Origin of the sequence: Micromonospora citrea, assembly GCF_900090315.1 — a bacterium.
Taxonomy (GTDB): Bacteria; Actinomycetota; Actinomycetes; order Mycobacteriales; family Micromonosporaceae; genus Micromonospora; species Micromonospora citrea.
Map to the genome: position 1 here is coordinate 112,991 of NZ_FMHZ01000002.1, position 56,868 is coordinate 169,858.

General features: G+C 73.9%; 53 protein-coding genes and 1 pseudogene (2 of these 54 only partly in view). 35 read left to right on the top strand and 19 right to left on the bottom strand.

All coding sequences use genetic code 11. The features are described 5' to 3' along the window. A protein-coding gene (locus tag GA0070606_RS00860; RefSeq protein ID WP_091094590.1) for a type 2 lanthipeptide synthetase LanM family protein crosses the window boundary here: on the top strand, positions 1-3,180 show its 3' portion. The gene continues 189 nt to the left of window position 1, outside the view; 3,180 of the gene's 3,369 nt are visible here — the last part of the coding sequence; its start codon lies off the left edge, out of view; the stop codon is at positions 3,178-3,180. A gap of 78 nt (positions 3,181-3,258) precedes the next feature. Here the strand turns inward: GA0070606_RS00860 and GA0070606_RS32305 are convergent, their stop codons facing one another. Next, positions 3,259-4,065 carry an AfsR/SARP family transcriptional regulator gene (locus GA0070606_RS32305; RefSeq protein ID WP_218105918.1) on the bottom strand — a complete coding sequence of 269 codons (807 nt, stop codon included), beginning with the start codon at positions 4,063-4,065 and terminating at the stop codon, positions 3,259-3,261. A gap of 322 nt (positions 4,066-4,387) precedes the next feature. Here GA0070606_RS32305 and GA0070606_RS32310 point away from each other — a divergent pair, with 322 nt between their 5' ends. The 9 genes from GA0070606_RS32310 (at position 4,388) to GA0070606_RS33050 (ending at position 13,359) form a co-directional block, all read left to right on the top strand. Then, entirely contained in the window at positions 4,388-5,353 is a 966-nt protein-coding gene (locus GA0070606_RS32310; protein WP_176737183.1) for an RICIN domain-containing protein, read from the top strand. Between the two features lie 231 nt (positions 5,354-5,584). Further along, positions 5,585-6,154 carry a sigma-70 family RNA polymerase sigma factor gene (locus tag GA0070606_RS00875; protein WP_091094593.1) on the top strand — a complete coding sequence of 190 codons (570 nt, stop codon included), beginning with the start codon at positions 5,585-5,587 and terminating at the stop codon, positions 6,152-6,154. 115 nt (positions 6,155-6,269) lie between these two features. Continuing rightward, complete coding sequence (locus GA0070606_RS00880) at positions 6,270-7,046, top strand: zf-HC2 domain-containing protein (RefSeq protein WP_091094594.1); 777 nt, start codon at positions 6,270-6,272, stop codon at positions 7,044-7,046. A gap of 95 nt (positions 7,047-7,141) precedes the next feature. Then, positions 7,142-7,747, top strand: a complete 606-nt coding sequence (locus tag GA0070606_RS00885) for a copper chaperone PCu(A)C (protein ID WP_091094595.1) — start codon at positions 7,142-7,144, stop codon at positions 7,745-7,747. Then, positions 7,744-8,973, top strand: a complete 1,230-nt coding sequence (locus GA0070606_RS00890) for a Dyp-type peroxidase (protein WP_091094596.1) — start codon at positions 7,744-7,746, stop codon at positions 8,971-8,973. Before GA0070606_RS00885 ends, GA0070606_RS00890 begins: the two co-directional genes overlap by 4 nt. A gap of 28 nt (positions 8,974-9,001) precedes the next feature. Beyond that, complete coding sequence (locus GA0070606_RS00895) at positions 9,002-9,673, top strand: copper resistance CopC family protein (RefSeq protein WP_091094597.1); 672 nt, start codon at positions 9,002-9,004, stop codon at positions 9,671-9,673. Positions 9,674-10,095: 422 nt separating this feature from the next. After that, a complete protein-coding gene (locus tag GA0070606_RS00900) occupies positions 10,096-12,075 on the top strand; it encodes a bifunctional copper resistance protein CopD/cytochrome c oxidase assembly protein (RefSeq protein WP_091094598.1) in 1,980 nt (659 codons plus the stop codon). 107 nt (positions 12,076-12,182) lie between these two features. Beyond that, positions 12,183-12,518 (top strand): YnfA family protein, encoded by a 336-nt coding sequence (locus GA0070606_RS00905; RefSeq protein ID WP_091107109.1) that lies wholly within the window; start codon positions 12,183-12,185, stop codon positions 12,516-12,518. Between the two features lie 178 nt (positions 12,519-12,696). Beyond that, a complete protein-coding gene (locus tag GA0070606_RS33050) occupies positions 12,697-13,359 on the top strand; it encodes a winged helix-turn-helix domain-containing protein (protein ID WP_091094599.1) in 663 nt (220 codons plus the stop codon). A gap of 97 nt (positions 13,360-13,456) precedes the next feature. On the opposite strand, the gene GA0070606_RS00915 is transcribed toward GA0070606_RS33050, so the two are convergent. Further along, positions 13,457-17,830: a S8 family serine peptidase gene (locus tag GA0070606_RS00915; RefSeq protein ID WP_245724515.1), complete on the bottom strand. Its 4,374-nt coding sequence runs from the start codon at positions 17,828-17,830 to the stop codon at positions 13,457-13,459. 395 nt (positions 17,831-18,225) lie between these two features. Between GA0070606_RS00915 and GA0070606_RS00920 the strand changes: the two genes are divergently transcribed. The 3 genes from GA0070606_RS00920 to GA0070606_RS00930 all read left to right on the top strand — a co-directional run bounded on the left by GA0070606_RS00920 (position 18,226) and on the right by GA0070606_RS00930 (position 19,665). Then, positions 18,226-18,693, top strand: coding sequence for a winged helix-turn-helix domain-containing protein (locus GA0070606_RS00920; protein ID WP_245724516.1), 468 nt, complete (start codon positions 18,226-18,228; stop codon positions 18,691-18,693). Positions 18,694-18,946: 253 nt separating this feature from the next. Continuing rightward, positions 18,947-19,261: an ArsR/SmtB family transcription factor gene (locus GA0070606_RS00925; RefSeq protein WP_091094602.1), complete on the top strand. Its 315-nt coding sequence runs from the start codon at positions 18,947-18,949 to the stop codon at positions 19,259-19,261. Then, the gene (locus GA0070606_RS00930) at positions 19,258-19,665 is read left to right on the top strand and encodes an SRPBCC family protein (protein ID WP_091094603.1); all 408 of its coding nucleotides are present in this window, start codon (positions 19,258-19,260) and stop codon (positions 19,663-19,665) included. Before GA0070606_RS00925 ends, GA0070606_RS00930 begins: the two co-directional genes overlap by 4 nt. Here GA0070606_RS00930 and GA0070606_RS00935 read toward each other — a convergent pair. From GA0070606_RS00935 to GA0070606_RS00950, 5 genes are all read right to left on the bottom strand, one after another. Continuing rightward, complete coding sequence (locus GA0070606_RS00935) at positions 19,662-20,591, bottom strand: diacylglycerol/lipid kinase family protein (RefSeq protein ID WP_091094604.1); 930 nt, start codon at positions 20,589-20,591, stop codon at positions 19,662-19,664. The two genes, GA0070606_RS00930 and GA0070606_RS00935, sit on opposite strands and share 4 nt — an antisense overlap. 58 nt (positions 20,592-20,649) lie before the next feature. Further along, positions 20,650-20,814 (bottom strand): hypothetical protein, encoded by a 165-nt coding sequence (locus GA0070606_RS32315; RefSeq protein WP_176737184.1) that lies wholly within the window; start codon positions 20,812-20,814, stop codon positions 20,650-20,652. 94 nt (positions 20,815-20,908) lie between these two features. After that, positions 20,909-21,115: a helix-turn-helix domain-containing protein gene (locus GA0070606_RS00940; protein WP_091094605.1), complete on the bottom strand. Its 207-nt coding sequence runs from the start codon at positions 21,113-21,115 to the stop codon at positions 20,909-20,911. Continuing rightward, entirely contained in the window at positions 21,115-21,573 is a 459-nt protein-coding gene (locus GA0070606_RS00945) for a DUF2975 domain-containing protein (RefSeq protein ID WP_245724517.1), read from the bottom strand. The genes GA0070606_RS00940 and GA0070606_RS00945 overlap by 1 nt, the downstream gene beginning before the upstream one ends. A gap of 76 nt (positions 21,574-21,649) precedes the next feature. After that, the gene (locus tag GA0070606_RS00950; RefSeq protein ID WP_091094607.1) at positions 21,650-22,414 is read right to left on the bottom strand and encodes a YqjF family protein; all 765 of its coding nucleotides are present in this window, start codon (positions 22,412-22,414) and stop codon (positions 21,650-21,652) included. 89 nt (positions 22,415-22,503) lie between these two features. Between GA0070606_RS00950 and GA0070606_RS00955 the strand changes: the two genes are divergently transcribed. After that, positions 22,504-22,845: an MmcQ/YjbR family DNA-binding protein gene (locus GA0070606_RS00955; RefSeq protein WP_091094608.1), complete on the top strand. Its 342-nt coding sequence runs from the start codon at positions 22,504-22,506 to the stop codon at positions 22,843-22,845. Positions 22,846-22,986: 141 nt separating this feature from the next. On the opposite strand, the gene rpsN is transcribed toward GA0070606_RS00955, so the two are convergent. From rpsN to rpmB, 3 genes are read right to left on the bottom strand one after another with little or no spacing between them, the layout of a single operon-like run. Next, on the bottom strand, positions 22,987-23,292 hold the full coding sequence (gene rpsN / locus GA0070606_RS00960) for a 30S ribosomal protein S14 (RefSeq protein WP_091094609.1): 306 nt from the start codon (positions 23,290-23,292) through the stop codon (positions 22,987-22,989). After that, on the bottom strand, positions 23,292-23,459 hold the full coding sequence (rpmG, locus tag GA0070606_RS00965; RefSeq protein WP_091094610.1) for a 50S ribosomal protein L33: 168 nt from the start codon (positions 23,457-23,459) through the stop codon (positions 23,292-23,294). The genes rpsN and rpmG overlap by 1 nt, the downstream gene beginning before the upstream one ends. Next, a complete protein-coding gene (gene rpmB, locus GA0070606_RS00970; RefSeq protein ID WP_091094611.1) occupies positions 23,459-23,695 on the bottom strand; it encodes a 50S ribosomal protein L28 in 237 nt (78 codons plus the stop codon). Before rpmB ends, rpmG begins: the two co-directional genes overlap by 1 nt. Positions 23,696-23,882: 187 nt before the next feature. Between rpmB and GA0070606_RS00975 the strand changes: the two genes are divergently transcribed. The 3 genes and pseudogenes from GA0070606_RS00975 (at position 23,883) to GA0070606_RS00985 (ending at position 26,292) form a co-directional block, all read left to right on the top strand. Next, positions 23,883-25,169 carry a CobW family GTP-binding protein gene (locus GA0070606_RS00975; protein ID WP_091094612.1) on the top strand — a complete coding sequence of 429 codons (1,287 nt, stop codon included), beginning with the start codon at positions 23,883-23,885 and terminating at the stop codon, positions 25,167-25,169. Beyond that, positions 25,166-25,324, top strand: a pseudogene (locus GA0070606_RS00980) (type B 50S ribosomal protein L31); the annotation flags it as partial. The gene GA0070606_RS00975 and the pseudogene GA0070606_RS00980, both read left to right, overlap by 4 nt. A gap of 68 nt (positions 25,325-25,392) precedes the next feature. Next, positions 25,393-26,292: a hypothetical protein gene (locus GA0070606_RS00985; RefSeq protein ID WP_091094613.1), complete on the top strand. Its 900-nt coding sequence runs from the start codon at positions 25,393-25,395 to the stop codon at positions 26,290-26,292. 6 nt (positions 26,293-26,298) lie between these two features. On the opposite strand, the gene GA0070606_RS00990 is transcribed toward GA0070606_RS00985, so the two are convergent. Beyond that, entirely contained in the window at positions 26,299-26,922 is a 624-nt protein-coding gene (locus GA0070606_RS00990) for an STAS domain-containing protein (protein WP_091094614.1), read from the bottom strand. Between the two features lie 353 nt (positions 26,923-27,275). On the opposite strand from GA0070606_RS00990, the gene bla reads away from it, so the two are divergent. The 3 genes from bla to GA0070606_RS01005 all read left to right on the top strand — a co-directional run bounded on the left by bla (position 27,276) and on the right by GA0070606_RS01005 (position 30,643). Continuing rightward, a complete protein-coding gene (gene bla / locus GA0070606_RS00995; RefSeq protein WP_091094615.1) occupies positions 27,276-28,226 on the top strand; it encodes a class A beta-lactamase in 951 nt (316 codons plus the stop codon). A 192-nt stretch (positions 28,227-28,418) separates the two neighbouring features. Further along, positions 28,419-29,018, top strand: coding sequence for a TetR/AcrR family transcriptional regulator (locus tag GA0070606_RS01000; RefSeq protein ID WP_091094616.1), 600 nt, complete (start codon positions 28,419-28,421; stop codon positions 29,016-29,018). Continuing rightward, the gene (locus GA0070606_RS01005; protein ID WP_091094617.1) at positions 29,015-30,643 is read left to right on the top strand and encodes an isovaleryl-CoA dehydrogenase; all 1,629 of its coding nucleotides are present in this window, start codon (positions 29,015-29,017) and stop codon (positions 30,641-30,643) included. Before GA0070606_RS01000 ends, GA0070606_RS01005 begins: the two co-directional genes overlap by 4 nt. On the opposite strand, the gene GA0070606_RS01010 is transcribed toward GA0070606_RS01005, so the two are convergent. Then, a complete protein-coding gene (locus GA0070606_RS01010; protein WP_091107111.1) occupies positions 30,612-31,196 on the bottom strand; it encodes a P-loop NTPase family protein in 585 nt (194 codons plus the stop codon). The genes GA0070606_RS01005 and GA0070606_RS01010 overlap by 32 nt on opposite strands. A 118-nt stretch (positions 31,197-31,314) precedes the next feature. Between GA0070606_RS01010 and GA0070606_RS01015 the strand changes: the two genes are divergently transcribed. The 5 genes from GA0070606_RS01015 (at position 31,315) to GA0070606_RS01035 (ending at position 36,938) form a co-directional block, all read left to right on the top strand. Continuing rightward, entirely contained in the window at positions 31,315-31,737 is a 423-nt protein-coding gene (locus GA0070606_RS01015; protein WP_091094618.1) for an acyl-CoA thioesterase, read from the top strand. Positions 31,738-31,846: 109 nt separating this feature from the next. After that, complete coding sequence (locus tag GA0070606_RS01020; RefSeq protein WP_091094619.1) at positions 31,847-33,100, top strand: MFS transporter; 1,254 nt, start codon at positions 31,847-31,849, stop codon at positions 33,098-33,100. 292 nt (positions 33,101-33,392) lie between these two features. Next, complete coding sequence (locus tag GA0070606_RS01025; protein ID WP_091094620.1) at positions 33,393-34,178, top strand: alpha/beta fold hydrolase; 786 nt, start codon at positions 33,393-33,395, stop codon at positions 34,176-34,178. After that, positions 34,175-35,494, top strand: coding sequence for a cytochrome P450 (locus GA0070606_RS01030; RefSeq protein ID WP_245724518.1), 1,320 nt, complete (start codon positions 34,175-34,177; stop codon positions 35,492-35,494). The genes GA0070606_RS01025 and GA0070606_RS01030 overlap by 4 nt, the downstream gene beginning before the upstream one ends. A gap of 76 nt (positions 35,495-35,570) precedes the next feature. After that, positions 35,571-36,938 (top strand): carbohydrate-binding protein, encoded by a 1,368-nt coding sequence (locus tag GA0070606_RS01035; protein WP_091094622.1) that lies wholly within the window; start codon positions 35,571-35,573, stop codon positions 36,936-36,938. A 110-nt stretch (positions 36,939-37,048) separates the two neighbouring features. Here GA0070606_RS01035 and GA0070606_RS01040 read toward each other — a convergent pair whose 3' ends face one another. Both GA0070606_RS01040 and GA0070606_RS01045 read right to left on the bottom strand, forming a co-directional pair. Further along, positions 37,049-38,089: an NHL repeat-containing protein gene (locus GA0070606_RS01040; RefSeq protein ID WP_245724519.1), complete on the bottom strand. Its 1,041-nt coding sequence runs from the start codon at positions 38,087-38,089 to the stop codon at positions 37,049-37,051. 345 nt (positions 38,090-38,434) lie between these two features. After that, positions 38,435-40,660: a DUF6461 domain-containing protein gene (locus GA0070606_RS01045; RefSeq protein WP_141721491.1), complete on the bottom strand. Its 2,226-nt coding sequence runs from the start codon at positions 40,658-40,660 to the stop codon at positions 38,435-38,437. Positions 40,661-40,859: 199 nt separating this feature from the next. On the opposite strand from GA0070606_RS01045, the gene GA0070606_RS01050 reads away from it, so the two are divergent. Beyond that, positions 40,860-42,551 (top strand): golvesin C-terminal-like domain-containing protein, encoded by a 1,692-nt coding sequence (locus GA0070606_RS01050; RefSeq protein ID WP_425413018.1) that lies wholly within the window; start codon positions 40,860-40,862, stop codon positions 42,549-42,551. Between the two features lie 217 nt (positions 42,552-42,768). Then, a complete protein-coding gene (locus GA0070606_RS01055; RefSeq protein WP_091094624.1) occupies positions 42,769-43,482 on the top strand; it encodes a hypothetical protein in 714 nt (237 codons plus the stop codon). 105 nt (positions 43,483-43,587) lie between these two features. On the opposite strand, the gene GA0070606_RS01060 is transcribed toward GA0070606_RS01055, so the two are convergent. Genes GA0070606_RS01060 through GA0070606_RS01070 form a run of 3 tightly spaced genes read right to left on the bottom strand, consistent with a single transcriptional unit; the run spans position 43,588 to position 46,776 of the window. Then, positions 43,588-45,327, bottom strand: a complete 1,740-nt coding sequence (locus GA0070606_RS01060) for a multicopper oxidase family protein (protein ID WP_091094625.1) — start codon at positions 45,325-45,327, stop codon at positions 43,588-43,590. After that, a complete protein-coding gene (locus tag GA0070606_RS01065) occupies positions 45,324-45,776 on the bottom strand; it encodes a DUF6220 domain-containing protein (RefSeq protein ID WP_091094626.1) in 453 nt (150 codons plus the stop codon). Before GA0070606_RS01065 ends, GA0070606_RS01060 begins: the two co-directional genes overlap by 4 nt. Beyond that, positions 45,769-46,776 carry a carboxymuconolactone decarboxylase family protein gene (locus tag GA0070606_RS01070; protein WP_091094627.1) on the bottom strand — a complete coding sequence of 336 codons (1,008 nt, stop codon included), beginning with the start codon at positions 46,774-46,776 and terminating at the stop codon, positions 45,769-45,771. Before GA0070606_RS01070 ends, GA0070606_RS01065 begins: the two co-directional genes overlap by 8 nt. Before the next feature lie 143 nt (positions 46,777-46,919). Between GA0070606_RS01070 and GA0070606_RS01075 the strand changes: the two genes are divergently transcribed. The 3 genes from GA0070606_RS01075 to GA0070606_RS01085 all read left to right on the top strand — a co-directional run bounded on the left by GA0070606_RS01075 (position 46,920) and on the right by GA0070606_RS01085 (position 49,586). Further along, on the top strand, positions 46,920-48,050 hold the full coding sequence (locus GA0070606_RS01075) for a sensor histidine kinase (protein WP_091094628.1): 1,131 nt from the start codon (positions 46,920-46,922) through the stop codon (positions 48,048-48,050). Positions 48,051-48,126: 76 nt separating this feature from the next. Then, the gene (locus tag GA0070606_RS01080; RefSeq protein ID WP_091094629.1) at positions 48,127-48,789 is read left to right on the top strand and encodes a response regulator; all 663 of its coding nucleotides are present in this window, start codon (positions 48,127-48,129) and stop codon (positions 48,787-48,789) included. Between the two features lie 86 nt (positions 48,790-48,875). Further along, a complete protein-coding gene (locus GA0070606_RS01085) occupies positions 48,876-49,586 on the top strand; it encodes a DNA alkylation repair protein (protein ID WP_091094630.1) in 711 nt (236 codons plus the stop codon). 12 nt (positions 49,587-49,598) lie between these two features. On the opposite strand, the gene GA0070606_RS01090 is transcribed toward GA0070606_RS01085, so the two are convergent. Both GA0070606_RS01090 and GA0070606_RS01095 read right to left on the bottom strand, forming a co-directional pair. After that, positions 49,599-51,404: a S9 family peptidase gene (locus GA0070606_RS01090; protein ID WP_091094631.1), complete on the bottom strand. Its 1,806-nt coding sequence runs from the start codon at positions 51,402-51,404 to the stop codon at positions 49,599-49,601. A 332-nt stretch (positions 51,405-51,736) separates the two neighbouring features. Next, on the bottom strand, positions 51,737-52,360 hold the full coding sequence (locus GA0070606_RS01095) for a DinB family protein (RefSeq protein ID WP_091094632.1): 624 nt from the start codon (positions 52,358-52,360) through the stop codon (positions 51,737-51,739). Between the two features lie 528 nt (positions 52,361-52,888). On the opposite strand from GA0070606_RS01095, the gene GA0070606_RS01105 reads away from it, so the two are divergent. From GA0070606_RS01105 to GA0070606_RS01125, 5 genes are all read left to right on the top strand, one after another. Continuing rightward, positions 52,889-53,356 (top strand): SRPBCC family protein, encoded by a 468-nt coding sequence (locus tag GA0070606_RS01105; RefSeq protein ID WP_091094633.1) that lies wholly within the window; start codon positions 52,889-52,891, stop codon positions 53,354-53,356. Positions 53,357-53,461: 105 nt separating this feature from the next. Then, the gene (locus tag GA0070606_RS01110; protein WP_091094634.1) at positions 53,462-53,833 is read left to right on the top strand and encodes an SCP2 sterol-binding domain-containing protein; all 372 of its coding nucleotides are present in this window, start codon (positions 53,462-53,464) and stop codon (positions 53,831-53,833) included. Further along, positions 53,830-55,923 (top strand): amylo-alpha-1,6-glucosidase, encoded by a 2,094-nt coding sequence (locus GA0070606_RS01115; protein ID WP_091094635.1) that lies wholly within the window; start codon positions 53,830-53,832, stop codon positions 55,921-55,923. Before GA0070606_RS01110 ends, GA0070606_RS01115 begins: the two co-directional genes overlap by 4 nt. A gap of 321 nt (positions 55,924-56,244) precedes the next feature. After that, entirely contained in the window at positions 56,245-56,775 is a 531-nt protein-coding gene (locus tag GA0070606_RS01120; RefSeq protein ID WP_091094636.1) for a hypothetical protein, read from the top strand. 57 nt (positions 56,776-56,832) lie between these two features. After that, on the top strand, positions 56,833-56,868 hold the 5' portion of the coding sequence (locus tag GA0070606_RS01125; protein ID WP_091094637.1) for a hypothetical protein. It continues 1,050 nt past the right edge of the window; the window shows 36 of its 1,086 coding nt (coding positions 1-36); it begins with the start codon at positions 56,833-56,835; its stop codon lies off the right edge, out of view.

A 56,868-nucleotide genomic window follows, 5' to 3' on the forward strand; every position in this document is an offset into this window, starting at 1 on the left:
CCCGAGGACGAGATCGTCAAGCTGCTGGCCGAGCCGGCCGAGTCGCTCGCCGCCAGGATCCCCGACCGGCCGGCCTGGCTGGACGTGATCGCCACCGCCTGGCGGCGGTTCGGGTCGGTGCGCCTCGACGACCTCGCCGGGGGCGGCCCGGCTACCGGTTGCGATCACGACGACCACGACCACCGGCACGACCAGTCCGGAAACGTGGTGTTCCTGAACCTGATCGCGCCGTTGCTGGCATGGGGCCGGGAGGAACTGGGCAACCGGGTGGCCCTGCTGGCGGCCCGGCACGGCCACGACGACCGTCTGCCCGCCGACCACACGCTGCTGCTACCCCCGCTCGACCGCCTCCTCCACATGATCATCTCCGTCATGATCCTGGAGGTGAACGTCGCACGGGTGGAGGGCCGGCTGCCCGGGGCGACGCCGGCCGAGCGGATGTCGTCGTTCATCGCGCAGATCCGTACGCCCCAGACGGCACTCGGGATCCTGGCCGAGTACCCGGTGCTCGCCCGGGAGCTGGTCACCTGCCTACGTACCACGGTCGACGTCCGGGCCCAGTTCGCCGAGCGTCTCCTCACCGACCTGCCCGAGCTGCGGCGCGCCTTCGGTGGGGCGTGGCACGGACTGGCCGATCTCGCCGAGGTCAGCTTCGGCGCCGGGGACACCCACCGCGGCGGGCAGACGGTCGCGATCCTCACCTTCACCGACGGCCGCAAACTGGTGTACAAGCCGCGCAGCCTCAGCGTCGAGGTCCACTTCAACCAGGTCCTCGACTGGCTCAACGCCAACGGCCTCCGTCACCCGCTCCGGCCGCTGCTCGTGGTGGACCGGGGCGGGTACGGCTGGGTGGAGCACGTCGCCGTCGCCTCGTGCGAGAACGAGGAGCAGGTGGACCGCTTCTTCTGGCGGCAGGGTGCCTACCTGGCGCTCTTCCACGCGCTCTGCGGCTCCGACATGCACCTGGAGAACGTCATCGCGGCCGGGGAGCACCCCGTCCCCGTCGACCTGGAGGCGATCTTCCAGGTCCTGCCCCGGGTCACCGGCAGCCAGACGGCGCCGCTCACCTTCGGCGAGGCGCCGCGCGTGGTGCGGGATTCGGTGCTCCGGGTCGGTCTGTTGCCCGAACGCATCATCACCGCCGACGACGAGGGCATCTACGACGCCGAGGTGAGCGGCCTCGCCGGCTCCGGCGGCCAACTCTCCCCCGCCCGCCTGCCCACCTTCGTCGCGGGCGGCACCGACGAGATGCGGGTCGTGCGGGACCGGCGGGAGATGCCGGAGACGCACAACCGCGTGCGGCTGGACGACCGGCCGGTGAACGCGCTGGCCCACACCGACACCCTCGCCGCCGGCTTCACCGACTGCTACCGCCTCATCGCGGCCCGCCGCGACGATCTGCTCGCCCCCGGCGGACCGATCGCCCGGTTCCGCCACGACGAGGTGCGGTTCATCCCCCGCCCCACCATGACGTACGGCAGGGTCCAGTCGGAGTCCTGGCACCCCGACCTGCTGCGGGACTCGCTGGACCGGGAGATCTTCCACGAGGTGCTCTCGACCGCGTTCGTCGACGTGCCGGACCGGGACGTGCTGTTCGGCAGCGAGTACCGGCAGCTGGCCGACCAGGACATCCCGTCCTTCCACACCACCCCGGGATCGACGGACCTCTACGACGGGCACGGCGTGGTGGCGCACGACTTCCTGGAGACGAGCGGGCTGGACGCCGTACGGACGCGGATCGGCGCCATGTCCGAGGACGACCTGCGGCGGCAGCTCTGGTGCATCCGCGCCTCCATGTCCGGCCTGACGGTGGGGACGCCCCGCGCCGGGAAGGTCGAGTCCCGGCCGCTCCCCGAGTCGCCGCTCGACACCGACCTGGCGGTCCGGGCCGGCCGGTCGATCGGCGACCTGCTGCTCGACGCCGCCCTGACCGCCGACGGCGAAGCGCCGTCGTGGCTCTCGGTGAACTTCATCGGCGACCGGTTCTGGAAGGTGGGCCACGCCGGCATCGACCTGTACAGCGGAATCGCCGGTGTGGCCCTGTTCCTCGGCCACCTCGGCGCGGCCACCGGCGACGCCCGGTTCCGCCGGCCCGCCGAACAGCTCGCCGACCAACTCGCCGGGGTGACCCGACAGCTCGCCGCCAGCGCGGACCGGGGCGCCGGGCTGCCGATCGGCGGGTTCAGCGAGCTGGGCGGCCTCGTCTACGTCCTGGGCCAGCTCGCCGAGGTGTTGCGGGCGCCCGCGCTCGTCGACGCGGCCCGGCAGGCCGCGACGCTTTGTCAGGAGCGGTTCGCCGAGGACAAGGTGCTGGACGTGATCAGCGGCACCGCCGGGGCAGCGCTCGCGATCCTCGCCCTGCACGACGCCCATCCCGACGAGCAGACCCTCGACGCCCTCAAGGCGGCCGGTAGGACGATCGCCGACCGCGCGGTCGACGTGCCCGGCGGGACGGGATGGCAGGTCGAGTACGAGAACGCCCCGGCGCTGCTCGGGTTCTCCCACGGCGCCAGCGGCATCGGGTACGCGCTGGCCCGGATCGCCCAGCTCACCGGCGACGACCAGCTCGCCGAGGTGTGCGGGCGGGCGTTGCGCTTCGAGCGGCACCACCTGTCGCCGGAACAGCGGAACTGGCCCGACCTGCGGGTGATCAGTGGCCCGGGCGCCTTCATGAACGCCTGGTGCCACGGCGCCGCCGGGATCGGCCTGGCACGCGCCGCGATGCTGCGGCTGCCCGTGCTCTCTCCCTGGCACGACCTGATCCGGGAGGACCTGCACATCGCGGCCGGCAAGGTCCGTGACGACCTGGTCGTCGACGGGCGGTACACGGGCATCGGCAACGACTCGATCTGCCACGGGGATCTCGGACTGGTCGAGACCCTGCTGGCGGCCAGCTCGGCACTCGACGAGCCGGACGACGCGGCCCTGGGTCTCCGGTGCGCGCGGGCGATCGCCGAGCAGGTCCTCGCCGGCACGCCCCGGGCCGGGGTCCCGGAGCAGGTCAGCACGCCCGGCCTGCTGATGGGGCTCGCCGGCATCGGCTACGGCCTGCTCCGCGTAGCGACGCCGCACCGGGTCGCGAACGTCCTGCTGCTGGACGCCCCGGGGCGCGGCGGCGATCCGGAGCGGCCGGCCGAGCGGGGGCGCGGCGCAGGGCGCCAGGAGGTAGTGGCCGCCTGAGCGCCGCGCCCCCGTCAGGCCGGGGGCGGTCCGGGTATCGAAGGGGGCACCCGGATCGCCCCGTCCTGACCTGCCGGTTCAGAACTCGGTGGGCACGGCGAGTGGGCGTAGCAACGACAGGTCCACGTCCTCCCCGAGCAGGATCGTCCGTTCCAGCCGCTGGATCTCGGCCCCGGGGTCGATGCCCAGCTCCTCCCTCAGCAGGCGGCGCAGGTACCGGGCAACGCTCAGGGCATCGGCCCGCCGGCCGGTCTCGTAGAGCGCGGTCATGAGCAGCTCCCGCAGCCGTTCCCGCAGCGGATGCGCGACGACCAGGGACTCCAGCTCCGGAATCAGGATGTCGTGCCGGCCGCAGGCCAGACCCGCGCGCAGCCACAACTCGGTCGCGGTGAGCCGTCGCTCGTGCATCCGGATCCGCTCGGCGACGATCGCGGGGGCGTTCCCGACGTCCGCCATGGCAGCCCCCCGCCACAACGCCATCGCCTGGCCGAGGCGCTCCATCGCCTCCGCCGGGGCCGCCGCCGCGAGCGCCCGTCGGCCCTCCGCGCAGAACCTGTCGAACTGGTCGGCGTCCAGTTCCCCCGGGGACACCCGCAACTCGTACCCGGCGGGCCGCGTCCGCAGGACTTCACCGGCGGGGTCGCCCAGGCTCCGGCGGAGTCGGTGGACGTACTGTTGTACGAGCTTGCGCTGGCTGCCCGGCGCCTCCTCCGGCCACAGCTGCCGCACCAACTCGTCGCAGGGCACGACGTGGTTCGACCGGACCAGCAGGACCGCGAGCAGCGTGCGCCACTTGCGCTGTCGAAAGTCCTGCCAGGTGCCGTCGGCCGACTTCGTTTGTACGGGACCGAGTATCCGGTATCGGATCGGTTCGGGCAGGGCCACGCTTCCGCCTCCCACATCCAGTGCGACGTCCGTCTCGTTCACCGGGTCACCGCTCCCGGTCCGGCCGGTACGGGCGCACGAGCGGCGCCCGTACCGGCCGGACCGGGAGCGGCCCGCCGGGTCCTCCGCCGCCGCGCGCTCCTGCCGCGACGGCGAGGTTTCTTCAGCCTCGGAGGGACCGGTGTGTCCGGCAAGGACAGTCGCCTGTCCCGGACACGGCGACGTGTCCGGGCTGGTCAGCGCGGTACCGCAGACCTGTCCGGACAACCCATCACCCGAACGCGGCCCCCACCGTTCGAGTCGAGGCGATAGCCTGTCGGCCATGTCGGCCGGAGCTGCGGGGGACGAACGACCGGATGAGGCTGCGACCGTCGCTGAGCTCGTCTCGCTCATGGCACGGCTCAAACAGCGGTCCGGATGCACGTATCGGCAGCTCGAACAACGGGCCATCGCGGGCGGCGAATCGCTGCCGCGCAGCACCATCGCCGACGTCCTGCGCCGTCCGGCGCTCCCGCGCGCCGAGGTCCTCGCCGCGTTCGTCCGCGCCTGCGGAGGCGACCAGGCGGAAGTGGACATCTGGCTGCGGGCACGGGACCGACTCGGTGCCGCGACCGAGCCCGCGGCACCGTCCCCGGACGCGCCTGATCCGGGTGACGCCCCACGCGTCCGGCGGAGGTGGCCACGGCTGCGCCCTGCCTTCGCCCTGCTGGCCGCCGCCGGCCTGGTGGTCCTGCTCGCGGTGTGGGCGGCGGACCAGCCTGACCGACCAGAACGTGAGCCGGATCCGGTCGTCTTCTCCGGCGGCCTGGATCTGCCGGCAGCGGGGGCGCAGGCGCAGATCCGTCCGGTCGGCTCGCCCACGTTGTGCCTCACCGAAGGGCAGGAGCACACCGGCCGGCACCAGAGCGCGGTCGCGACCTTGCAGCCTTGCGACAAACCCGACCTTCCCCGTATCCGCCTCGAACCCGTGCGCGACAACCTCGTCCACATCCAGTGGGATCATCCGCAGTTCGGCATCGGCTGCCTCACTGTCCTGAAGTCACCACCTGTCCAGGACATGCTCGAACCCTGGTCGGACTGCAGCGCCAGCAGGAAGGAACAACTGTTCGCCGCCGAGAAGGTCGACGCGCCGGTCCCGGGCGGTTACCGGTTGCGGCCGGCGGCCAGCGGGTTGTGCGTCGGCATCCGGGACGACGCCCAGACGACCATCGGCGCGGAGGCGATGCAGGAACCGTGCACCGGCGAGGCCGACCAGGAGTTCGTCATCGAGCTGACCCCGGGTTCCTGACCAGGGCGGGGCGTGGCACGTCCAGCGCATCTCGGCCCGTCTCCGACACGGTCCCGCCCCGCGCGGCCGTGGCACGCCGACAGGCCCTCGGCCGGACTGATCCGATCCGGTCTGACCACCTACCGTCGAGGCAGGTGCGTCGCCTCTCCCGCAGTACGGTACCGTCCGTTACTACTACGACTTGTCGTGGCCGCCGGGGGTGCCCTTTGGCGGGCTGACGGGAGGTGCCGGATGGCCGAGGACGACGCGGAGATCACCGCGTGGGCGCTCGCCGCCGGCCGTGGCGACCGCGACGCCGCCGCCCGCTTCGTCCGGGCGACGCAGCATCAGGTCCGCCGCTTCCTCGCCGCGCTGGTCTCCCCCGCCGAGGCGGACGACCTGGCGCAGGAGACGTTCCTTCGGGCCGTGCGCTCGGTGCGGTCGTTCGCCGGGCGGTCCTCGGGGCGGACGTGGCTGCTGGCGATCGCCCGCCGGGTCGCCGCCGACCACATCCGCGCCGCCACGTCGCGTCCGCGGACCGTGCCGCTGACCGACGGCCACGACGCCGCCGACGCCGCGCGCAGCGCCTTCGACCGGCAGGTGGTGCTGGAGCAGTTGGTCGCGGCGCTGCCGGCGGACCGGCGCGAGGCGTTCGTGGCCACCCAGGTCCTCGGCCTGTCCTACGCCGAGGCGGCCGAGGTGTGCGGCTGCCCCGTCGGCACCATCCGCTCCCGCGTGGCCCGTGCCCGCGAGGATCTCGTGGCCGCGGCGGACGGCCGACCCGGGTCGGCTCCGCGGCGCGGCGGCAGCGCGGCCGGCTGACGTCCTGCCACACCGGGGCGAGCGGCTGCGCGCGCCGCGCGTCCCGAAAGGGCCGCGACGAGGGCCGGCGGAAATCGCCGGGAACCGGCGGCGACGTCGGACCGACTACCCGTACATGGGGTGTGAGCAGTGGCGTGAGGTGCTGTCGGCGCAGCTCGACGGGGAGGAGTCTCCCGCCGAGCGGGTGGCGGCCGAGACGCACCTCGCCGGATGCGAGGGCTGCCGGACGTGGTGGGACCGGGCTACGGCGGTGACCCGGCGGGCCCGGCTGTCGGTGCTGGTCCCCGGCGACGACCTCACCGACGCCGTGCTCGACGCGTTGGCCGAGGCGCCTCCGCCCCGCCGTCGGGCACGCGCCGTGCTCGGCCTGCGGGGGCGGGCGGCGCTGAGCCTGCGGGCGGCGCTGGGGCTGATCGGCGCGCTGCAGCTCGTGCTCGGTCTGACGCAGATCGGGCGGGGCGTCGCCGGCCCGCACGTGCACCCGGGCGGCGACGCCCTGGCGGCGGGGCACCTGTGGCACGAGTCGGCCGCCTGGAACGTCGCCGTCGGCGCGGGTTTCCTGTTCGTCGCCGCCCGGCGCACCCCCCCGACCGGGCTGGTGCCGATGTTGAGCGCGTTCGTCGGCACGTTGGTGCTGCTGTCGGTCAACGACCTGGCCACCGGCCGGGTGGACACCACCCGCCTGGTCAGCCACGGCTTCCTGCTCGCGGGCTACGCGATCGTCGTCGCGCTGTCGCGTCCCGGGCTGCGCCCCGACGGCCCGGCACAGCGCGACCGCCCGGGCGAACCGCGCTGGCGCCTGCCGGCGGAGGAGCAGCCCGAGGGGCCGGGGCTGCGCGTCCTGCCGCCGTACCCCGGTTCCGCCCACGTGTCCGACCGCCGGGCCGCCTGATCATTTCCGGACAGGAATCGGCTGTCGGCGGGAACTTTCCCGGCCCGCCGACCGACCAACCGGACGTCGCGTCACCGATCGAAGGGACCTGCCCGATGCCCCGCACCTTGCCCGCCGGATCGCATCGGCGGACGGCCGCGCTCCTCGCCACCGCCGCCCTGCTGCTCGGCGCCGCCGGCTGCGGATCGTCGCAGGACCCACCGGCCGGTACGCCGGGCCCGGCGTCGTCGGTCTCGGCGGACGCCCCGGCGACGGGCGTGCTCGGCGTACGCGACGCGTGGGTCAAGGCCGCCGACAGGGGGATGACCGCGGCGTTCGGCGCCCTCGTCAACGACGGCGACGCCGACGTCACGGTCACCGGGGCGGCCACCGACGTCTCGCCCGTGGAGCTGCACGAGATGGCGGTGCGGGACGGCCAGCCGGTCATGCGGGCCAAACAGGGCGGCCTCGTGGTCCGGGCGAGGAGCACGTACGCGCTGGAGCCCGGCGGCGACCACCTGATGCTGATGGGCCTGACGCGACCGGTGCGCGCGGGTGACCAGGTGAGCGTCACGCTGACCTTCGCCGACGGGCGGACCCAGACGTTCACCGCGGTGGCCAAGCCGTTCACCGGCGCGCAGGAGAGCTACGCCCCCGGCCACGGCGCGCCCGCCCCGGGCACGAACGGCACGCCTGGGGCCACCGCGAGCCCGGCGTCATGACCGCGCCGCCCACCGCCGCCCGCCGCCCGGTGAGCCGGCGCGGCCTGCTCGCCGGCGGCGCCCTGGCCGCGGGCGGATCCCTGGCCGGTGCCACCGCCGTCACCGCCGCCCGTTCCGACGACCCGGGCGTACGCCCCGTCGCGCCGGTGGCCGGGATCGGCGGCGCGGTCGAGCCGTTCCACGGCCCCCGGCAGGCCGGTGTCGCCACCGAGCCGCAGGCGCACGCGTCGTTCGTGGCGTTCACGATGCGGGCCGGCACCGACCGGGCGGCGCTGGGCCGGATGCTGCGGCTGCTCAGCGACGACGCCGCCCGCCTCACCCAGGGCCGGCCCGCGTTGGCCGACACCGAACCGGAACTCGGGCTGCTGCCGGCCCGGTTGACCGTCACGTTCGGCTTCGGTCCCGGCCTCTACGCCGCCGCCGGCGTCGACGACCGGCGCCCGGCGTCGGTGGCTCCCCTGCCGGCGTTCCGCGTCGACCGGCTCCAGCCCCGCTGGTCGGGCGGCGACCTGCTGCTGCAGATCTGCGCCGACGACCCGGTCACCGTCGCCCACGCCCAGCGGGTCCTGGTCAAGGACAGCCGGCCGTTCGCCACGGTGCGGTGGGTGCAGCAGGGCTTCCGGCGTGGCGCCGGCGTCGAGCCCGGGCACACCCAGCGCAACCTCTTCGGCCAACTCGACGGCACCGCCAACCCGAGGCCGGGCGGGCCGCTGGAGACCGCCGTGTGGGTGCCCGACGGGCCGGCGTGGCTGCGCGACGGCACCACCCTGGTGCTCCGGCGCATCAGCATGAACCTGGAGAGCTGGGACCTGCTCGGCCACACCGACCGGGAACTCGCCGTCGGTCGCCGCCTCGACACGGGCGCCCCGCTGACCGGCGTCGCCGAGCACGACGAGCCCGACTTCGCCGCCACCGGCCCCGACGGGCTCGCCGCCATCCCGGACTTCTCCCACCTGACGCGCGCCCGCGTCGGCGAGGACCGGCTGAAGATCCTGCGCCGCCCCTACAACTACGACGGCGTACCCACCGCCGACGGCGCCGCCGACAGCGGGCTGATCTTCGCCTCCTACCAGGCCGACGTCGCCCGGCAGTTCCTGCCGATCCAGCGGCGCCTCGCCGAGCGGGACCTGCTCAACGAGTGGACCACGCCGATCGGCTCGGCCGTCTTCGCCATCCCGCCCGGCTGCCCCGACGGCGGCTGGATCGGCCAGCAACTGCTCGGCTGAGCGTCACCAACCAGGAGAGGCAACGACCATGCACACCCGGTTCCGCCGCCCGACCGCCGCGGGCCTCGTGGCCGCCGCGCTGGCCGCCGTCGCGCTGCTGCTCGTGCCGGCCGCGCCCGCCGCCGCGCACAACACGCTGCGTTCCGCCAGCCCCGCCGCGGAGTCCCGGCTGACGGCGGCGCCGACGCAGGTCACGCTCACGTTCATGCAGAGGCTCGACCCGGCCTTCACCACCATCGCGCTCACCGACGCCGCCCGGGAGCGAGTCCCCACCGGCGAGCCGGTCGTCACCGGCACGACGGGCACGGTGACGATCGACCGGCCGCTGGCCAACGGCGTCTACACCGTCGCCTACCGGGTCGTCTCCGCCGACGGCCATCCCGTGCAGGGCTCGTACCGGTTCACCGTCGCGGACCCCGCCGGGGACGCCGGCCCGGCCGTGGGCGCGCCGGGCAGCGCCCCGCCGTCGGTCGACCCGTCCCCCTCGTCGGCCGCTCCCGCCGCCGCGAGCGAGGACCGCGACGGCGGGCCGGGCGCCGCCGCGAGCGAGGACCGCGACGGCGGGCCGGGCGCCGCCGCGAGCGAGGACCGCGACGGCGGGCCGGGCGCCGCCGCGCTGGTGGCGGCCGCCGGGATCCTGGCCGTCGTCGGCGGCGGCGCGATCGCGATCCTGCTGCGTCGCCGCCGCACCGCCACCTGACCCCCGCGCCCGACGGATCTGGCGGAGCCGGCCACCGACCGGGAGACGCCCGCGGCGGCGCTGACCGCCGCGCTCGCCCGCGGTCGACCTCCCGCCCGCCGTCGCCCGATGCCCGCCCGGCCGCGCCGCCGAAGGCTCGACCGCCACCCGGCCGGGGCGCCGAGACCCCACCCGCCCCGGCGGACGCAGGGGCCGCCCGGTCACCGTGCGACCTGCCCGGCCACGCCCCGGCAGTGGCAGTCCGCTCGCCCCACGCCCAGCCACCTGATCGAGGAAACGACGTGCCAGACACCATCCCCCACCCGGCTCGCCCCGCCCGCGTCCCGGACACCAGTCCTGGGGCGACGGCGACCGGCGGCGCGGCACGGCCGGCCCCCGGCGCCAGGCCCGGGGCGAGAGGCCCGGCCGGTTGGCTCGTACCGGTGGCGGCCGTGGCGTCGGCGGTGGCCGTGCTCCTGCTCGGCCTGCGCGCCGGCGAGGCGCTCACCGTCGCCATCCCCGGCCTGCCGGACCCCGGGCCCGTCACGATGTGGGCGCTGCCCCTGGTGCGGCTGCTCGCCGACGGCCTGGCCACCCTGGCGGTCGGGATGGTGGTGACGGCGGCGTTCCTGCTGCCCGGCGACGGTCGCAGCGTGTCCCCGTACGGCTGGCTGCTGCTGCGCCGCGCGGGCGCGGTGGCCGGGGCCTGGGCGGCGACGGCGGCGGCGCTGATCGTGCTGACGGTCTCGGACCTGCTCGGCGTGCCCATGGACGAGTTGACCCCGGCGACCGTGGTCAGCTTCGCCTCTTCGATCTCCCAGGGGCAGGCCCTGCTGCTGCAGGCGGGGCTGGCCCTGACGGCGGGGGTGCTGGCCCGGGCCGGGGTGTCGCGGGGCCTCGCCGCCGCGGTGGCGCTGGTCGCGCTGGTGGCGCTGCTGCCGCCGGCGTTCACCGGGCACGCCGCCGGGGCGGGCAACCACCAGATCGCGGTGACCAGTCTCGCCCTGCACGTGGCGGCCGCCGCGCTGTGGGTCGGCGGGCTGGCGGCGCTGCTGATGGTGCGCCGCAGCCGGCAACTCGCCGACGCCGCCGGCCGGTACAGCCGTCTCGCCCTGGGCTGCTTCGTGGCCGTCGCGGTGAGCGGGGCGGCGAACGCCGCCGTGCGCCTCGGCGCCCCGGCGGAGCTGTGGCAGTCCCGCTACGGCTGGCTGGTCCTCGGCAAGCTCGGCGCACTGGTGGTCCTCGGCGCCCTCGGCGCGGTGCACCGGTCCCGGACGCTGCCAGCCCTGCGCGCGGGCCGGCGCGGCGCCTTCGGGCGGCTGGCCGCCGGCGAGCTGGTCGTCTTCGCCGCCACCGTCGCGCTGGCGGTGGCGTTGTCCCGCAGCCCCACCCCGACGGCGGAGGACCCCCTCGACGCCGACCCGATCACCGAGTTGCTCGGCTTCCCGATGCCCGCCGCGCCGACCCCCGGGCTGCTGGTGGGGCAGCCGCTGCCGGACATGTTCTTCCTGACCCTGACCGTCGCGGGCGTCGGCGGCTACCTGACCGGTGTGTGGCGGCTGCGCCGGGCGGGGCACCGCTGGCCGGCCGCCCGTACGGCCAGTTGGCTGACCGGCATGCTGCTGCTGGCCGCGATCACCAACCTGGGGGTGGCCCGCTACGCCTACGTGCTGTTCAGCGTCCACATGGTGCAGCACATGGTGCTGTCGATGCTGGTGCCGATCCTGCTCGTCGGCGGCGCCCCGGCCACCCTCGCCCTGCGGGCGCTGCGTCGGCCCACCGACCCGCAGGTGCGCGGCGCCCGGGAGTGGCTGCTGGTGGCGCTGCACAGCCGACCCGCGCGGGTGCTCACCCATCCCGTGGCCGCGCTGGGCATCTACGCGGGCAGCCTCTTCGGCCTGTACTTCAGCGACCTGCTGGGCACGCTGATGCGCTCCCACGTCGGTCACCTGGCCATGCTGACCCACTACGTGCTCGCCGGCTACCTGCTGTTCTGGGTGCTCATCGGGGTCGATCCGGGCCGGCGCAGGCTCGCTCCGCCGCTGCTGGTGCTGCTGCACCTGGCCTCGATGATGGCGCACGGCTTCTTCGGCCTCGTGCTGATGCAGACCACCACCCTCATCGCCCCGGACTGGTACGTCGCGGTCCACCCCGGCTGGGCGTCGTCGCTGCTCGACGACCAGCGGCTGGGCGCCGGCATCGCGTGGGCCTTCGGCGAGATACCCGCCGCCGTCGTCATGATCCTGCTGGTCCGGCAGTGGATCCGCGCCGACCAGCGGGAGCAGGGCCGCCTCGACCGGGCCGCCGACCGGGCCGAGGCCACCGGAGAGGAGGACGACCTCGCCCGGTACAACGCCTTCCTCGCCGCCGCCCGGCACGTCGGCCCGCGCGACGACGGCGCGGATTCCGGGCCGGCACGCTAGCCGGGGCCGCGGACGGGGATCGGGTCGCCCGGCAGGTGTCGGGCGGCGCCGTGGACGCCGGGAGGCGCCGGCCGCCGTCGGCCGGTCTCCCGCTACGGTCGGTGGGCATGACGGTCGTCCGCTCGGTCCTGCTGTTCCTGCTCGCCGCGCTCGCCGAGATCGGCGGCGCCTGGCTGGTGTGGCAGGGCTGGCGGGAGCACCGGGGGCTGTGGTGGGTGGCCGCCGGGGTCATCGCGCTCGGGTGTTACGGCTTCGTCGCCACCTTCCAGCCCGACCCGAACTTCGGCCGCCTCCTCGCCGCCTACGGCGGGGTCTTCGTCGCCGGTTCCCTGTTGTGGGGCGTGGTCGTCGACGGTTTCCGCCCCGACCGCTACGACGTCGTCGGTGCGGCCATCTGCCTGGTCGGGGTCGCGGTCATCATGTACGCCCCGCGCGCCGGCTGATCCCCGCGCGACCTGCGTCGGCCGCGGCGGGCTCCGCCCTGCCCGGCCATTCATGGATACCGAACTGTAACCGTCCTTCACCCGAGCGAGATGACACCCTACTAGAGTCACGGCGTCGATCGATCGTCATCGTGCGGTGACTGTCCCGGAACGGGCGGGGAGCCGGAAGGGGTGGGGCGTGAGGGGGATCCCGGCCGCGTCCTTGGTCATCGGAATCGCCTCCTCGCCGGCCGAACGCAGACAGCTCGCGCGGCTGCTCGGCGACAGCGAGGCTTTTCTGATCGTCTCCAGCGTCGAACAGGCGCGGGAGTTCCTCGACATGACCGACCGGACCCGCTCCCCCGCGCCGACGACACCGGCCGACCGGGCGGCGCCCGCCGGGGCCGTGGCCGCCGCGCCCGCCGGGGCCGTGGCCGCCGCGCCCGCCGGGGCCGTGAGCGTGGCACCCGCCGAGACCGTAGGCGTGGCACCCGCCGAAGCCCTCAGCGTGGCGCCCGCCGGGGCCGGGACCGCTGCGCCCGCCGGGGCCACGGCAGTCGCCGTCGCGCCGCCACCGCCCGACCTGACCGTCGATTCCGACCGTCGCGTGCTGCGGTGGCGGGACCGCGAGATCGCGCTGACCCGGCTGGAGCACGACCTCCTACTGTGCCTGGTCGGCGCGCCCGGGCAGGTGTGGACCTACGAGCGGCTGCACCTCGAGGTCTGGGGGAACGCCCACCTCGGTCGCGGTTCCGACATGCACTCGGTGGTCCGGCGGGTCCGGGGCAAGCTCGCCCGGCTGAACGCCTCGGCGACGATCCACGCCGTCCGGGGGGTCGGCTTCCGCCTCACCCCGGCCTGACCGCGCGTGGCGGGCTTCGCGGCGGGGTCGGTCCGGTCCGCGACACCGGTCCGGCCCGCCCGGTCGGTGACCAGGCGGGCCGGAGCGTCAGTCGGGGTCAGCAGCGGATGGGTGACAGCGCGAAGTCCTCCACCGTCGGGGTGGTGGTGTTGATCCTCGTCTGACGGGTCTGGGGCTTCCAGCCGTCCTTGGCGACGATCATCGTCATCGGGTTGTTCCGCCGGTCCATCCAGTAGGCGTACCTGCCCTCGGCGTCGGTGGCGAACGTCCACGACATCGCCCACGAGTCGACCTGGACGACCGCGCCGGGCAGCGGCGCGCCGGCGCCCTGGCAGCTCGTCCCCGTGACCGTGCCCATCAGCTTGCCCCACGTGCTCGGCGGCCGCACGTTCATCGTCACCGCCACCGGCGGCACCGTGTACGGCGTGTTCTCCTTGATCGCGACCGACCCCGAGTAGGTGCCCGGCTGGTCGACGTTCGCCGTCATCCCGACGGTGACGGTGACCTGCTCGCCCGGCGCCAGCGTGGCCGACGTCCTGTCGATCGTCATCCAGCTGACGTCGGCCGCTGCCTCGGCGCACTCCTCGAGCCCGGGCAGCGCCTCGCTGTCGGCCGTGGCCGTGAAGCTCCCGGACGAGCCGCCGACCTTGTAGAAGCCGCACGCCGCGCCACCGCGGTACCGCGCCGTGTTGGCGTTCGGCAGGTCGGACCAGGAGTCCGTGGCCGGGTCGTAGGCGAACCCGGCGTTGGTGATGGCCCCGCCCTGCGAGCCACCGACGACGAGCAGCTTGCCGCCCGCGACGGCGAACGAGCTGGCCCAGTTGTCGGTGGGCGCGTCGGCGACGGCGGTCCAGCTGTTGGCGCCGGGGTCGAACGCGTAGCTGGCCTTCTGCGCCGCGGAGCCGTCGTTGCCCCCGGTGCAGTAGACGACGCCGTCGATGCCGCCGCAGGACAGGAACGCCACCGCCTTCGGGTAGTCGGGCAGCGTCTCCCAGCTGTCGCTGCCCGGGTCGTACCGGACGACGTCGTTCGACATCGGGGTGCAGGACGAGGTGGTGCAGCCGCCGACGGCGTACAGCTTGCCGCCGGCCACCGCCTGGCCGGCGGCGGAGCGCGGCGCCGGGTTGTCGGCCTTCTCCGTCCAGGCGTTGGCCGCCGGGTCGTACGACCAGGTGGTGCCGTCGGGGCCGGCCGACGCCCAGCCGCCCGTCGCGATGATCCTGCCGTCGACGACGCCCACCGTCATGGCGGTACGCGCGCCGGGGAGGTCGGCGATGGGGGCCCAGGTCTGCGCGACCGGATCGTAGGCGTAGTTCTTCGCCGTGGACGCCGATCCGTTGCCGCCGGCGATCGAATACACCTTGCCGCCGAGGTTGACCACCCGGTTGTCCATCACGTTCGCCGGGTAGTCGACGATGTCGGTCCAGGGCTCGGCCTGCGGGCCGACCGCCGCCGACGACGCGGTCGTCGACTTGCCGGCCGCCGTGGCGGCGAACGACGTCGGGGTGGTGAGCCGCTGCTCCGGCGCGCCGGTGGATCCGAGCACCTCCTGCCTGCTCATCCTGGACCCGTCGGCGCGCAGGAGAGTGAACCCGCCGTCGCGCTCTCCGAACTCGACGGAGACCGGGGCCCCGCCGGTGTTGGTGACCGTGAACGCCTTGCTGACCTTGCCGGTGGGCATCTGGACCGTGCCGCTCACCTGCGCCGGCCTGATCGCCAGGCGACCGGCCGCCAGCTGGAAGTTCGTGGCGGTCGCCCAGTCGACCTGTACGTCGACCTGCTTGCGCTGGTCGACGTAGTTGGCCGCCCTGGCGGTGAACGGGTGCGTGCCCGTCAGCGAGGAGAACATCCAGTAGAAGCCGTCCGCCAGCCCGGGGTCGTCCGGGGTCGCCACGGTGGTGGCCTTCTCCGCCGGCCGGTCGCCGCTGGTGACGGTGGCGCCGTTGACGTAGCCGCCGGTGTTCTTGTCGCGGACGTGGCCGAGCACCAGGCCGCCGTTGGTGGGCTCGCAGACGACCTCGCTGCCGATCAGGACGTTGTCGACCTGCCACCACCACTCGTACGAGGCGTCGTAGTAGTGGAACCGGACCCGGGTCTGCGCCTGGCCGGCGGCCTGCGGGATCGGGATCTCGGTCACCCGCGGCCCGCGGACGTCGGCCGCCTGCCGGAGCACGTTCGTCCACGTGGCGCCGCCGTCGAGGCTGAGGTCGACGTCCGCGCGGTCGCTGCCCAGCCAGTTGTAGTCCTGGTTGAACCGGATCACCGGCGCCGCGACATCGGAAAGGTCGACGACCGGGCTGACCAGCGAGGTGTCCTGCCGCCCACCGGCGCCGTACTCGTCGCTGTCGATGATCGCGAACCTGCCGGCGCCGCCGGTGAGGTTGCCCCGGCCACCCTCGTCGGTGAACTTCCAGACCTGGCCGCTGCCCGCGTGGTCCGCCACGGACCAGCCGGCCGGCACGGTGGCGCCGTCGAAGGTCTCGAACTCGCCGTCCGAGCCGTAGGTGTAGCCGGGCGCCGTGGCGCAGGCGTTGGCCTGCACGGGTACGGCGACGTTGGCGGTGACGTTGGCGCCGCGGACCACGACCTCCTTGGTGACGGTCTGGTAGCCCGGGTACTGCGGCTCCACCTTCAGCTTGTAGGTGGCCGAGGCCGGAAGCGTGAGGCTGTAGCGGCCGTTGGCGGGCGTGGTGTGGTCGGACACGCCCGACGCGCCCTCGACGGTCACCTTGGCGTAGAGCGGCCAGCCGTGGCCCGAGCCGTCGGTCACCGATCCGCTCACGGTGACGCTGGGCACCGCCGTCAGCGCGACGTCGACCGTCGTGGTCGCGTCCTTGGCGACGGTCGCGGGGACCGTCCTGCCCTGGTAGCCGAAGGCCGTCACGGCGACCTGGTAGTCGCCCGCCGGGAGCAGGGACGAGTACGTGCCGTCGGCGGCGGTGGTCAGCTCGCGCTCCGCCACGCCGGTCAGGGTCACCGTGGCACCGGCGACCGGGGCGCCGCCGGCCGCGTCCGTCACCTTGCCGGCCAGGGTGCCGGTGTCGCCGATCGGAGCGGCGTCGAGCAGGGCGAGCGCGTCCAGCCGGCCCTCGCCGAAGACGTTGTTGTCGTCGGCGGTGCCGCCGCACTGGGCGTCGGCCTTGTCGACCGCGGAGTTGTCCAGCAGCGCGCGGGTCGCGTCGATGTCGCCGACCAGGGCGGGCGCCGCCGACCACAGCAGCGCGATCGCGCCCGCGAGGTGCGGGGCGGCCATCGAGGTGCCGTTGTAGCTGGCGTAGCCGCTGCCCGGAATGCTCGACCGGACGTTCACGCCGGGCGCCGCGATGTTCGGCTTGATCTCGCCGTTCTGGCCGGCGCCGCGGGACGAGAAGCTGGCGATGTTGTTGTTGACGTCGTACGCGCCGGCCGAGTAGTTGCTCACCAGGCTGCCCGGGGAGCCGCTGGTCTGGCACGCCGAGCCGCTGTTGCCGTTGGACCAGATCCCGAAGATGCCCGACGCGGCCCAGGCCAGGGTCACGTCCTCCATGAACGGGTCGTTGGACGGGCTCGTGGTTCCCCACGAGTTGTTGATGATGTTCGGCCGCTTGCTGGCGTCCGGGTTCTGGCCGGCGAGGTCCGTCGGCTCGAGCATCCACTGGCCGGAGGTGACCAGGGCGGCGTCGTTCGGGCAGCAGCCGTTCGCGGCGATCCACTTCACCTCGGGGGCGACGCCGATCTGGTTGGCGCCGGCCGAGCCGGCCATCGTGCCCATCGTGTGCGTGCCGTGTCCGTTGCTGTCGCAGGGCGCGGCGGCGCAGGTTCCGGCGGCGTTGAACCAGTTGTAGTTGTGGTCGAACGTGCCGTCGCCGTTGTTGCCGCGGTAGGAGCTCACCAGCGCCGGGTGGTCGAACTGGACGCCGGTGTCGATGTTCGCCACCGTGATGCCGGCGCCCTTGACGCCGTACTGGGACCAGACGTCGTCGGCGTTGATGTTGGCGATGCCCCATTCGAGGGCGTTCACCGTCTTCTCGTCGGTGCCCTTGGTGACCTCGGGGACGGCGTAGGCGACCGGGGCGTACAGGCCCTCGACCTCGGCATGGGCGGCGAAGCTCTGCGCCATCGCCAGCGATCCGCCGCTCACCTTGATCGCGTTGGTCGCCCAGAAGGTCTGGTACTTCGCGCCCGCGCCGTCGAGTTCGGCCCGGACCTTGGACTGGCTGTCGGCGGCGGTCTTCTTCAGCGCCGCGGCGACCGCGGCGCCACGCTGGTCCCAGTCCTTGATCGTGCTGGCCCGGCCCAGGTCCGCCCTGTCCTTGAAGCGGATCCAGAAGTCGCCCTCGGTCTTGCCCTGGAGTTGCCGGGTCAGTTCCGGCCGGATCTTGTCGGCCGGGGAGGTCGCTTGTGCCCCGGCCTGCGCGCCTGTGCCGGTCGCGGCCAGGCCTGTCGCGGCGAGGAGCATCGCCGCGCCGGCGCTGACCAGGGATCTGGCCATGCGCCTGGTGGGTAGACGTCTGAACATCGGTGGTGCCTCCTCCAGAACGACCCAGAGTGGAACGAGCCATGATGGAGGGTGCAGGGACTCACGTCCCGTGTGGATGCGCCGGAACGGACCCCTCTGTGCCCCCCAAGGCACCGCGCGGGTCACGCCGGCTGCCCGTCTGGACACTATGATCGACATGAAAGGACGATCAAGAACGCGACGTGAGCAATCTGTCGCTAATCGTCACCCCGGCCGCCGGGGAGTTTGCCGATTTCTGTCACGATCATGATGAAGCCGGGCAGAAATTGCCCAACGTTTTCGGGGTGGGTGCTGTGGGGGCACACGACGAAAGCACGCGGCGGGACGGGTCCGGCCCGACCGAGGATCCGTTTCCGCTGGTGATCGCGGTGACGCCATCGCCGGCCGAGCGGATCCGGCTCGCGGAGCGCCTCGACGGCGTCGCGCCGCTACTGCTGGTCTCGGACCTCGACGAGCTGCGCAGGCTGATCGCGGCCCCGCAGCGGCTCCCCCCGACGTCGTCCGCCCCGACGCCCGAGGCGACCGACGACACCCTGCTGATCGACTCGGCCCGGTCGACCGCCCGCAGCCGGGACCGCGAGGTCAACCTGACCCGACTCGAGCACGACCTGCTGGCCTGCCTGACCGCCGAGCCGATCCGGGTCTGGAGCTACGCCGAGCTGCACCGGTCGGTCTGGCGGGACGAGGGGCTGCGGCGCAGGTCCGACGTGCAGTCCCTGGTGAAGCGGCTGCGGCGCAAGCTCACCGAGCTCGGCACCGGCGTGACCATCGACGCGGTGCGGGGTGTCGGGTTCCGGCTGACCGATCATCGGCAGCCGAGGATCGGCGGCTCGTGAGGCTGCCCGACTTGGGCAGCACCTGGCGCCGCGCAGCACGCCGGGCCCAGCCCTCGCGAGCGCAGCACGCCGGAACACAGGCCCAGCCCTCGCCAGCGCAGCACGCCGGAACACAGGCCCAGCCCTGCGGCACGTCGGGGCCCAGGCCCTGCCCCGCCAGCACCCCGGGGCGCAGGTCCGCGCGCCGCCCGCACCAGCGTCAACGCGTCGGAAATCCTTGACATGTCGGCAACCTCCGACATATTTTCGGGTCGTGCCCGACGACGACGTGTTCCTCGCCCTGGCGAACCCGGTTCGCCGCAGGCTGCTTCAACTGCTCGCCGAGGGGCCTCGGACGGCCGGCGACCTCGCCGACCAGTTCGACCTGAGCCGGCCGGCCGTCGCCGAGCACCTGCAGGTGCTGCGGCGGGCGGCGCTGGTGCACGACGAGCCGAGGGGCCGGCAACGGCACTACCACCTGACCCCGGAGCCGCTCGCCCAGGTCGGCGACTGGCTGCACCCGTTCGAACGATTCTGGCGCGAGCGGCTGCGCTCGCTCGCCGACGCCGCCGAGGAGGAGGACCGGTGACAGCCACCGACACCATCACCGTCGACCAGTTCGTCGACGCCCCGCCGAGCAGGGTCTGGCGCACGCTGACCGACCCCGAACTGCACTCCCGCTGGTGGGTTCCCGGCGACATCGCCGCCACCGTCGGCCACCGCTTCCACCTCCAGATGCCCGGCTGGGGCGCGGTGCCCTGCGAGGTGCTCGAGGTGGTCCCCGAGCGGAAGCTCGTCTACACGTTCAACGAGACGTGGACGCTGACCTGGCGACTGGTCGCGGAAGGCCACGGCACCCGGCTGTTCTTCGAGCACAGCGGATTCGACTTCGGTCGGCGGTCCGAACGCGACGCCTTCGACCGGATGGGGCCGGGCTGGCGCGACAAGGTGCTGCCGCAACTCGCCCGGACCGCCGCCCGGACGGGCGACTAGCGGTCCGGGCTGTCGGCGGCGGCCATGACGCGCAGCGCGTTGGGGTCCAGGCCGATCCGGACCGGTGTCTCGCCGTACGGCTCCCCGTCGACCTCAACCGGCGCCGGCCGGTCGGTCTCCAGCCACAGCTCGCGTACGGCGAGGAACGGCTCGTCGCCGAGGGTGCGACGATGGCCGGTGGCCGCGTTGCGGGCCGTGTCGCGCAACAGCCCTCGGCGGGTGGGGCCACCCACCGGGTACGCCACCAGCAGCCGGTCGTCGGCGTTCGCGTCAGCGGTGATCACCCGCCCGGCGTGGAAGCCGCCGTTCGCGACGTACAGCTGATGGGTGACGAACTCGTGCTCACGCCCCTCTGCGCGCACCGCGGCGCGCAGCGGCCGGTGCCGGGCCAGCAGCGCCAGGGCGGTCGCGGGATACGCGAGCCGGCCGACCACCCGCTTGAGCCGGGGCGGCGTACTCAGCATCACGTCGGCGGAGAGGCCGACGCCGACGTGGTTGGTGAACCGCATGCTGCCGACGAGGCCGAGGTCGACGTCGATCACCTTGCCGTCGGTGAGGACGGCGACCGCCGCGTCCAGGTCGAGCGGGATCCCCACCGTGCGGGCGAAGTTGTTGGTGGTGCCCAGCGGCAGCAGGCCGAGCGCGATGTCGCGGTGGGCGAGCAGGCGCGCGGCGGTGCCGATCGTGCCGTCGCCGCCGGCGGCGACCAGGAGGTCCGGCCCGAGGTCGACGGCGGCGGCGAGCCGCTGCTCCAGCTCGACGGGGCGGTCGACCGGGCACGTGGCGAGCAGGGTGAACCCGGCCGCCACCAGCCGCGACCGGGTCTCCTCGTAGAGCTGGCGGCCCCGGCGGGAGTGGGCGTTGACGACGAGCGCGGCGCGACGCTCCCGCCGGATGGCCGCGCTCAGCTCCTGCTTCGTCCGCATGGGACCCGACCCTAGCGCCGCCAGGCCCTCGACCGCGCCCGGCCGGAGCGCGCCGGCGTCACCTGCCGCGGCGGACGATCCGCACGCCGAGCGCGATCGCGGCGACGACGAGCACGACGCCCAGGAGCTGCAGGCCCGGCGAGTCGTCGGCCTCCCCGTACACGACCCCGGCGACGCCGATCGCGACGGCGAGGACGGCGACGAGGGCGAGAACATACTTCATCGGGTCTCCTTCCACGGGTCGGCCTCGCCGCCGGCCGTGCCGGTGCGCGTGCCGACGGGGTCGACGTCCCCGGCGCGGGGAGCGTCGTGACGGGTCATTCCTCGACCCACTCGAGCAGGTCGCCGGGCTGGCAGTCGAGCACCCGGCACATGGCCTCCAGCGTGCTGAAACGCACCGCCTTGGCCCGACCGTTCTTCAGCACCGCCACGTTCGCCGGCGTGAGCCCGACCCGCTCGGCGAACTCACCGACGCTCATCTTGCGCTTGGCCAGCTCGACGTCGATCCGCACGACGATGGGCATCAGATCACCGCTTCCATGTCGGTGCGCAGCGTCGTGGCCTGCCGCAGCAGCGCGCGCATCACCACCATCAGCAGCCCCAGCGCAGCGACACCCACCAGCAGCAGGAACAGCAGGAGCGGCAGCCCGGGATCCGACGCCCTGAAGCCCACGAAGAGGAACACGCCCAGCAGCACCACCCAGGCGGCGACGATCGCCCACACGATCGCGTCCACCCAGCGCAGCGAGGCGTCGCTGAAGATGCGGTCGTCCTTGACCAGCGTGAGCAGCTTCCAGGTCGCCACGATGACCACCTGGACGCACAGCACCCAGAACACCGCCACCGCCGTCATCGGCCACCTCAGGTACGCCTGGTCCGGCGACTCCTCGGCCATGTGCGCGAACTGCCCGGGCAGCGAGAAGGTCTGCAGCATGACCAGGATCCCGAACAGCAGCACGAGGAAGACTCTGAGCGGCGCCACCGCTCGATGCTCAGCAAACATGCATCGACTATCACTCGCTACCTATCGAAAGTCAATAGGTTTGCCCTTACCCACCCTACCCGCTCGCGCGGGCCGCGGCCGACCAGACGTCGCTGCGGGCGGGTGGCCCGAACCGGACCGGCACGCCGGGGGAATACAGCACGCTGGCCGGCGGCCCGCTCGGCGCGGGCAGCCCGGCGGCCGCGACCAGCTCGTCGTCGAGACGCAGCAGCTCGGCGCGGTGCAGCGGCCAGCGGGGGTGCCAGTTCGGCAGGTGCAGCGTGCGACCGTACGCCCGGGTGTGCAGACCCCAGCGGGCGGTGACGAAGCGCTCCAGCGGGGTGGGGTCGGCGATCGGCCCGCCCACCCGGACCTCCATCCGGCTGGTCGCTCCGGCGGGGCCGGGCCAGCGACGCCGGCACCGGTAGGTGCGCCGGTCGCCGTCGCGCTCCAGCCGCATCGCCGACCAGATGTACGGCAGCCGCAGGGTCGCACGCGCGACCAGCACGGGAACCAGCCGGGACGCGTCGAGCGAGCGGAACACCACGGCCCGCCGCCCGGTCACGTCGACGGAGTAGAGCCGGACATTGGTCTCCCAGAAGGTGCCGAGATACGGCACGCCCGGGCCCCGGCCGAGGCCCAGCCCCACCATGCGAAAGCCGATCAGGCCGACGTAGGTCAGCCCGTCGAGGGTGTCCGGCCGGGTGCCGGCCGGCAGCAGCGGCGCGACGCGTTCCGGCGCGACCGCCCAGTGCAGGAAGGTGAGGTCCTCCCAGCGCTGCCGCAGGACGGTTCGCGGAAACGCCTGCTCGGGCGCGCAGTCCACCGGCTCGATGTGCACCCGCTCATCCTGCCCCACACCCGGACCGGCGGCCGGCCACGCCGGTCCGCGCCGGCGAACTGTCGGTGCCCGCCGCTACCGTCGCACCCGTGGTGACCGTCGACGACGTCCGCGCGCTGGCCCGGACGCTGCCCCGCAGCAGCGAGCACCTCGTCCGCGACCGGGTGAAGTTCCGGGTCGGCTCGATCGTCTACGTGGCGTTCTCCCGCGACGAGCAGACGATGGGCTTCGGCTACCCGAAGGAGCAGCGGGACGGCCTCGTCGCCGCCGAGCCGGACCTGTTCTTCCTGCCCGGCGCGGCCGACCTGCGGTTCAACTGGGTGTGCTGCCATCTCGCCCGCCTCGACCAGGACCAGATGACCGAGCTGGTGACGGAGGCCTGGCGGATGGTGGTGCCCAAGTTCCTCGCCCGGCAGCGGCTGGGCCACTGACGGTCCCGCGTCGTCGGCCGCCGCGCCGGCCCGCTCCCGGCCGCACGGGGGCGGCCCCGCCGGCCTGCCCCCGCACGTGGCCTTGTGCGCGGGTCCACGGCCGAGCCACCCCGACCAGGCGGGGCCCCTCGCCGGATCAGGTCATCGTGACGCCTTGCGCACCCCGGGCAGCTCGCCGCGCAGCGCCATCGCGCGAAACCGCATCCGGGACAGGCCGAAGCGGGCCAGCACGCCGCGCGGCCGGCCGTCGACGGCGTCCCGGCTGCGCAGCCGCACGCGACTGCCGTCCCGGGGCAGTCGGGCGAGTCGCCGGACGGCGTCGTCGCGCACGTCGGGAGGGGTGGCGGGATGGGCGACGACGCCCTTCAGCTCGGCGCGCCGAGCGGCGTGGCGGGCCACGAGTTCCTCGCGGCGCGCCTGCCGGTCGCCGAGGCACCGGCGCGCCATCAGCGCTCCTCGCGAAAGTCGACGTGCCGGCGCACCACCGGGTCGTACCTGCGCAGCACCAGCCGGTCCGGGTCGTTGCGGCGGTTCTTGCGGGTGACGTAGGCGTAGCCCGTGCCGGCGGTGCTGCGGAGCCTCACCACCGGGCGACTCCCGGTCCGCCGGGCCATCACAACTTCACCCCCCGGGCGCGCAGCCGGGCGACGACCTTCTCGATGCCGTCCCGGTCGACGGTCCGCAGCGCCCTGGCCGTGAGCGTCAGGCGCACCCACCGCCGCTCGGACGGCAGCCAGTAGCGATGGCTCTGCAGGTTCGGGTTCCACCGTCGGCGGGTGCGCCGGTGGGAGTGGGAGACGGCGTTGCCGAAGCTGGGGCTGGCACCGGTCACGTCACATCGTCTGGACACACGGACTCCTTCACACCACGGCCGTAGCCGTAACGAAAATGGTTTCCAGTTTCTATCGCATCCGGCCGGTCGCCCTCAAGGCGGGGCGCCGCGACGGGGGGCCGACGCCGAGCGGGGCGCCCCGCTCGCCCGCCACCGGCGGCTTGTCTATAGTGACAATCGTTTTCAACTAACGGAGAGGATCGCGATGCCGACGTCACCCCTCGCGCCGGCCGAGACCGGCGCCTCGGCGGCCGACACCCGCCCGTCCCTGACCGTCCTCAGCGGCTTCTGGCCGGCCGCGACGTACGCGGTCGCCCGGACCCTGCTCGCCGCGGACCCGAGCCTGCTGCTGATCCGCCACGACCTCGCCGACGTCCACCGGGGCAGCGTCCACCGGGTGGTACGTGACGGCGCGGGCATCCTGGAGGACGAACGCGTCGCCCTGGCACACGGCTGCGTCTCGTGCACGCTGCGGGAGGACGTGCTGCCCACCCTCGCCCGGCTCGCCCGTGCCCAGCCCGGCAGGGGCCTGCTGCTGATGCTGCCCGAGGTGGTGGAACCGGAGGCGGTGGCGGCCGCCTGCGCGCGGTGCCCCGTCGACGGGACACCGATCACCGAGCTGTTGCGGATCGACTCCTACACCACCGTCGTCGACATCGAGCACCTGCTCGACGGCCTGGCCAGCACCGACGACCTCAAGTCGCTCGGCATCCAGGCCGCCGACAACGACGACCGGGCGCTCGCCGACGTCGTCGTCCGCCAGATCGAGTACGCCGACACGCTCGTCCTGTGGGGAGAGTCCCGCGAGGGGGCGTACGACAGCGAACGTCTCGGGGTGCTGCTCGCCCGGATCGCGCCCTGGGCGGTCCAGGTCCGCGTCGACGGCGACGTCGTCGACGCCCGCGAGTTGACCCGTCGACTGCGGGACACCGGGCGGCACCGCCCGGAGACCCCCGCCGTGCTGGCCCGGGGCCTGGAGGGCCACGTCCTCGGCGTACACGAGCCGCAACCCGACTGCGGGGTGGTCTCCGTCCTGTTCCGCGCGCGCCGGCCGTTCCACCCCGACCGGCTGCACGACGTGCTCGAGGACGTCAACGCCGAGGTGCTGCGCTCGCGCGGCCACCTCTGGCTCGCCAGCCAGCCCGAGACCGTGATCGCCTGGGACTTCGCCGGCGGCGGTCTCAGCCTCGGGTCACTCGGGCAGTGGCTGGTGGCCGTTCCCGACGACCGCTGGGACGACGCCTCCACCCACCGGCAGCTCGCCGCCACCCTCGACTGGGACCCCTACTACGGCGACCGCCAGCAGCATCTGGTCTTCGTCGGTCTGGACCTCGATCCGGCGCGGCTGCGGCGCATGCTCGGCGCGTGCCTGCTCACCGACGCGGAACTCGCCGACGGCGAGGAGGTCTGGCGGACCTACCGGGACCCGTTCGCCGGCTGCTTCCCGCCGACCACCCCCGACACCCGGACCAAGGGAGACGCTCCCGCATGAGGCCCGGCATCCAGCCCGCCTACCGCCCCGTCGTCCACCGCGACCGCGCCGCCGGCTTCGCCCTCCTCACCCGCTCCACCGCCACCGGCAGCCAGAAGATCGAATGGTCCGACGGCGACACCTGTCCCGTCATCGACGTCCAGACCTCCTCCGCCGGCCCCGGACGGTCGGCCGCGCCTGCAACGCCATCGCCGCCACCGGATCGCTCGCCTAGGCTCGACCCGTGCGTCGGACGAACCTGTACACGGTCGAGGGCGGCCTCGGGCTGGACGTCACCGGTCGGCGCTCACCCGACCTGCGCCTCGAGGTCGCGTCCGGCCGACGCCTGCTGCTGCGTCAGCGGCACCGCCCGGTCCTGTTCGGCAGGGCGCACCCCGCGAACCACGGCATGCACGTGTACCGGACCGGGGACCACATCTCGCCGCTGCCTCCCCTGCGAGCCGACGACGCGCGGCGGACCGGTCCCTCCGGTGGTGCGTCGTGGCACGGCCGCTGGGCGCACCGGTTCGCGTCCTGGCTGTACGACGCCGGCACGGGGCCGCTGCACGACGGGCGGTGGGCCCTCGGTCCCCGCCGGCTGCCGCCGTACTGCCTGCGCGGCGACCTCGTCCGGGACCATCCGGCCGCCTACCTCGACTGGCTGGGCGCGGGCTGGAACGGCGTGCTGCCCCTGCGGCGGCTGCCCGACGTCGACACCGCCCGCGTGAAGGCGTACCGCAGGCAGGCCCGCGAGCGGGTGCTGCCGCCGATCCTGCTGTGGTCGGTGAGCGCGTTCGACGGCTACCTGCTGCTGGACGGCCACTGCCGTCTGGTCGCGGCCCTCGCCGAGGGAGTCGATCCGGCGGTCCTGGCGCTGTCCCTCCTGGCGGATCCCGAGGTCGTGGGCGACGACCAGGTTGCCGCCCACGTCGCGCTGACGGATCGGGTGACCGCGCAGGCCGCCCGGAGCGGCGCCGACCCGCTCCGGGCGGCGGAAGCGCTCGCCCGCCGGTTCGCCGAGGCGTGCGCCGCCCAGCCGGAGGAGGGCAGGACGCGGGCCTGGCCCGTCCGGGGTGGCGTGCCGGCGTGGGAGCGGCAGACCGCGCACGCGACCGGACAGTGGGCGGCGACCGTGCGAGCGTAGGCCGGGTCAGCGCGGCCGGGCGGCGACCGGATCTCCTGTGCGGACACGCGGCGGAGCGGGCCGTGCCGCGGTCAGCCGGGCGAGGGCGTCGTCGCGGCTGTCGAAGACGGGCAGGGCCGCGTCCAGGCGCATGGTGTGCAGCACCGTGCGGACGAATCCGGACGGCGCGGCCAGGCAGAGCGTGACGCCGCGGTCGCGGGCGTCGCGGTGGGCGCGCACGAGCACGCCCAGCCCGGTGGAGTCGATGACGTGCACGCGGCTGAGGTCGACCACCACGTGTCCGCCCATGTCGGCGGCGTGCCGCAGGGCGGCGCGGAGCGTGTCGCCACTGTCGAGATCGATGTCACCGGTGGCCGTGACGACGGTGGCGTCGCCGAGGTGGTCGATGCCGAGGATGCCGCCCGGGCCGTGGTCCCCGCACGGCGCGGGCCCGCCCCCGGAGGCCGGCAGCAGACTGCAGTGGGGACAGCGGTGCGGGCCGGCCGCGAACGGGGAGCCGCTCCAGCCGTGCTCCGCGACGAGGGCCCAGACGACGTCGACGTCGGTCAGGACGCCCGCGGCCGCGGTGACGATGTCGCCGCAGGTGTCGCAGATCAGTGTCATCCGGTGGTGGTCCGGGACGACGGTCATCGTGGTGTCCTTCCTGTCTGTTCCCGCGCGCTGACGTCGTGCCCGCTCGCTGTCCCTGCCCCGCGTCGCCGCGCCGGGCGTGGCGACGCGGCCGGCAGCCAAACGTGCCGGTCCGGGTTGGCGGCCACCGTGCGAACGTGTGTCAGTTGCGTGACAACCTGCCCCTGCCGGGATGAACGGGGTCGACGGCAGGGGCCCGGCAACCGCGGTGGGGTGACCGCGCGTGTAACCCACGACGGGATCTTGCGGAGCCGACCGGTCGACCGCCCGAACTCGTCGATCCTGCCCCTGCCGACTGCGGGACACCGCGCGGACCCACCCGGATCCCCGCGGCCCGCGAAACTGGAGGACCCATGATCCGTGACGCCTCGACGCCACCGGCCGTCAGCCGCCGCGCCCTGCTGGGGCTGGCGGCGGCACTGCCGCTGGCCGGATGCGCGAAGGACGGGACGCCCGCCGCCGCCCCCTCCCCGACCGTGTCGTCCGCCGCGTCCTCCTCCCCCACCACGACGCCGGACGGCCGCGATCCCCGCCTGACCGAACTGGAGCGGAAGTACGGCGCCCGCCTCGGGGTGTACGCCCTCGCCACCGGCACCGGCGCCACCGTCGCCCACCGGGCCGACGAGCGGTTCGCCTTCTGCTCCGCGTTCAAGGGGCTGGCGGCAGCGGCGGTGCTGCACCGCAACCCGCTGTCGCACCTGGACACGGTCGTCAGATACGCCGAGCGTGACCTGATGAAGAGTTCCGCCATCACCCGCAGGCACGTGGCCACGGGGATGACGGTCCGGCAGGTGTGCGACGCCGCGGTCCGCTTCAGCGACGGCACGGCCGGCAACCTCCTGCTCCGCGACCTGGGTGGTCCCGCCGAGCTCACGGCGTACGTCCGTGGCCTCGGCGACACCGTCACGCGGATGGACCGCTTCGAGCCGCACATCGTGACGGCCGTCCCCGGGGACCTGCGCGACACCACTTCTCCCCGAGCCATCGGCACCGACTACCAGAAGATCGTGCTGGGCGACGCCCTGCCGCCGGACAAGCGCGCCTTCCTGCGCGGCCTGCTGGAGCGCAACGCCACCGGGGCGGGCGCCCGGCGCATCCGGGCGGGCGTGCCGAAGGGCTGGACCGTGGCGGACAAGACCGGGACCGGCGACTACGGCACCGTCAACGACATCGCCGTCGTGTGGCCCCCGCAGGCCGCACCCCTCGTCGTCTCGATCATGTCCAGCAAGGCCGCCCGGGACGCCGAGTACGACCAGGAGCTCCTCGCCGAGGCGGCCGCCCACGTCGTGGCCACGCTCACCTGATCCGCGCCGGACCCACGGCGGCACGCCCCCGACGGTCCGACGCCACGGCAGTGCCCGCATGGCGGCGTCGGACCTCGGCGCACCCCCGCACCGCGGCGCGCCGGCGACGGACCGTCGGGGAGCCCGCCGTCCGTGGGCCGTGGAGGACCGCCGCCCTTGTGACCAAGGTTTGAATGGTGGTTCAATCCTTGCGTGGTCTACCGGAGCACCGAGCGGGTCAGGGCTCGGCTGAGCGCGTCGCGGGAGCGGATCATCGCCGCCGCGCTGGAGATCATGGCCGGGGCCGGGTACGCCGGCTGCTCCGTCGCCGCCGTGGCCGAGCGGGCCGGCGTGGCGACCGGCACCGTCTACCGGCACTTCCCCGCCAAGGCCGACCTGTTCGCCGAGGTGTTCCGCACCGCCTCCCAGCGCGAGGTGGACGCGGTGGCGCGTGCCGCCGCGCTGGAGAGGACCGCCGCCCGGCAGGTCTCCGCCGTCGTCGAGACGTTCTGCGGTCGCGCGCTGAAGTCGCCGCGGCTGGCGTACGCCCTGCTGGCCGAGCCGGTCGATCCCGCGGTCGACGCCGAGCGGCTGGTCTTCCGCCGCGCGTACGCCGAACTGATCGCCGGCCACGTCGCGGCGGGCGTGGCAAGCGGCGAGCTGCCCGCGCAGGACCCGGAGCTGACCGCAGCCGCGCTGGTCGGCGCCCTGGCCGAGGCGATGGTCGGCCCGCTGGCGGCCGGCGTCGCCGGCCCGGGCACCGTCCCCGGCCTGATCACCTTCAGCCACCGAGCGTTGGGAGTGTCGCCGTGACGACGCACGAGGTCTTCAACCAGGTCCCCCCGCTGGTCGGCCACGACACGGCCGACGACCCGGCGCTGCTGGACGGTCTCGCGCGGGAGGGCGCCGGCTGGGCCGTCGCCGAACTGCACGAGCTCGGCCGGATCGGCGGCGCCGAGCAGGCGGCCGAACAGGGGCGGCTGGCTAACGAGCACCCGCCCGTCCTGCGCACCCACGACCGCTACGGCCACCGCATCGACGAGGTGGAGTTCCATCCCGCGTGGCACGAGCTGATGCGCACCGCGGTCACGCACGGCCTGCACGCCGCCCCGTGGGCGGACGACCGGCCGGGCGCCCACGTGGCGCGGGCGGCCGGGTTCTACGTCTGGCGTCCCGACGCCGGGCACGGCTGCCCGATCTCGATGACGTACGCGGCGGTGCCCGCGCTGCGGCACGCCCCGGAGCTGGCCGCGCGGTACGAGCCGCTGCTCACCGCCCGCACGTACGACTTCGGGCTGCGCCCGCCGCTGGCGAAGCGGGGACTGCTGGCCGGCATGTCGATGACGGAGAAGCAGGGCGGCTCGGACGTACGCGCCAACGCCACCACCGCCCGCCCCGAGCCGGACGGCACCTACCGGCTCGTCGGGCACAAGTGGTTCACGTCGGCGCCGATGTGCGACCTCTTCCTCACCCTCGCCCAGGCGCCCGGCGGGCTCACCTGCTTCCTCGTACCCCGCGTCCTGCCGGACGGCACGCGCAACCCGATGCGGCTGATGCGCCTCAAGGACAAGCTCGGCAACCGGTCCAACGCCTCCGCCGAGGTCGAGTACGAACACGCCGTGGCCTGGCGCGTCGGGGACGAGGGCCGGGGCGTTCGCACCATCATCGACATGGTCAACCTGACCCGCCTCGACTGCGTCATCGGGGCGGCGGCCGGGATGCGCCAAGGCGTGCTCACCGCCGCCCACCACGCCACCCACCGGCGGGCCTTCGGCCGGTACCTGGTCGACCAGCCGCTGATGCGCAACGTGCTCGCCGACCTCGCCGTCGAGTCCGAGGCCGCCACCGTGCTCATGATGCGGCTCGCCGGAGCGACCGACCGGTCCGCGCGCGGCGACGCCGGCGAGACCGCCTTCAAACGGCTCGCCCTCGCCGTCGGCAAGTACTGGGTCTGCAAGCGTTGGCCGGCCCACGCCGCCGAGGCTCTCGAGTGCCTGGGCGGCAACGGCTACGTCGAGGAATCCGGGATGCCCCGACTGTTCCGCGAGTCGCCGCTGAACTCCATCTGGGAGGGCTCCGGCAACGTCGCCGCGCTGGACGTGCTGCGCGCCCTGGGCCGGGAACCGCAGGTCATGGAGGCGTTCCAGGCCGAGGTGGGCGCGGCCGCCGGCGCCGACGCGCGGCTCGACGCCGCGGTGCGGCAGGTGCGGGCCGAACTGTCCGACCACGACGACCTCGAACTGCGGGCCCGCCGCGTCGTGGAACGGCTCGCCCTGGTCCTCCAGGGGTCGCTGCTGGTGCGGCACGGCCATCCGGCCGTCGCCGACGCCTTCTGCGCCTCCCGGCTCGGCGGCGACCACGGCCAGGCGTACGGCACCCTGCCGGCCGGGGTGGACTTCGCCGCGATCATCTCCCGCGCCGTGCCGAAGGTGGCCTGAGGGCCTCCGGCGCCGGCGCGTCCGACCGGACGGGCACGCCCGCCAGCCAGCGGTCCAGGGCCGCCGGGGAGCGGAACAGCAGCACCGGCGGCCCGGTCGGGTCGGCCTGCCAGGCCCGCATCCGCCGCCGGGCCCGGCCGAACGCCGTGACGTGCCAGAGCAGGATCGAGTCGTGGGACAGCACGCTGCCCAGCGACTCCCGGTTGCCGTTGCAGATCTCCTCACCGGTCACCAGCCGACGGACGGTGCGGCGCAGCAGCCGCCAGAAGGAGAGCCAGCGCGGGTAGTCGAGGCCGACGACCAGGTCGGCGCGGGCGAGCACCACGTCGCGCCAGCCGTGGTACGCGCCGTCGAGGATCCAGCGGTCGCGCCGGCAGAGCGCCTCGATCCGGCTGCGCTGCCGCGCGACCGGCACCTCGACCCAGCCGGGCTCCCACAGCAGGTCGTCGACCGGGTACCACGGCAGCCCCAGGCGCTCGGACAGACGCGCCGCCAGGGTGGACTTGCCGGCCCCGTACACCGCGTAGACCAGGATGCGGGACGGGGCGCTCACCACCGCAGCGTACGCCGGTGGCGCCAGCGGGGCCCGTCGCGACGGTCCCGTCGACGGTGCCGCCCGCGCGAGGGGCGTCGCGCCCGTCGCTGTCGTACCCGTCCGTAGGCTCGGGTGCATGGCAGATCCGTTCCGGGTGCGCGTCGCCGTCCGCGGCTACGAACTCGACACCCAGGGCCACCTGAACCAGGCCGTCTACCTGCAGTACGGCGAGCACGCCCGGTGGGAGTGCCTGCGGGCGGCCGGCATCACGCAGGAGCGGCTCCTGGCCGCCGGGGTGGGGCCCGTCGCCCTGGAGGTGACCCTGCGATACCTCAGGGAGCTGCGCGGCGGCGACGAGGTGGACGTCTCCTGCGCGTTCCGCTGGGGCGAGGGCAAGACCTTCGAGATCGAGCAGGACTACGTCCGCGCGGACGGCGTCCGGGTCGCGACGCTGACCGGCGTGGGCGGCATGCTCGACCTGTCCGCCCGGCGGCTGGTGCCCGACCCCCGGGGGCGGTTCCGGCAGCTGGCGACCGATCCCGAGCCGATGAGCCTCTGAGCGGCGGCCCGACCGGCCCCGGCCCGGGGGCACACCGTGCCGGGCCAGGGACGGCCGGCACGGCACGCGTGCCGCTACCCTCGCCGGTGTGCGTGAACGCGGCGGGCCGGTGAGAGCTCCACTGTGGCGCGACCGCCACTTCGGCGCGTACTGGGCCGCGCAGTCGCTCTCCTCCGTCGGCGACTCGTTCGCCTACATCGCGGTGCCGCTGCTCGTGCTGCACGCGACCGGGTCGGTGGCCCAGATGGGCCTGCTCACGGCCGTGGCCGGCGCCGCGTCCGTCGGCGCGGGGATCTTCGGCGGCGTCCTGGTCGACCGGTACGACCGGCGGACCCTGATGATCACCGCCGACGTCGCCCGACTGGTGCTCTACGGCCTCATCCCCCTGGCCTGGCTCGCCGGCCCGCAGGTCTGGCTGCTCTTCGTCGTGCTGCCGATCTGCGAGGCGGTCGGCATGGTGTTCCAGGTCGCCGCGGTGACCGCGGTGCGCAACCTCGTCGACCGGGACCGGATCACCGAGGCCAACGGCCGCCTGCAGGCGACGTACGCCGCGGCGGCAGTGGCCGGGCCGCTGCTCGCCGGGATCGCCTCCGCCCGGTTCGGCCCCACGGTGGCCATCGCCGTCAACGCGGCCAGTTTCGCGCTGTCGGCCGCCGGCCTCTGGCTGGTCCGGCTCCGGCAGCCCGCCGAGGACGAACGGCCCGGCGGGGCGGGGCGGGAGAGCCGGCTGGCCGAGCTGCTGGCCGGCGCGCGGTTCCTCTGGCGTCAGCCCGTGCTCCGCGCGCTGACCGTGCTGCTGTCGATCTTCATCTTCCTGACGTACGGCCTCACCGATGTGCTCATCTACCACGTCAAGCACGATCTCGGCGGGTCCGACCGCACGATCGGCGCGGTGCTCGGCCTGGCGGCGGTGGGCACGATCGCCGGGGCGTTGCTGGTGGCGCCGTTGCGTCGCCGGCGCGGCTTCGGTGTCACCTGGATCGCCGCCGTCACGATGTCCGGCCTCGCCGTCGCCGGCATCGGTGTGGCCGGCACCGTGCCCGGCGTCACGGCGCTGACCGCCATGTACCTGTGCGGGGTCAGCGTCGCCGGGATCTGCTCCATGTCGTTGCGTCAGGAGATCACACCCGACCATCTGCTCGGGCGGGTCACGTCGGCCTTCTGGAGCACGCACTACTCCCTCGGGCCCGCCGGCGCCGCCGCGCTGACGTGGGCCGCCGGCCGGTACGGCGTCACCGCGGTCACCCTCGTCGCCGGTGCGGGCTGTCTGCTGGTCGCGGTCGGCGGGGCGTTCACGCCGATCCGGCGGGCCGGCTCGGAGCCGGTCGTCCACGAGCCGGAGCCCGAGCGGGCCACCACCTGAACCTCCGCCGCCCGACGAGCCCCGACACCGCAACCGCCGCGAACCGCCAACCGCCGCGAACCGCCAACCGCCGCGAACCGCCGGCACGGACGAAGGCCAGCACGGACGAAGGCCGGCACGGACGAAGGCCGGCACGGACGGTGGCTGCGCCGTGGGCCGTTCCGACGCGCGCCGCCGCTCTTCCATTCGGTCCGCGCGCCGACTACGGTCGCGGGCACACCACAGCGTTCACCCCGCCGGCTCCGGGACCGTCCACCGGAGGACCCGGCGCCGCACCGGAGGAGCCGCCGTCATGACGAACAACCACCCCGGCATCGACGACTCCGGCGCCGGCCCGGTCGTCGTCGGCCACGGGCCGCGCCGGGTGCTGGCCCTGCACGGCTGGTTCGGGTCGGCCCGGGGCTGGGGCTGGTTGCCGGATCTGATCGACACGGAGCGCTTCACCTGGGCGTTCCTGGACTGTCGCGGGTACGGCGCGCGGGCGGGGGTCGCGGGCGAGCACACCATCGCCGAGATCTCCGGCGACGCCCTGGACCTCGCCGACTCCCTCGGCTGGGACACCTTCTCGGTGGTCGGGCACTCGATGGGCGGCATCGCCGCGCAGCGGGTGCTCGCCGACGCGCCTGGCCGGGTGGAGCGACTCGTCGGCATCAGCCCCGTCCCGGCCGGCGGGGTGCCCTTCGACCTGCAGAGCTGGGCGCTGTTCGACGGCGCGGCCGACAACCCGGGCAACCGGCGCGCCATCATCGATCTCACCACCGGCAACCGGCTGTCCGGCGGCTGGCTGGACGAGATGGTGCGCTTCTCCCTCGACAACTGCACCCGGGAGGCGTTCGGCGCCTATCTCACCGCCTGGGCGCGTACCGACCTCACCGACGACGTGAAGGGCAACCCGGTGCCGGCGCTGGCCGTCGTCGGCGAGCACGACCCGGCCCTGGGTGCCGACACGATGCGCGAGACCTGGCTGCGCCACTACCCGAACGCCCGGCTCGAGGTCCTCGCCAACGCGGGTCACTACGCGATGTACGAGACGCCGGTGCGACTGGCCACGGTGCTGGAGGAGTTCCTCGGGCAGTGAGTGTGGATCCCGGGCCCCTCGTCGATCCCCGCACCTTCGTCGACGGCGTCCCGTACGACCTGCTCGCGGCGCTGCGGGCGGCCGGCCCGGTGGTGTGGGTCGAGGAGCCGCCGCTGCTCGGGCTGCCCGGCGGGCCGGGGTTCTGGCTGGTGCTCCGGCACGCCGACGTGACGGAGATGCTCCGGCAGCCGAGGCTCTTCTCGTCCTGGCTCGGCGCCACCCAGATCCGCGACCCGGCGACCCCCGGGGACCTGGACTACGCGCGCCGGATGATGCTCAACATGGACCCGCCGGAGCACGGCCGGCTACGCCGACCGGTCGCCCGCTCGTTCACCCCGCGCGCGGTCGCCGCGCTGGAGGCGTCGATCCGCGCGAACGCGACGGCGCTCGTCGAGCGCGCGCTCGGCGACGCCGACGAGGGCACCTGCGACTTCGCCCGCGATCTCGCCGCCGACCTGCCGCTGCTCACCCTCGCGGACGTGCTCGGGGTGCCGGAGCCCGACCGCTGGCTGCTGTATGACTGGTCGAACCGGGTGATCGGCTTCCAGGATCCGGACCACGCGGTGTCGGCGGCGTTCGACGCGCGGGCCGGCACCGACGCGGCCCGCGAGGCGCTGCGGCACCGGCCCGCGCCCGACGCCGACGGCCGGATGCCGGATCCGCGCACCCGGGCCGGGATGGCCGACCTGTACGCGTACGCCCACCTGCTGGCCGGGTCGAAGCGGCGATGCCCGGGGCAGGACGTGATGTCCGTCCTGCTGGCGCAGCACGGGGACGACCGGCTCTCGGTGGAAGAGTTCGAGAACATGTTCTGGTTGTTCGCCGTGGCCGGCAACGAGACGATCCGCAACGGGCTGCCCGGCGCGATGATCGCTCTGCTGGAGCATCCGGCGCAGATGGCACGGCTGCGGCGGGAGCCGGCCCTGTTCGACACCGCCGTCGACGAGCTGCTGCGCTGGTGGACGCCGGTGATGGTGTTCCGGCGCACCGCCACCGCGGACACCACGATCGGCGGCGTGCCGGTGCGGGCCGGGGACAAGGTGGTGGTCTCGTTCGCGTCGGCCAACCGCGACGAGCGCGTCTTCGCCGACCCCGACCGGCTCGACCTGACCCGCCGTCCGAACCCGCACCTCGTCTTCGGGCACGGGCCGCACTTCTGCCTCGGCGCGCACCTGGCGCGGTTCCAGCTGCGCGCGCTGTTCGAGGCGCTGCTCGCGCGCACCGCCGACATCGCCTACGCCGGTCCTCCCGGGTACCTGCGATCGAACTTCCAGCGGGGCGTGAAGCACCTGCCGATCCGCTGGCGGCGCCGGTGACCGGCCTCGTCCCGGGCAGTTATTTTTAACAAGGTTTACTGATAACCTCCCGTCCACATCGACGAGGAGGAATGCCATGCGACTTCGACGGACGATGCCCGCCCTGCTGGCCGGCGTCACGCTGGTGGCCGCCGCCGCCGTACTGCCGACTGTGGACGGCGTCGCGGCGACTGCGAGCGGCCCGAACAGCACGCTGGCCGCCTGCACGGCACCGGCCTGGGCCGAGGGCACCACCTATCCCGCCGGCAGCCGGGTCAGCTACGCCGGCCGGTCGTACCAGGCGCTGGTGACACACACCCCGCCGCCCGGCGCCGGCTGGAACCCGGCCGCCACGCCCTCGCTCTGGACCGACCTGGGCGCGTGCGACGGCACGCCCTCGCCCACCCCCACCGGCACCGCGTCCCCCTCCCCCACTCCCACGCCGACCGGCACCTCCTCTCCCAGCCCGACGCCCACGCCCACCGGCACGTCCACTCCGCCCGGTCCGGAGACGTGCGCCGGCAAGCCGAAGCCCGGCGGCAAGGTGCTCCAGGGCTACTGGGAGAACTGGGACGGCGCGGCCAACGGGGTCCATCCGCCGCTGGGCTGGATCCCGATCACCGACCCGCGCATCACCGCCCACGGCTACAACGTGGTCAACGCGGCGTTCCCGGTGATCCGCGCCGACGGCACCGTGCTGTGGGAGGACGGCATGGACAGCACGGTCCGGGTGCCGACCCCGGCCGAGATGTGTCGTGCCAAGGCGGCCGGGCTGACCATCCTGATGTCGATCGGCGGTGCCGCCGCCGGGATCGACCTGAGCTCGGCCGCGGTCGCCGACCGGTTCGTCGCGACCGTCGTACCGATCCTGAAGCGGTACAACTTCGACGGCATCGACATCGACATCGAGACCGGGCTCACCGGCAGCGGGAACATCTCCCAACTCTCCCCGTCGCAGGCGAACCTGATCCGCATCATCGACGGGGTGCTCGCACAGATGCCCCCGACGTTCGGCCTCACGATGGCGCCGGAGACCGCGTACGTCACCGGCGGCAGCGTCACCTACGGCTCGATCTGGGGCGCGTACCTGCCGATCATCAAGCGGTACGCCGACAACGGCCGGCTCTGGTGGCTGAACATGCAGTACTACAACGGCAGCATGTACGGCTGCTCCGGCGACTCCTACCCGGCCGGCACGGTGCAGGGCTTCACCGCGCAGACCGACTGCCTCGACGCCGGACTGGTCGTGCAGGGCACCACCATCCGCGTCCCGTACGACAAGCAGGTCCCCGGCCTGCCGGCGCAGCCCGGCGCCGGAAGCGGCCACATGGCACCCGCCACGGTGGCCCAGGCGTGGCAGAACTACGGCGGCCGCCTCAAGGGCCTGATGACCTGGTCGATCAACTGGGACGGTTCGAAGGGCTGGACCTTCGGCGACAACGTCAGGGGCCTCCAGGGCCGCTGAGGCGTCCGGGCGGATGCCGGGCCCTCCGCCCGGCAACCGTCGGCACGAGCACGAGCACGACGGTCAGCGCCGCCTCGCCCGTCGCGACCGCGCCAGCACGACCACGACCGTCAGCGCCGCCTCGCCCGTCGCGATCGCGCCAGCACGAGCACGGCCACGACGACCAACCCCAGCCCGAGTCCACCGGCGGCCACGACGGACGCGACGGCCACGCCGCCCGGGCTGCCGGCCCGGTCGCCGGCCGCGCGGGCGGTCGGCTCGGGCGTGGCCCGCGGCGTGGCGGGCGTGGCGCCCGCGGTGAGGGGGTAACGGAGGAGGCGAGGCCACGTGCCCGCCGGCTGGTCGGCGGTCTCGGACAGGGTGAGCAGGGACCGCCCGTCGGCGCTGAAGGTGATCGACTCGCCCTGCGGCTCGTCGGGCAGCGGGGTGACCCGCGGGGTCCCGCCGGTCAACGCGCCGATCAGGTCACCGTCGGCGACGTCGAACTCGAACGCGTCGGCGTAGGTGCGCAACACCACCCGGCGGCCGTCGGGCGCGGTGGCGGCGCCGGTGACCGCCGTGCGGCCGAGCGCCGAGAAGGGGTTGCTCGTCGTGGAGGCCGGCAGCCGGACCTGCCCCACCTTCGCCAGCGGCGTCGTCGCGCCCGGCCGCAGGTCGGCGCTCGGGGCGTACAGGACGGCCGAGTACTTGGTCACGATCACCGGCCGGTTGTCGGCGGTCACGAGCAGCGCCTCGGAGTCGTGCGGACCGTCCGGGTACGCCATGCGGTACAGCACCGGCCGGTCGGTGCCCGGCGCCAGCTTCCACACCGCGACCGTCTGCCGCGAACGGTCGTTGTCGCCGGTGTCCGCCACCCAGACCGTGCCGTCCGCGCCGACCGCGAGGTCCTCGGTGTCCCGGGGCCGCGACGGATAGGAGACCGTACGCACGACGGCGCACCTCGGATCCAGGAAGAAGATCCGGCGGCGCGCCTCGTCGTCCGCGCCGTCGTTGACGACGACGTATCCGTCGTCGGTGGCGGCCATTCCGGAGATCTCGGTCAGCCGGCTGTCGCGCACCTCGCACACCGGCGTGGCCGGTGCGGGGCCGGGTGACGGGTTCGCCGCCGCCCCGCCCGGCGGAGCCAGGACGGCGAGGGCCGCCGCCGTCACCGCCGCCCGCGCTCCGCGTGTGATTCCCTCGCTTCGTCGCATCGCCAGCAATCCTGCCACTGCCGGTCCGCCCGCCGGCGCAACCGGAGGCCGACCCGGGCTCCGCCGGGACGCGCCGGGCCTGCGCTCGCGGGCTTCACCCGGGTGGCCCGGCGTCTCCGCCAGGCTGCCGCGGGTGCGCCTCCGCCCGGCAGCGAATCCTCGGTCCCGCCGAGGCCGACGACCGCTGAGGTGTCGACGAACGTCCACCGAGGCCGCTGGACGTCGCGGTCTGTCGCCCGAGGGTCCCGCTGCCGGCGGCCACGGAGACGGCGAGGATGACCGCGCTCCCGCCGGCGGGGACAGTCACCGGGCGGCGGGTCCGACGATCCGGGCCCGGGCGTCGGCGAGCAGGTTCGCCGCGTGCGGGCCGGCGGCGTAACGGGCCGCGTCGACGCTGTCCGTGACCGCGGCGACCGGGTCGGGATTGGTCGCGCGGTGCAGGGCGAGCCACACCCACCGGTGTTCGCCGCCGTCGAGCTGGGAACGGCGGGCGCGCAGGTGCGCCGGCCCGGTCAGGGCCCGGGCGGCGATGCTGGCGACGACGTCCGGGTCGTCGCCGACCCCCGCGTGGCGGGCCGCCTCCTCCGCCACCCACCAGGCCAGGTCCCGGAGTTCCGGTTCGGACAGTTCGGCCAGCCGCTCCGCCTCGGGCAGCCCGGCCGGCGCTTCGACGGCGGGGCCGAGCGAGCCGACGAGCCTCCTGCCGGGCAGCGGCCGGCGGGGATACAGCGGGGGCAGGTCCGGCACGATCCGGAAGCCGATGTCGGCGGCGTCAATCCGGGCCAGGTCCTCGGCGGTGACGCCGTGGCCGGTGAATCGCCGCACCGCGACCAGGCCCTGCTGCGGCTTGCCGCGTCGGTGGTCGGCGAAGTCGAGGTCGGCGAGCGCCGGGGCGACCGGTGGTGGCGCGTCGAGGTCGCCGAACGGTTCCACCGACAGCAGCACCTCGCCATGCTCGGCGAACGACAGCCGGGTCACCGCGTTGACGTTCCAGAACATGCTGGCGGCGCGCCCGCCGACGGACGCGCGGGTCAGCACGGGCGCGGTCGAGCCCTGCCAGCCGTTGTACTCAACGGCGAGCACGGCGTCACCGAGGTCCAGCACCGCCACCCACGGATCGATCGACTGCCGCCTCATCATGTCGTCGCCGATGGCCCGCAGCGACTCCGGTCGTCCCGGGTCCGCGCCGAAGGCGCGCAGCACGTCCGCGACGCTCGTCCCGGTCGCCACGGTGACCGTCGCGGCCTCGCCGAGGCTGCTGCGGCGCACCCACCGGTAGGCGGTCTCGGGCCGTTCGGGCCGCACCGGTTCGGGCTCGCCGCGCAGCCGGTGGCCCAGCCGGTCCGTCCGGGCGTGGACGATCTCGGGCGCGGCGGGCGCCTGCCACACCACCAGCTCGTAGTGCTCGGTGTCGCCCTCGTCGGTGTCGTCCCGGCCGCGGGCGTGCACCCGCAGCCGGTAGTCACCCGGCCAGGGTGGGGTGATGTGGCGCAGGTGCGCGTCGCTCGCGTCGGGGCCGAGCACCGAGGCGCCACCGACGGCCGCCCGCCAGCTGACCTCGACGATCTCCTCCCAGCCGGTCGCGACGTCCGGCGGTGGCCCGTCAAGGATGCTCACACTGATCCGGACGTGCCCGGTCTCGACGCCGGCGCGGATCACCGCGCCGCCGGGGACGACGACGACCAGCCCGTTGCCGCCGAAGTCGACCTGCGGGACGTCGGAGCCCTCCAGCAGCGCGAACCGGTGCCCCGACACCGGCGCCGACCCGCTGGACCGGAGGGGAAGCAGGTATTCCGCCCTAACCTGGTCGAGCAGCGCGGCGGCGTAGCCGGCGGGCATCGGGGCCTCGCGCAGCAACAGGACCGCGGTGCCGATCGCGACGCCGAGCACGGCCGGTGGTTCCATGGCCCAGCTCCGCACCCCCACCCCGCGCAGGACGACGGCGGCCGTGGCCACGGACAGGGCGAGCTGGGCCGCGCCGTGCGCCGCCGCGACACCCCGCTCGTCGGTGACGTCCGGCCCCACCGTCAGCAGGCCACCCACTCGCGGGTGGGTGGCCAGCCGGCGGGCCAGCGCGGCGACGAGCGGCACCGCACCGGGCCGGACCTGCTCCAGCACGGCCACCCCGGTGACCGCCTCGCTCTGCCCGCTCATGGTCGCGACGCCGAACTTGCCGGTCAACGGCTCGTCCAGCAGACCGGCGAGCTCCGGGACGGTCCCCAGGCCCAGCTCCGCCACGGTCAGTTCCAGCGCGCCGAGCAGGCGTTCGGTCAGCAGGGGCGGCAGCGAGCCGAGCGCGTCGCGTACCGACGGGTCGCCCGGTCGCGCCGCGCCGCCGGAGCGGAACCTCGCCACCGCCGGACGCTGGCCGGCGAACGCGGGGATCGGCAGCGCGTCGCTGTCGGCGACGGCCCGCAGCCGGCCGAGCTCGGCCGCCGGTCCCGGCGGGATGCGGGTGAGGACGAGCGGCAGCGCGGCCGCGACCGGCCCCGCCAACTCCGCCAGCACCGCATCAGGGATCTCGACCACAGCACCTCCGTCGTCCGCCCGTACGGGACAGCCGAATCCAACCATGTACGTACGACGCGGCCCGCGACCCGGGCCAGGCGATGAGCACCGCGCCGGACGAATCGGATCGACAGATGTCTCTAGCGCGATCGACACCCGCATGGTAGGAATCTGCCAAATCTGTTAACCGGTACGAAATTTTTCCACAGAGAGGGACCCGATGACGACAAGACGGATCATGGCCACCCTCGTGGCCGCCGCCGTCGGCCTGGCCGTGGCGGCACCACCGGCCGGCGCGGCCCCCACGCAGGAACGGACCGTCACCTACCACGGCTACCGCCTGGCCGTCCCCGCCGACTGGCAGGTCGTCGACCTGGCGACCGACCCGCACGCCTGCGTCCGCTTCGACCGGCCCGCCGTCTACCTCGGCCGTCCGGGGGACGAACCCTGGTGCCCCTCCGGGCTCGTCGGCCGGACGGCGGGACTGATCGTCGAGCCGATCGACTCCGCGACCGCCGGGCGGATCACGGCCGACACGGCGGTCACGGTGAGCGGGCGGGCGACCGCCGGCGGCGCGGTCTCCCGCGACGGGACGATCCAGGTCGCGGTACGCGACGCGGGCGTGCTGGTCACCGCCCTGCACACCCCCGAGACCGAGCCGGCGGTCCGCCGCGTCCTTGCCTCCGCCCGCCTCGCCCCCGGCGCCACGCCGGTGTCGCCGGACGACGTGCGCACCGACGCGGCGTCCGCCACGGTGACGCCGACGGCGGCGGCCGCCCCGCAGCCCGGCACCTACACCGGCAAGGGCTTCGACACGTGCACCGCCCCGTCGCAGTCGACGATGGACGCCTGGCGCAACAGCTCGCCGTACCGCGCGATCGGCATCTACATCAGCGGCTCGAGCCGGTCCTGCACGCAGGCCAACCTGACCGCGAGCTGGGTGACCAACCAGACCGGCAAGGGCTGGCACCTCATCCCCATCGAGCTGGACCGCCAGGCGCCGTGCGGCACCCGTACGCCGAAGATGTCGTACGACCCCGCCACGGCCCGGTCCGAGGGAGCGGCCCGGGCCAACAGCGCGGTGAGCGCGGCCCGGGCGCTGGGCATCCCCGGCGGAAGCGTGATCTACAACGACATCGAGCACTACCCGTCGACCGAGTCGTGCAAGGCCGCCGTGCTGTCGTACCTCTCCGGCTGGACCCAGCAGCTCCACGCGCTCGGCTACCTCTCGGGGATGTACTCCAGCGGCTCCTCCGGGGTCCGGGACCTGTGCGGCGCCTACAACGACAGCCGGTACACCCGCGTCGACCACCTCTTCTTCGCCTGGTGGAACGGCGTGGCGGACACCGACGCCGGCGACTACTGCGCGGACGCCCACTACGCCGACCGGCAACGCATCCACCAGTACACGGGCGACAGCTACGAGACCTGGGGCGGCGTGCGCATCTACATCGACCGCGACTACCTGGACGTGTCGGCCGGCAGCACGCCGCCGCCGGACGGGTTCACCACCACCGTCGACAACACCACCGCGGGTCGGTTCACGGCGAGCGCGAACTGGGGCACGTCGGCCTACTCGGCACAGCGGTACGGCGCCGACTACCGGTTCGCCACCCCGACCCCCGCCAGCGACACCGCCTGGTACCGGGCGGACGTGCCGGAGACCGGCTCCTACGAGGTCTCGGTCTGGTACCCGGCCGACCCCGGCTACAACGACTCGACCCCGTACATCGTGACGACGACGGCCGGCAACCAGACGGTGCGGGTGAACCAGCGCGTCAACGGCGGCCGATGGGTGTCGCTCGGGGTGTTCACCCTGGGCGCGGGCGACGGCAACAAGGTGGGCGTCAGCCGGTGGACCAGCGGCACCGGCTACGTCGTCGCCGACGCGGTCCGCATCACCCGCGTCTGACCCGGCCCCGCCGCCCGACCGGACGCCGACGGGCGGGCACGGCGCCTTCTCGGCGGTGACGTCACCGCAGGGCCGTCTCCGCCGAGAAGGCGCGTCGGGTCGGCATCGGTCGAGGCACGGCTGCCGTGGCGATCGACCGGCCACCCCGTCCGGATGGCAGAGGTGTGACGCACTAGCATTGCCGCGGTCCGGGACGGCTCTGCTGAAACGAGGCGAAATGCGTTGGCTCCGGCAGTTACTCGGCGGCGGGCGGGTCCAGCTCGACACGGGACGGCAGGAGACACTGCTGCGGGACGTCCGGCTCCGGTACGGCGCCCGCGCGCAGATCCGGTTCGCCGAGCAGGTCGACGCGGTCACCGCGCTGCTGGACAGCGACGACGGCCTGGTGGTGGCCGCCCGGATCGTCAGCCAGGTCGCCGACGAGGCCCACGCCGACCTGCAGGTCCAGGCCCAGGACATACACCGACGGACGGGCCGGCGGCTCCTGGTGCACCGGCGGAACTACCGGCCGCTGTGGATGGAGGCCGGCCAGGCCCTGCGGTGGCCGCTGTTCACGCTGCCGTGCGGCTTCCACCCGTACGCCCAGGTCGCCGCCGCCGCCACGGTGATCGGCGGCCGGGCGTCCCGGCTGGACCGGGTGACCGACCCGAACCCGCTCGTGACCCGCGTGTTCGAGGTGCTCGACCTCACCGTGGCGGGTTGGGAGTACGGCCGGGTGCGGATCGACACCGACGCCGCAGCCCTGGTGGACCGACTGATCTCGGGCGCCGGGCAGGTCCTCGCGGCCATGGACGATCCGCCCCGGCTGCCGCCTCCGGTTCGGGAGCTGATGCGTCGCAACAACACCATGGACGTGCACGACCCGGCCGGCGGCCGGGCGGTGGGCGCGATCAACGTGGGCGCGACGCTGCGCGAGCGTCTGCTGGTCTGAGCGGGCCGCAACCGCCAGGCTCGACGAGCGGTCCGGCCGCGCCGCTCGGGGCCGACACGTGGCGGTGGCGCGACGCCGGGCATCGGCGCCGCGCCGCCCGTCCGGTCACGAGTACATCAGGTGCAGCGTCATCCCGGCGTCGGCGTGCGCCAGGTTGTGGCAGTGGTTGGCCCACATTCCGGGGTTGTCGGCCAGAAACGCCACCTTCCAGACCTCGCCGGGGCGCACGTCGAAGGAGTCCAGCCACAGGGGGCTCCCGGTCGCCGGTCTGCCGTCGCGGGTCAGCACCAGGACGTGGTGCCCGTGCAGGTGCCACGGGTGCACGACCGGGGACCGGTTCACGATGGTGAACTTGACGACGTCGCCGAGGCGCACGACCTGGGACGGGATGTCGGGGTCGGCCGCGCCGTTGACGGTGTGGGCGTACCGCGGGAGCAGCCCGCGCAGGTCGAGACCGCGATCGAGGACGAGGGTGAACTTCCGGTCGTAGCGGGCCCACGGGGCCGTCGCGGCGGCGCCGTAGCCGAGCGGGTCCAGCACCGGCCACGCGCCGGTCGCCGCCGACACCGGTCCGGTCGAGTGGACCTGGCGTCCGTCGACGAACAGCGCCACCGGCGTGGCGGGCGCGGTGAACACCAGGTCGTAGCGTCCTCCGGCCGGGATCATCACCGCGGTGTCCACCAGTGGCGTCGGGCCCCGCAGGTCGTATCCGTCGATCGCGGCGACCCGGAACGGGGTCCCCGCCAGGGCGTACCGGTGGGTCGTGCTGTCGGTGTTGATCAACCGCAGCCGCACCGGCGTCCCCGCCCCGACCGGCTCCGTTCTCGGCGCGGGCAGCGGCAGGCCGGACAGGGTGTGCACCGCCACGGTGACGTCGACGCCCGTCGCCGGCGCCGGACGCACCACCAGGACGCCGTAGAGCCCTTTGCGCACACCGATGTCGGACACCGCGTGCGTGTGGTACCAGTACGTCCCGACCTGGTCGGCGCGGAACCGGTAGACGAACTCCTGCCCGGGCAGCACCGCGTCCTGCGTCACGCCGGGCACCCCGTCCTGGCTGTTCGGCACGTCGTACCCGTGCCAGTGCAGCGTGACCCCCCGCGCGATGTCCCGGTTGCGCAGCGTCACCTCCAACACGTCGCCGACGGTGGCGGTCAGCTCCGGCCCGGGGACCTGCCCGTTGAACGCCCACGCTCCCACGTCCCGGCCGCCCACGCTCACCGTGGCGGTCCCGGCCGTCAGGGTGAACCGCCTGGTCGGTTCCCCGGCGGGCTGCGCGTCCTGATACTGGTGATCATGGGGTACGGCCGGAGCGGGGGCCGGAGCGACGGCCAGCCCGGTCCCGGTCACCAGCGCCCCGACCGCCACCGCGACGGCCGCCCGGGACACCGTCGGCGACGGGCGCGCGCCGAGGAGGCGCCAGGTGACCGCGGTCGCCGCGACGACCCCGGCGACCGCCAGCAGCCCGGCTCCCGCCGACGCCGGATAGCCGTGCAGGACCGTCACGAGCAGGCCGCCGCCGGTGGCGTACCCGGCGAAGAGAAGCGGGACCGCGACGGAGCGGATGTCGCCCCGGGCCCGCAGCAGCCGCGGCCCGGCGACGACCACCGCCGCGAGGGACAGTGGGGCGGCGATGAGGATCTTCTCCGCCGCGAACCACCAGCCGGCGCGGGCGAGCGCGGTGATCGTGATCGCCCGGGCGAGCGTGGCGAGCAGCGCGAGGGCGGCCAGTCCCAGTGCGAGCGGCCGGCGTCGGGCGGCCGACGCGGCGCCGCCGCCCAGCCACCCGGCGGTCGCGAGGACCGCGATCACCAGGTCGGCCGCGAGCAGCGAGCCGGTGGTCATGCCGGCTCCCCTGCCCGGACGGCCACCGGGGTGGTGTCGGCCGGCGCCGGGTCGGCCAGCCTTCGCGCTGCCTGGTGGACGCTGACGACGACGTGCACCGCGATGATGCCGTTGAGGGCGTGCAGCCCGGCGATGGTCAGGCCGAACGGGGTGCTGGCGCCCGCGACGTCGGTGGCCCCGTTCGCGAGACCGGCGATGAGCGCCTGGAGGACGACGAGGCCGAGCGGCAGGACCGCGAGTCCGACGACCCGGCCCGGCGCCTTCGCCAGCGCGGCGGAGAGGATGGTGAGCAGGGTGAGCACGGGGATGACGGCCATCCCGGTGACGCTGTGCAGCGCGTACGCGCCGTCGCCGCCGGGTTTCGTGAACGCGCCTACGGCGGCGAAGACGAACTGCAGGGCGAACGCGGCGAGCGTCACGGCGCTGACGACGACGAAGAGCCTACGCATCGGTGACCTCCTGGTGGTGAGCCGGGGACAGGGCCTCGGCGACGTGGTCGGTGGCGGCGACGGCGCCGAACGCGACCAGCCGCACGAGGTCGGCGTCGTCCGGATGGGACATCCGCCAGAGGGCGACGTCGCCCGGGCTGATCGCGCTGGGCGCGAACGCCGCCAGCAGGGCGATCCGGGTGCCGACACGGTCCGCGCCGGGCACGTCCCGGACCAGGTCGACGGCCCAGTCCGCGGGCCTGGCCGGGTGCCGCCCGTCCTCCCACCGCACGGTCGCCCTGACGGTCTGGCGGGCCACGTCGCCGAGGAGGTCTCCGCCCCGCGTGGCGGCGTCCCTCAGCGACGCGTACGCGACGCCGACGGGGCTGGCCCCCGCCCAGGCCGGCGGTGCCGTCGCACCGGCGTCGAGCAGCGACAGGCTGCTGCCGGGCTCCTTCGGCTCCCGCGCCGCCCTGGCGTAGAGCCGGCCCCCGACCGAGCGCACCAGCGGGGCGCGTTGCAGGCCGCCGGGCAGCAGATCGGGTTCGAGCAGCGCCGAGACGATCCGGTTGATGAACTGGAAGGCGAGCAGGGTACCGGTGATCTCGGGGCGGTACGTGCTGGTCCAGCCGGCGGCCCGGGGGCTCCGGCTGGCCTCGGCCCAGGCCACCAGCTCCACCTGCCTCGGCCCCGGTGGCGTCCCGCCCCGGGCCATCACCTCGGCCAACTCGGGCTCGCCGAGGGCGTGCAGCAGCAGGACGTGGGCGTCGACGCAGAACCGGCAGCGGTTGGCGCGGGACACCGCCGCGGCGACGAGCTCGCGGTCGACCCGGGACGCGTCCCCGGCGAGCAGGGCCTCGCGCATCAGCGCCCACGTCGCGGCCTGCACCTCCGGCACGACCGCGAGCGCCTGGAAGGTGGGCACCGGCCCGAGAAAGTCGTCCCGCAGCTGCCGGTAGACCTCGGCGGTGCGACCGGTCGCGGCCCTGACGGCCACGGGAGTGAAGAAGCGGTATGTCATGGGTTCGATGCTTGTCGCGGCGGGCCGGGAAGACGTCGTGCCACCGCAGACACTTGCCCGCCCGCCGATACCGCGTCCGCGGTACGCCTCGTCTACCGCGGTGGGGGGATGCTCCGCGACGTCGGCCGCCCTACAGTTCGATCATGCGCCGCGATCTGCCGTACGTCCTCAGCGGTCTCGCCCTCGGCGGGCTCCTGCTCGGCAACGCCGCGCTCGCGCCGGACGCCGCGCCGGTGCGGGCGACGGACGTCGTCCTGTTTCTGGTCATGGCGGCGGCCCTGGCGGCGTGCCGGCGCCACCCGGTGGTGGCGTTGGGCGTGGCGACCGCCGCCATGCTGGCCCTCCACGTCCGGGTGCACGCCGGGGTGTCCGCCGCGTTCCCCGTCCTCGGCACGGTCTACCTGGCCGCCTGGCGTGGGCACCGGGCCGCCGCCGCTCTCGCCAGCGTCGTCTTCCTCGGCGGCTTCCTGGCCCGTGACGTCTCGGTGGCGCCGGCCGACCGACCGACCCAGCAGATCGCCGAGCGGACCGCGCTGCTGCTGGGCTGGTTCTTCGCGGCCAACGTCGCCGGGCTCGTCGCGCGGCAACGCCGGGCATACCTCGAACAGGTCGAGCAGCGGGCGCTCGAGGCCGAACGCACCCGCGAGGAGATGGCGTTGCGCCGCGCCGGGGAGGAGCGCCTGCGCATCGCCCGGGACCTGCACGACTCACTGACCCACAGCATCTCCGTCATCAAGGTGCAGGCCGGGATCGCCGTGCACCTGGCCCGCAAGCACAACGAGGAGCCGTCGGCGGCGCTGCTGGCGATCCAGGAGGCCAGTGCCGCCGCGATGCGGGAGCTTCGGGCGACGCTGGACGTCCTGCGCGCACCCGACGACGTGGACCGCGTCGGACTGGCCCGGGTGGACGAGCTGGCCGAGCGGACCCGGGCGGCCGGCGTACCGGTGCGGGTGAGCGTCACCGGCCAGCCCCGGGACCTGCCCGCCGAGGTCGACCAGGCCGGCTATCGCGTGGTCCAGGAGGCGCTGACCAACGTGGCCCGGCACGCCGGCCCCGCGACCGCCCAGGTCCACATCGCGTACGCCCCGGCGCGGCTGACCGTCTCGGTCGACGACGACGGGCGGGCCTCGCCGGCCCGGCCGGTGACGCCGGGGGTGGGCCTGCGCGGCATGCGGGAACGGGTCACCGGGCTGGGCGGGACGCTGCGGGCCGCCGCCCGCGACGGCGGCGGGTTCGCGGTGCGGGCCACGTTCCCGCTGGACGGCCCGGCATGACCGAGCGCCCGCGCGAGGTCCGGCCAGCTCGGCCCGCCACGGATCGTGACGGCTCCGACCGGAGGGAGGAGGCGGCATGATCCGTGTCCTGCTCGCCGACGACCAGGCGCTGATGCGGGCCGGGTTCCGGGCGTTGCTCGACGCCGAGGACGACCTGGAGGTCGTCGGCGAGGCCGCCGACGGCGCCTCGGCCGTCGAGCTGTCGCGACGCCTGCGGCCCGACGTCGTGCTGATGGACGTGCAGATGCCCGGCCTCGACGGTATCGAGGCCACCCGGCGCATCGCGGCCGCTCCCGACCTCGGCGCCGTCCGTGTCCTCATGCTGACCAACTACGGGCTCGACTCCTACGTCTTCGCCGCACTCCGCGCGGGCGCCAGTGGGTTCCTCCTCAAGGATGCCGACCCGGCCGACCTGCTGCGGGCCATCGACGTCGTGGCTCGCGGGGACGCGCTGCTCGCCCCGGCGGTCACGCGTACGCTCATCAGCGAGTTCGTCGCCGGCCCGCCGCCGGCCGACCCGGCGGCGGGGCGCGACGTCCTGACCGCCCGGGAGCAGGAGGTCGTCGATCTCGTCGCCCGGGGGCTGAGCAACGACGAGATCGCCGAGCGCATGGTGATCAGTCCGTTGACCGCCAAGACACACGTCAACCGGGCGATGATGAAGCTGCACTGCCGCGACCGCGCCCAGCTGGTCGTCTGGGCGTACGAGTCGGGGCTGGTGACGCCGCGTCGCCGGTGACGGCCGGGCGGCGGTCGGCGGCGGTCGGCGGCTCTCGGCGCGACGCGGCGCGGTGGAGGTCGGCGGGCGCGGTAGGTTGCACAGTCATGGCCACGACCACCGACGTCCGTCGCGAACTCGCCGGCCTGGCCGATCCACGACGGGCGGCGGCGACGAGCCGGTTCCTGCAGATGGTGCCGGGCGGATACGGCGAGGGCGACACGGCCATCGGTGTCCCGGTGCCGGAACAGCGCCGGGTGGCCGCCCGGTACTGGCGCGACCTGTCCCTGGCCGGGACGGCGAAGCTGCTGACCAGCGACGTGCACGAGGAGCGGCTGACGGCGCTGTTCATCCTGGTGCGCAAGTTCGCCAAGGGAGACGAGGAGCAACGGGGGCGGGTCTTCGACGTCGTCATGGCCCACACCGACCGCATCGACAACTGGGATCTGGTGGACTCGTCCGCGCCGTACATCGTGGGCCCCTGGCTCGCCGACAAGGACCGCGGCGTCCTGGACCGGCTGGCCGGGTCGAGCCTGGTGTGGGACCGGCGCATCGCCGTCATGGCGACTTTCGCATTCATCAGGGCCGGTGACTTCGACTGGACCTTCCGCCTCAGCGACCGACTCCTGCACGATCCGCACGACCTCGTGCAGAAGGCGGTGGGCTGGATGCTGCGTGAGGTCGGCAACCGCGACAGGGCGGCGGAGGAGGCGTTCCTGGCCGGACGCTACCGAGTCATGCCGCGGGTCATGCTCCGGTACGCGATCGAGAAGTTCGAGCCGCGGCGACGCGGGGAGTATCTCTCCGGCCTGGCCTAGGCTAGCGCGTGCTCAGGGCGTGAGGTGCTCGAGGAGGAACTCGCCGGCGTTGGCGAAGGCCCTCTCCTGGTTCTCCCGCCGCGTGAAGCCGTGCCCCTCATCCAGGAACACCTCGTACCGCACCTCCACCCCGCGATCGCGCAGTCGAGTCACGATCTGGTCGCTCTCGCTCTTCGGCACCCTCGGGTCGTTGGCGCCCTGAATCACCATCAACGGTGCGCGGATCTTGTCGGCGTGAGTCACCGGAGAGCGCGCCAGCAGCTGCTCGGCGTCGGCGTCCGGGTCACCGATAACAATCGCCACCACACTGCGCCAGGTGGGGGGTGACGCCTTCGCCAGGGTGACGAGGTTGCTCGGCCCGTACAGGTCGACCCCGGCCGCCCAGTTGAGGTCCGAGAGGCGGCTCAGGCAGGACAGGACGGAGAAGCCCCCGTAAGAGGCGCCCATCACGCCGATCCGGGTGGAGTCCACCCAGTCCTGGGAGCGTAGGAAGGCCACCGCCTCGGCGAAGTCGTTCAGGTCGCCGCCACCCCAATCCCGGTTCACGAGGTCGGCGTACGCCCGGCCGTACCCGAGCGATCCCCGCACGTTCGGGGCGAACACCGCGACGCCCCGGGACACCAGGTACTGATAAAAGCCGTCGTACATGTAGACGGGCAGCTCCTGCCAGGCCGGGCCGCCGTGGATGGAGATGAGCACGCCCACCGGCTCACTGCGGGCGGGACGGTAGAGGAACCCCGGGATCTGCAGCCCGTCGCGCGCCGGGTAGCGCACCAGCGTGGCATCGACGAACTGGGCGGCGTCGGCCGCGACCGGCTTGGCATCGGTCAGCCACCGGTTCTCGCCCGTCTCCAGGTCGATCATCAGAATGTTCCACGGGCGGGTGGCGGTGGACACGCGCAGGACGACTGACCGGCCGTCAGGAGAGATCGTCAGGCCGGTCGCGGCACCACGGGGCAACTGGGGCATGTCCATGTCGGTGCCCGTGGAGAGGTCCCGGCCGCGGAGAATGGAATAGCCGTCGACGTTGACGCTCCAGACCAGGGTGCGCCCATCGGCTGAGAGAGCGACCTCCGTGACGTCCCAGTCAGGGGTGTCCAGCCACGTCAGCTCACCGGTCTTCGCATCCATCGTGGCCAGGCCAACGAACTGGCGGCCGGCGTTGCTCATCACCAGGAAGCCGCTGCCGTCCGGCAGCCACGGCCCAAGCTCGTACGCGGCCTCGCCGTCGCGCGGAGTCAGGAGCACCGGCTCACCGTCGAGGGGGACCACGTACACGATGTGGTCGGTGTTGCTGGTCCGCCACTCAGTGGCGGTCAACCTGCTCCCGTCCGGCGCCCAGTGCCCCGGGTAGACCCGGCCACCTCCGGTGAACAGCCGGCGCACGTCACCGGTAGCGACATCCCGCAACAGGACGTCCTGATCCGCCGGGGTCCGGTCGTTTCCGCAGTAGGCGATGTACCTGCCGTCGGGGGAGAAGGGGTCGCCGATGGCGGCCGCGAACTGCACCTTGGAGTTGTCGGTCAGCGCCTCGGCGGTCCCGCCGCTAACGCTGATCCGACGGAGCTGGGCGTTCTCGTTGCCCTGGTCATCGGCGAGGAAGAGCAGCCACTCACCTCCGGGATGCCATGCCACTCGCCGGATCGCCGAGTCGGTGTAGTCGGTCAGCCGCTGACTGTCGCCGCCAGTGATGCCCTGGGTGATGAGGTTGAACTGGCCGCTGCTGTCGTCGACGTAGGCGATCCTCGCGCTGTCGGGTGAGAAGACCAACGTCGGCAGGAACCTCAGGCCCGACTGGTAGTCGCGAAACTCAGGCATGGATCGATCCTAGACTCGCCATCGACGGCGGTAGGGCCCGAACGTTCGGTAGGCCGCCCATCGACCGCAGACGACGCCAGGCAGCCGGGCGCAACATGATCGCGATGAATGGACAGGTGTGGCGGCCGGCGGAGCGCGGCGACGCTGACTGTCTCGCGGTGTCGTCCGGGCTGGTCGAGGAATTCGGTGCCCTCGGTCTGGAGAGCGACGCCGAAGCGGCGGAACTCCGGCTGGACCACCCGGGGCTCGACCTCCGTCAGGGCCTTGCCGGTAGGCTCATCGCCCGCTCACCGGGGGCGTGCCGGCCGCTCAAATTCGAGCGCACAGCACTTTCAGGGTACGTCCCTCCGATCTCGAAGTGGCCGATCGTCGACGACGTGCTCGTTGCCGCGTCCGCTGGCGTCGAGGGCGGCCTGCTCCACTCGCCGGCGGTGGTCCAGCCACCATGACTCGTCGCCGGCGGGCAGGTTGTCGTTGCCGGGCAGCAGCCCGGCCGCGCCGTCGACGAGTTCGCGCACGATGTCGGCGTGGCCGGCGTGCCGTTGGGTTTCCGCGATGACGTGGATCATGACGCGGTGCAGCGTCACCGCCGCATCGCCCCACCAGGGCACGCGGCCGACCTCGTCCAGCGCGAGGGCTTCGATGGTGCTGTCGGCGTGGGCGATCGCGCGACGGTACAGGGCGACGATCTCCTCCCGGGTCTCGTCCGCGGTCGCCCACATGTCGGCGTTGGGGTCCGCTCCGTCGCCGGCGTACGGCAGCTCCGGCTCGAACGGCCGGCCGAACACGACCCCGAAGTAGAGGGTCTCGCAGAACGCCGAGTGTTTGACCAGACCGAGCAGGTTGGTGCCGGTCCGGGTGAGCGGGCGTCGGATGTCGTACTCGCCGAGCCCGTCCAGCTTCCACAGCAGCGCGTCGCGGCCGCCCTTCAGGTAGCTGTGCAGGTCTGCCTTCATGGCAGCACTATGGCAGCCGTCAGACGTCGACGCCGCCCCGGATGATCACCGGGGCTCATGACGCCGCGTCCGGACCGGAGCCTGGGGAGATTTCGTAGGCGCGCGACACGAGCCACCTCGACCCGACAACGCGCGAGCCACCTCTCCCGGCCGGGACGCTGTGCCGACAGATGCTCGGGGGTTCCGCTTCCAGGCGCGTATCGACCCGGCGTCCGCGTAGTGGATGACCACCAGGTCACCGCCGTCCGGCAGGACCGCCGGCTCCCGGCCCAGGTAGCCCGGCTGGGTCTCGGCCAGCGCCACCATCCGACTGCTCATCTCGGCGTAGCCCTCGGGGTCCTTCCCGCTCGGGTGATCGTGAAGATGGCGATCTGGTAGGGCGGCTCGGGCCGAGTCCAGTAAGGAGTGGTCACGGCTCATGGTGGTCGCTCACCGGCGCTCCTCCGCCGTCCGGTACGGGAGCGGCCCCGGCCGACGGGACCGGCCTGACGGGACCGGCCTGACGGGACCGGGCCGTAGGATCGGGCCATGGGCAGGACCGACCGCGCCAGTCGGGTCATCGCGGCGCCCCCGGCGACCGTCTACGGCGCGCTCCTCGACCGGGAGTCGCTCGAGGCGTGGCTGCCGCCGGACGGCATGCGCGGGCGTGTGGAGCGGTGGGATCCCCGGCCCGGTGGCGGCTTCCGAATGGTCCTCACCTACCTCGACCCGGCCGGCAGCCCGGGCAAGACGTCGGACGAGACGGACGTCGTCGACGTGAGGTTCGCCGCGCTGGTGCCGCCGGAGCGCGTGGTGCAGCGGGCCGTGTTCGAGGCGGACGACGCGTCGTACGCGGGCACCATGACGATGACCTGGCAGCTCGCTGCCGTCGGCGAGGGCACCGAGGTGACCGTGACCGCCACCGACGTGCCACCCGGCATCGACCAGGCCGCCCACCAGGCCGGGATCGCCTCGTCGCTGGCCAACCTGGCGTCGTACGTCGAAGCGGCCGACTGACCCGGGCCGGCCGCGGCGCCCGACGACCTGTCCGGGCGGTACGGATTAGCCCCGCGTTGGGCGGGTATGCGGCGGCTCGCACGTCGGTAGAGGGTTGGGGGGCGTATGTCGGCGACGGATGCGTTCTTCGAGCAGTTGAGTCGTATCGGGCAGGATCCGCGGTTTCGCAAGGTGCAGGGCAGCGTCCGGTTCGACATCCGCGACCATGATCAGGTACGGCAGTGGCTGCTGACGATCGATCACGGCCAGATACGGGTGTCGCCTGGTGGAGGCGCCGCGACGTCCGTGCTCACGCTTTCCTCCGAGGTGGCGGAGGCGATGGTCCGGGGTGAGATGAACGGGCTGTCGGCGATGCTCCGTGGTGAGATCCTGGTCGACGGGGATCTTGGGCTGGCGCTGCGGATGGGGCGGCTGTTCCACACGCCGGCCATCGCGCGCGGGACCAGGCAGCCCTCGGGCGCAGAGGTGACCGAGTGAGGGACGTTCCGGGCACCGTGTCGTGCATCGACGGCAACACGTTCATCGTCTCGGACACCAGCGGCGACGTGGACGCCTCGCCGGCCGCCCCGGTCGGACTGTTCACCGCCGACACCCGCTTCCTGTCCCGGTGGATCCTCACGATCGACGGCGAGCGGATGACCGCGTTGTCGGTGGACGACAGCCAGTACTACGAGGTGGCGTTCTTCCTGGTCCCCGGTGGGCAGGTCGACTACGTGCAGGCCGACGTGTCGGCGATCCGCCGGCGGCGGATCGGCCCGGACCTGACCGAGTCGCTGACGGTGTTCAACTACGGCGACGAGGACGTCGAACTCGACGTGCGCCTTGAGGTGGCGGCCGACTTCGCTGACATCTTCGACATCAAGTTCGACGTCCGGGAGAAGGCCGGCACCTGCTACACCCGGGTCGACGCCGACGAGCTGAGGCTCGGCTACCAGCGCGGCACGTTCCAGCGGGAGTTGTCCGTCTCGGCGAGCGAACCGGCCACCCTCGATCCGCAGGGCCTCCGGTTCCGTCCCCGGCTGCGCCCCGGCCAGCAGTGGTCGACACATCTGCGGGTGATCATGCGGGTGCTGCGCCCCGACGGCCGCGACTGGCGGGCGGCGGTGCGCGCGATGCGCCCGGACGAGTCGACCCTGCCGGACAACCTGCGCTCGTGGATCGCGGCGGCCCCGCAGCTGGACACCGACAACACCGCGTTGCAGCAGGTGTACCACCGCAGCCTCGTGGACCTGGCGGCGCTGCAGTTCGCCCCGTTGTCCCTCGGCGGCGTGACCGTACCCGCGGCGGGGCTGCCCTGGTTCATGACCCTGTTCGGCCGCGACAGCCTGCTGACCTGTCTGCAGACCCTGCACGTCACACCGTCGCTGACCCCGCCGACACTGCGGATCCTCGGCGCGTTGCAGGGGGTTCGCACCGACGACCTCCTGGACGAGGACCCGGGGCGCATCCTGCACGAGTTGCGCTACGGCGAGTCGTCCGCCTTCGAGGAACAGCCCCACTCGCCGTACTACGGCAGCGTGGACGCCTCGCCGCTGTTCGTGGTGCTGCTCGACGAGTACGAGCGGTGGACCGGCGACGCGGCGCTGGTCAGGGAGCTCGAACAGGAGGCCCGGGCGGCCCTGGACTGGATCGACCAGTACGCGGACCTCACCTCCACCGGCTACGTCTGGTACGAACGGCGCAACCGCGACACCGGCCTGGAGAACCAGTGCTGGAAGGACTCGTGGGACAGCATCTCCTACGCCGACGGCAGGCTGCCGGGCTTCCCCCGGGCCACCTGCGAGGTGCAGGGTTACGCCTACGACGCCAAGATCCGCGCAGCCCGCCTCGCGCGCACGTTCTGGGACGACCCCGCCTACGCCGACCGCCTCGACCAGGAGGCGGCGGCGTTGAAGGCTCGCTTCAACCGGGACTTCTGGATCGAGGAGCACGGCTACTACGCCCTCGCCCTCGACTACGACGGCACACCCGTGGACGCCCTGTCCTCCAACATCGGGCACCTGTTGTGGAGTGGGATCGTCCCGCCGGACCGCGCCCCCAGGGTCGTCGAGCACCTGATGAGTCCCGCCCTGTTCTCCGGCTGGGGGGTGCGTACCCTCGCCGAGGGCCAGCGCCGCTACAACCCGCTCGGCTATCACAACGGGACCGTGTGGCCCTTCGACAACTCGTTCATCGCCTGGGGCCTGCGCCGTTACGGGTTCGCCAGCGAGGCGGGACGCATCGCGGAGGGCATCATCGACGCCGCCACCTACTTCCAGGGGCGCCTGCCCGAGGCATTCGGCGGGTTCGCCCGCCACACCACCCGATATCCGGTCCGCTACCCCACGGCGGGCAGCCCTCAGGCGTGGTCAAGCGGGGCGTCCCTGCTGCTCATCCGGGCCATGCTCGGCATCGACCCGCACGAGGGACACCTCGCCGTCGAGGCGGCGCTACCCCGCAGCTTCCAGCGGATCGCGCTCCTGGACATCCCCGGCCGCTGGGGCAAGGTCGACGCCTTCGCCCGCCACCGTGCCGACCACCCGCCGGGCCAGGACGCGGAGCGCTACCCGTCCCCCCTGCTCGAATGACGAGTCCCGGCACGGACCGCAGCGGGCGCGGGTCGGCTGCCGCCGGGTGAGCTGCGGTCCGGGCCCGCTGGTCGCGCCCGTGACGACGTAGGGAATCACCCGATTACCGATGTCACCAGGCACCCTAGCGTCGACCGCATGGTCCACACCCGATCGGCCCCGCCCGCGGACGCCCGCCGGCGCCCGCCGGCCCTTCCGGATCTTGCCCGGTGGTTCGGCCGCCTGGCGCTGGTGCCGCTGCTCGTGGCGGCCCTGCTGCGGCGAGCGGCGGCAGCGGCTGCGGCGGCTGCTCGACACGATCCGCGAACGAGGGGAGAACAGATGCGTGTCCGCCGCCTGCCCACCCTCGCACTGGCTGTGCTCGCGCTCGCGCTGCCCGCCGGATGCGCCCGGTCCGCGGACGACGCTCCTGCCGCGCCGGCACCCGTGCCCGCCACGGCTTCGGCCGCGACGGCCGAGGGGGAGACCGCGACCGCGGCACCCGCCGCGCTCCCGGACGCCTGCGGCCTGGTCACCGCGGCCGAGGCGGAGAAGCTGGCCGGTACGCCGCTGGACGACGCCGTGCCCGTCCGTGACACGTGCAGCTACACCGCCCCGGTCGACGGGCCGACGGCACAGGTGGAGGTGTACGTCGGCGACGGCGCCGAGAAGTACCTCGGCATCGAGCGCGACCTCGGGCACGAGGTCCGGCCGCTGTCCGGGGTCGGGGACGAGGCGCACCTCACCGCGGAGGCGTTCTTCGTCAGGAAGGCCCGGGTGTGGGTGGCGGTCCGGCTGGTGCGGCTCAACGACCCGGAGGAGAACCGGGCACCCTTGGAGGGCCTCGCCCGGGTCGTCGCCGACCGGTTCTGACACCTGTGCCCGTCCGCCGTCTCGTCGCCGGTCCGGAACGTGTGAAATCATGCACCGATGCCACACGTCGCGCCCCACGACGGCTCCGCCGGG

Coding starts and splice junctions, on each gene's coding strand:
- GA0070606_RS32310 (WP_176737183.1), top strand. CDS start 4,388: ATGTCGGCCGGAGCTGCGGGGGACGAACGACCGGATGAGGCTGCGACC.
- GA0070606_RS00875 (WP_091094593.1), top strand. CDS start 5,585: ATGGCCGAGGACGACGCGGAGATCACCGCGTGGGCGCTCGCCGCCGGC.
- GA0070606_RS00880 (WP_091094594.1), top strand. CDS start 6,270: ATGGGGTGTGAGCAGTGGCGTGAGGTGCTGTCGGCGCAGCTCGACGGG.
- GA0070606_RS00885 (WP_091094595.1), top strand. CDS start 7,142: ATGCCCCGCACCTTGCCCGCCGGATCGCATCGGCGGACGGCCGCGCTC.
- GA0070606_RS00890 (WP_091094596.1), top strand. CDS start 7,744: ATGACCGCGCCGCCCACCGCCGCCCGCCGCCCGGTGAGCCGGCGCGGC.
- GA0070606_RS00895 (WP_091094597.1), top strand. CDS start 9,002: ATGCACACCCGGTTCCGCCGCCCGACCGCCGCGGGCCTCGTGGCCGCC.
- GA0070606_RS00905 (WP_091107109.1), top strand. CDS start 12,183: ATGACGGTCGTCCGCTCGGTCCTGCTGTTCCTGCTCGCCGCGCTCGCC.
- GA0070606_RS00915 (WP_245724515.1), bottom strand. CDS start 17,830: ATGGCCAGATCCCTGGTCAGCGCCGGCGCGGCGATGCTCCTCGCCGCG.
- GA0070606_RS00935 (WP_091094604.1), bottom strand. CDS start 20,591: ATGCGGACGAAGCAGGAGCTGAGCGCGGCCATCCGGCGGGAGCGTCGC.
- GA0070606_RS32315 (WP_176737184.1), bottom strand. CDS start 20,814: ATGAAGTATGTTCTCGCCCTCGTCGCCGTCCTCGCCGTCGCGATCGGC.
- GA0070606_RS00940 (WP_091094605.1), bottom strand. CDS start 21,115: ATGCCCATCGTCGTGCGGATCGACGTCGAGCTGGCCAAGCGCAAGATG.
- rpsN (WP_091094609.1), bottom strand. CDS start 23,292: ATGGCGCGCCGGTGCCTCGGCGACCGGCAGGCGCGCCGCGAGGAACTC.
- rpmG (WP_091094610.1), bottom strand. CDS start 23,459: ATGGCCCGGCGGACCGGGAGTCGCCCGGTGGTGAGGCTCCGCAGCACC.
- GA0070606_RS00975 (WP_091094612.1), top strand. CDS start 23,883: ATGCCGACGTCACCCCTCGCGCCGGCCGAGACCGGCGCCTCGGCGGCC.
- GA0070606_RS00990 (WP_091094614.1), bottom strand. CDS start 26,922: ATGACCGTCGTCCCGGACCACCACCGGATGACACTGATCTGCGACACC.
- bla (WP_091094615.1), top strand. CDS start 27,276: ATGATCCGTGACGCCTCGACGCCACCGGCCGTCAGCCGCCGCGCCCTG.
- GA0070606_RS01015 (WP_091094618.1), top strand. CDS start 31,315: ATGGCAGATCCGTTCCGGGTGCGCGTCGCCGTCCGCGGCTACGAACTC.
- GA0070606_RS01025 (WP_091094620.1), top strand. CDS start 33,393: ATGACGAACAACCACCCCGGCATCGACGACTCCGGCGCCGGCCCGGTC.
- GA0070606_RS01035 (WP_091094622.1), top strand. CDS start 35,571: ATGCGACTTCGACGGACGATGCCCGCCCTGCTGGCCGGCGTCACGCTG.
- GA0070606_RS01050 (WP_425413018.1), top strand. CDS start 40,860: ATGACGACAAGACGGATCATGGCCACCCTCGTGGCCGCCGCCGTCGGC.
- GA0070606_RS01055 (WP_091094624.1), top strand. CDS start 42,769: ATGCGTTGGCTCCGGCAGTTACTCGGCGGCGGGCGGGTCCAGCTCGAC.
- GA0070606_RS01060 (WP_091094625.1), bottom strand. CDS start 45,327: ATGACCACCGGCTCGCTGCTCGCGGCCGACCTGGTGATCGCGGTCCTC.
- GA0070606_RS01065 (WP_091094626.1), bottom strand. CDS start 45,776: ATGCGTAGGCTCTTCGTCGTCGTCAGCGCCGTGACGCTCGCCGCGTTC.
- GA0070606_RS01070 (WP_091094627.1), bottom strand. CDS start 46,776: ATGACATACCGCTTCTTCACTCCCGTGGCCGTCAGGGCCGCGACCGGT.
- GA0070606_RS01075 (WP_091094628.1), top strand. CDS start 46,920: ATGCGCCGCGATCTGCCGTACGTCCTCAGCGGTCTCGCCCTCGGCGGG.
- GA0070606_RS01080 (WP_091094629.1), top strand. CDS start 48,127: ATGATCCGTGTCCTGCTCGCCGACGACCAGGCGCTGATGCGGGCCGGG.
- GA0070606_RS01085 (WP_091094630.1), top strand. CDS start 48,876: ATGGCCACGACCACCGACGTCCGTCGCGAACTCGCCGGCCTGGCCGAT.
- GA0070606_RS01090 (WP_091094631.1), bottom strand. CDS start 51,404: ATGCCTGAGTTTCGCGACTACCAGTCGGGCCTGAGGTTCCTGCCGACG.
- GA0070606_RS01095 (WP_091094632.1), bottom strand. CDS start 52,360: ATGAAGGCAGACCTGCACAGCTACCTGAAGGGCGGCCGCGACGCGCTG.
- GA0070606_RS01105 (WP_091094633.1), top strand. CDS start 52,889: ATGGGCAGGACCGACCGCGCCAGTCGGGTCATCGCGGCGCCCCCGGCG.
- GA0070606_RS01110 (WP_091094634.1), top strand. CDS start 53,462: ATGTCGGCGACGGATGCGTTCTTCGAGCAGTTGAGTCGTATCGGGCAG.
- GA0070606_RS01120 (WP_091094636.1), top strand. CDS start 56,245: ATGCGTGTCCGCCGCCTGCCCACCCTCGCACTGGCTGTGCTCGCGCTC.